The following is a 57,671-nucleotide window of genomic DNA, read 5'->3' as shown; positions in this document are numbered from 1 at the left end:
CTTTGGATATTGCATCGTTCAGTTCATTGGTATCGTCTTGGTCCCATGGGAAATGGGCGTGTAGTTCTTTGCCGGCCATAAGAATGCCTTCAACGATACCTTGTTTAAAATTTCCTTTTTTAAAGTGGGAAGCGATCACATCTTTGGTGGTGTCCCAAAACCCTTTGGGAACGGCCCTATCTATACCCTCACCGCCGTAGATGACAAATTTTCTATCATCCACTGCAACATAGAGCAGCACCCCGTTGCCCTCCTTGGTGTTGTCCATTTTCAGAAAATGGAATACCTGCTGTGCCCTACTAAAATGATCTATTTTTGAAGATGCTTCAATATGCACTCGTATTTCGCCAGAAGTATGGTTTTCGGCTTCAACAATCGCATCAACAATTTCCTTTTCTTCCTCGGCAGTCAAAAACTCTTCTACGTGCGACATAATTTAATTGAATTCAAAATCCACTTCGGGAACATCTTCGGAACCTGCATCGGATGTGAAGAGAGCCATTGGGTCGAAATTGGCAATGCTGGCCACGATGTTGGTTGGGATTTGCTGTATTTTAATGTTGTATTCCCCGGCCAGATCGTTAAAACGGTTGCGTTCTACATTGATTCTATTCTCCGTACCTTCCAATTGGGACTGTAGCTCCAAAAAGTTCTGATTGGCCTTTATATCGGGATAGCGCTCCACGGTAACCAATAAACGGGATAGGGCGGAGGAAAGTCCTGTTTGGGCCTGTTGAAATTCTGCCAATTGTTCGGGCGTAATATTGTTGGCGTCAATACTGGTCGAGGTGGCTTTTGCCCTAGCTTCTATAACTTCCGTTAGGGTTTCCCGTTCAAAATCGGCCGCCCCCTGAACAGTTTTTACTAGGTTTCCGATCAAATCACTTCTGCGTTGATACGAACTTTCCACATTGGCCCATTGTTTGGTGGCCTGTCCTTTCATGTTGATAAGGTTGTTGTTGGTCCTTACGTACCATCCTACAACAATCACCCCTAAAATCCCGAGGACAATAATGGCTATGATACCTTTTTTCATTTTCTATTGGTTAAAGTGTTTATAGTTGTTCTTTTATTTTCAGTAGTTCTGCTTTTACTTTTTGCAGTTTTTGAATCACTTCAAAATTGGAAAGGGCCTTTTGTTTTTCCTCTTTCAGATGGACTTTGGCACCATCCAATGTAAACCCGCGTTCTTTTACCAAATGGTAGATCAACTGAAGGTTTTGGATATCCTGCGGTGTAAACTTACGATTGCCCTTGGCATTTTTTTTTGGCTGGAGCACATCAAACTCTTTTTCCCAAAAACGAATGAGGGATGTATTTACCCCAAAGGCCTTGGCCACTTCGCCAATGCCATAATATCGTTTTTCTGGAAGATCTACGTGCATTTAATCCAGCGATTGGTTCTCTTGGTTGGCCAATTTGAGCATGTTTTCAAATTCTTCTGTGGACAAACTTCCGTAGTAGAAGTTTATAGGGTTGATGCGTTCCCCATCCTTGAATATTTCATAATGGACATGGGGAGCCTGAGAACGTCCCGTGCTACCAACAAAGCCGATAAGGTCACCTCTTTTTACTTTTTGGCCTACGGTAACATTGTATTTGCTCATGTGTCCGTACAGTGAGATGTAACCGTAGCCATGGTCGATTCGCACATGTTTTCCATAACCGGACGATCTATTGTCGGCGCGTACCACTTTTCCATCACCTGAAGCATATATCGGAGTGCCTCGTGGAGCGGTAAAGTCCATGCCCCAATGCATTTTACGTGCTTTGGTAAAGGGGTCCGACCGCCAACCATAACCAGAGGCCATACGGGTAAGGTCTTCGTTGCTAACGGGTTGAATGGCCGGAATGGCGGCCAACAGTTTTTCCTTTTCTTCCGCGAGTTTGGCGATTTCATCCAAGGATTTGGATTGGATTACCATTTGTTTTTGGATGATGTCCAATCGCTTTACCGCATCGATAATAATCTCGGAATTGTTGAAACCCTCCAGGTCTTTGTAACGATTGACACCCCCAAAACCTGCTCTGCGCTGTTCTTCGGGTATCGGGTTTGCTTCAAAATATAATCGGTAGATGTTGTTGTCCCGATCTTCAATATTGGCCAAAACCTGTTCCATTTGGTCCATTTTCCTGTTCATTATATCAAACTGAAGTTCATAATTTCGAACTTCGCGTTCCAAGGAAAGTTCCTTGGGCGTATTTACCCACCGGGTGTTCAGAAGTATGATCAGTCCAAGAAAGCCGAACAGTGCGGAGCCTAATAAGAACAAGAAAATATTCCTGTACTTTTTGGATTTCTTCGGCTCGATCTTTCTATACGAAAGTGTATCCGGATCGTAATAGTACTTTACTTTAGACATGAATGGATTTTATCCTATTTTTGCTCACTCATTTTAATACAGAACAAACAAATATAAAAATTGTTTTGCTTAAAGTGTTAAATTTAAGAAAACCCTAGGAATTCAATGACATCCCAAGAAGTTAGAAACCAGTTTTTAAACTTTTTTAAAGAAAAGAACCACAAGATTGTACCATCCGCACCCATGGTAATGAAGGACGACCCTACCTTGATGTTCACCAATGCCGGTATGAACCAGTTTAAGGAGTACTTTTTGGGGAATTCCGTTCCAAAGAGCAAAAGATTGACCGATACCCAAAAATGTCTTCGAGTGAGCGGTAAGCACAACGACCTCGAAGAGGTGGGGAAAGATACCTATCACCATACTATGTTCGAGATGTTGGGCAACTGGAGTATCGGGGATTATTTTAAAAAGGAAGCCATTGCGTGGGCGTGGGAATTGCTCACGGAGGTATATAAAATTGATAAGGGCAGTCTTTACGTATCCGTTTTTGAAGGAAGCGAAGAAGATAATTTGCCGCTTGATCAAGAAGCTTATGATTTGTGGAAGGCAATTGTACCTGAGGATCGAATCATTAAAGGGAACAAGAAGGACAACTTCTGGGAGATGGGTGATCAGGGTCCTTGCGGACCTTGTTCGGAAATCCATGTGGACATTCGTTCCAAAGAAGAGAAGGCCAAAGTTGATGGAGCTTCCTTGGTGAACCAAGACCATCCGCAAGTGGTGGAAATTTGGAACTTGGTTTTTATGCAGTTCAACCGTAAGGCCAATGGCAGTTTGGAACCGCTCCCCGAAAAGCATATTGATACCGGAATGGGTTTTGAACGTCTTTGCATGGTGCTTCAAAGCAAGCAATCCAATTACGATACCGATGTTTTTACCCCGTTGATTCGTGAGGTGGAGATCATCACAGGAAAAAAATATGGCGCTAACGAAGAAACCGATATTGCCATCCGTGTCATTTCCGATCACGTGCGCGCCGTGGCATTTTCCATTGCCGATGGGCAATTGCCGAGCAACACGGGTGCAGGTTACGTTATCCGAAGGATTTTACGTCGCGCCATTCGTTACGGATTCACCTTTTTGGACACCAACAAACCATTCATCTACAGATTGGTGAAGGTGTTGGGCGAACAAATGGGCAAAGCGTTCCCGGAGTTGAAGGAGCAATATCAACTAATCGAAAATGTGATCAAAGAAGAGGAAAGCTCATTTTTGAGCACTTTGGAGCAAGGTTTGGTGTTGTTGGATTCCGTAATAAAATCCTCCAAGGATAAAACCATAGCAGGTGCAAAGGCCTTTGAATTGTATGATACTTTCGGTTTTCCGATAGATTTGACCGCTTTGATTTTGGAGGAGAAAGGGTATCAACTTGACACGGAAGGATTTGAAAAAGCCTTGAAAGCCCAAAAAGACCGCTCCCGAGCAGCTTCAGAAGTTTCCAAAGATGATTGGAACGTTTTATTGACAGATGCTGAACAAGAATTTATCGGTTACGATAGCCTCGAAGCCAATGTGAAACTGGTAAAGTATCGCAAAGTGACCAGTAAAAAAGAGGGAGACCAATACCAATTGGTGTTCAACCTGACCCCATTTTATCCTGAAGGCGGTGGTCAGGTCGGTGATAAAGGCTATTTGGAAGCTCCCAACGGCGACGTTACCTATATTGTGGATACCAAAAGGGAGAACAACGAGATTGTTCATTTTGCCAAGTCGTTGCCAAAAGAAGTTTCGGGAACTTTTAAAGCCATCGTGGACAAAAAGCAACGTTGGAGAACGGCCTGCAACCATACCGCTACGCACTTGCTGCACCAAGCCCTGCGCGAGGTGTTGGGAACCCATGTGGAACAGAAAGGTTCCGCCGTGCATTCCAAATATTTACGATTTGATTTCTCCCACTTTTCAAAATTGACGGTGGAAGAACTACGGAAAGTCGAAAATTTTGTCAATGCCCGTATTGATGGTCACTTGCCTTTGGAAGAAAACCGCAATATTCCCATGAAAGAAGCTATGGAACAAGGTGCGGTGGCACTTTTTGGTGAAAAATATGGCGATACGGTACGAACCATCCGTTTTGGGCAATCCATTGAACTTTGTGGTGGCACCCATGTGAAGAACACGGCCGATATCTGGCATTTTAAAATTGTTTCGGAAGGAGCGGTTGCGGCTGGAATTCGAAGAATCGAAGCCATCACTTCCGATGCCGTTAAAGAATTCTATTTCAACAATAACCGAATGCTTTTCGAGATCAAGGATATGTTGAAAAACTCCCAAGACCCAGTAAAATCCGTTGCTAGTCTACAAGAGGAAAACCTTGCCCTTAAAAAGCAAGTGGAACAACTGTTGAAGGATAAGGCCAAAGGCCTCAAAAATGAACTGATTTCAGAATTGGAAGAAGTGAACGGAGTCCAATTCTTGGCTAAAAAAGTGGATTTGGATGCAGGCGGCATCAAAGATTTGGCCTTTGAAATGGGTGGTCAGGCAAATAACTTGTTTCTGTTACTGGCTTCGGAAAAAGATGGAAAAGCGGTATTGTCCTGCTACATTTCCAAGGATTTGGTGGCAGAAAAGGACCTGAATGCGGGAACCATTGTCCGTGAACTGGGCAAGTACATTCAAGGTGGCGGCGGTGGACAACCGTTCTTTGCAACCGCAGGGGGTAAAAACCCTGCTGGGATTGCCGAAGCGTTGGAAAAGGTAAAAGCTTATGTTTCTTAATTAAATTATATTATTAACCCAACCTCTCTTGATATTATGTATGAAAAAAATCTTATATATATTTCTGATTTTTCAAGCTTGTGCTGAAAATGAGAGCAAAACAGAAGAGGGAAGGTCGTTTGATTCTGAAAAGGTAGTACTATCAGTTGATGATTCAATTAAAATTGTAGATTATTGGCAAAAGGCAAATAAAGTTCCAGTATATTCTGTGGATAGACAGCGCTATTTGGATTCTGCTTTGATGATCAAACCTGATTCAGCTTATTTCTGGCAGCAAAAAGCAATGCCATTATATAAGGAACGTAAGTTTTCTTTAGGAAAGCCCTTTTTGGAAAAAGCAGTTTTGTATGACCCGAAAAGATATTTGGATTACAGTGGGTTTATGAAATGTCTTTTCTCCAATGAGTACCAGGAGTCAATAGATGAACTAAAGCTGGCAAAGGAAAAGTTTGGAGATGGGTACGTGATGGACCATACGTATAATTTTTATATAGCATTGGATTATTTGCAATTGAACCAATTTGAGAATGCTAAAAATTACCTCCTAAAAAGTAAAGAGCAGCAATTCAAAGATTTCCCTAACGAACCTCCTGAGGAAGCATGCCATTATATGGATTGGTTTTATATGGGAGTAGTTGAATATGAACTCAAGAATTACGAAAAGGCAATCGAAAATTTTGATATGAGTTTAAAGGTTTATAAAAATTTTGGTGATGCTTTTTATTACAAGGCCATATCAGAATTTAATTCTGGGAAAAAGGAGGAGGCTGAGAAAACAATCCAATTAGCATGGGAAAACAACCAAAATACAATTAATGAAGATCAAGTATATTATGTTGTTTATCCTTATCAAGTCTTTCATAGGTTAAGTCCAAGGTCTAGAAAAAAATGAATGCCAAATAATGGAACTACAAACCAAGATACCTTTAACGCCCAATGATAATCCCATCGATTATCAAAGCAAGTTGGTGCTGTTGGGGTCTTGTTTTGTGGAAAATATAGGCGCGAAGCTGGATTATTTTCAGTTCCAAAAATTGCAAAATCCCTTTGGGATATTGTTTCATCCATTGGCAATTGAAAATTTGGTGCAAAGAGCCATCGCAGGGAAAAACTATCAGCAAGAAGAAATCTTTGAACAGGACGGGATTTGGCGTTGTTTTGATGCCCATTCCGATTTGCGTTCAACATCTTCAGAGGAACTATTGCATCTGCTCAACCAAAGGTTGAGGGAAACCAAAACAAGTCTGGAAACCTCCTCCCATATCATCATCACCTTGGGAACCGCTTGGGTATACGAGCATAATTCATCAAGCAAAACGGTGGCCAATTGCCATAAGGTTCCACAGAAGCAATTCACTAAAAAATTGTTGAGCGTAACCGAAATCGAATCCAGTCTCAACAATTTGGTGAGAATGATTCAAAAAGTGAATCCAAAGGCACAAATCATCTTCACGATTTCTCCCGTTCGTCATTTAAAAGATGGTTTTGTGGAAAACCAGCAGAGCAAGGCGCATCTGTTTGCTGCCCTTCATCAAATAATAAAAGGACACAGTGTGTCCTACTTTCCATCCTATGAAATTATGATGGACGAGTTGCGTGACTACCGTTTTTATGACAAGGATATGGTGCACCCCAACGAACTGGCGGTAGATTATATTTGGCAAAAATTCAAATCCGTTTGGATTGCTAAAAATACTTACCTTATTATGGACAAGGTGGATGCCGTTCAAAAAGGCTTGATGCACCGACCGTTCAATCCCGATTCCGAAGCACATCAAAAGTTTAAAACATCGCTCCGCACAAAAATTACGTATCTTCAAGAAAGGTATTCTTTCATGAAATTCAGTTAGATGAAGAAAGTATTATTTGGAGCAGTAATTGCCTTGGCTTCGGTTTTGATCTATAAATCGTGCACCGATGACCGCGAGCAAAAATCCATTTTGGAAGAGAATTCCATGCTCATTCAGCAGGAACTCCGCAACGTATCCAAATTGGTGGTCACCGAAGGGCATTTTGCCGAGGTGTACAATTACAAAGATTCCAAAGAGTTGTTCGGGCCATTGGTTACTGCTCATAAAAAGGCTTTGGTGGTGGTCAATGCCGATGTGTCGATTGCTTACGATATGTCCAAAATCAACTACGAAGTGGATGAGGAGCAAAAATTGCTCACGATAACCCATCTTCCTGAACCAGAAATAAAGATCAGTCCCGATTTTGAATATTACGATGTCACCGCAGATTATTTGAATCCCTTCAACGCGGGGGATTACAATGCCATTAAGCGCAATGTGAATGTTTCCTTGTTGAAAAAAATAGAAGCGTCCTCTTTGCATTCCAATGCCGAGAACCGACTGGTCAGCGAATTGTCACGTATTTTGGTACTCACCAATACCATGGGCTGGACCTTGGTGTACAATAACACTCCTGTTGAAGATACAGAGCAGTTGAAAACTTTTTTGGATTAAGCTGTCACAGGAGAAGGTTGGGATTAACTTACCAATGCCGTATCCACCAGTTGGAGTCCGTCATCAATTAAATGGCCTACCTTTGGGTTGTCCCGCTTAATTTGTTCCAAGTGTTCCAAAATCTCTTGCTGAAATTCTAGGTTGTTGTCCTGTTTGGCCAGTTCGTACAATTCCACGGGCAATAACCAATCTTTTGGATGGTCTTTTTTAAGGGCTTGGAAGACCTTGTTTCGTGAAATCGTGGTGTTTTTTCCTTCCCTAAAATGCCTGATTTGTTCATAATATCGCTCCAATTGCAACCTTTTTTCGTCTTTCTTGGATTTTATGGTGCTTTCCGTAATCTGGTGGCTCATCAAATTAAAGCTGTTCAAGTCCGCAGGACCGTTATACGCTGAAACGATATTTTGACCTACGGCCATGTGGTATAAGCCCCATTCAGGTTGGAAGAGCACTTGGTCGTTATGGGTAACCGTGCAATTCTCAAAAGTGATGAGAATGATTTTCCCCATCAGGTTTCGGGTACCCGTAATTATGGTTCCCTCTACTTTGATGCCTCCTTCAAACTCCAAAGCGATTTGTTCGCCTTCATAGATTTTGTAAGCTTTCAAATCACGAGGTCCCATATCTTCAATGGCGATGTTGATGCCTTTCAACTTTCCGATAGGGGAACCAAAACCATCTGCATGGTGTGCGATACTGTGTCCGACCAATTCTTTTTCACGGTAAGCCAATGCCGTTCCACCTGTGGTTTGAATGTAAATCGGTTTCCCGTCATTTTCGATGACATTGCTGAACTCTCCGGATATTTGCAATCCTGTGCTCAATTCGATGGTGCCAAGTGCTTTGGAATTGATTAGCTTTTTTACGCCTGAAAGTCCTCCTGTTCGTACGGCCATGGTATTGGCAAAATCCTCCAAAACCTGACTTAAAAAAGCAAAATCGGGGGTTACGAACAATTGCGGTTGAGGTTTGGTAATGTCAAATTCTGTGTGTGCCGCTTCAATGGAGTACGGAATCTTTTTCACTTTGTCAGTCATACACCACGTGCTTTCCCCAATGGAGGAAAGCAATCCTGCACCGTAAATTTTTGGATTGTCCACGGTGCCTATCAAACCATATTCCACGGTCCACCAATGTAAGTTTCGGATGAGGGCCATTTCACTGGGCTCGCCCATGTTTTCTTGAAGGTGTTCTATGTGTTTTTCCGCTTCTTCTATTTCACTTTGCGGTGTGCCATGTGCTTCTTTTATGATGGAAAGATGGCGCACTGCATTGTAGAGTTCGTAATCCTTGGCACTGGAAATGGCTTTGCAGCCGATTTCCCCAAACCTACGTAGATATTCTGCATATTCGGGATTGGCGATAATGGGAGCGTGTCCAGCACCCTCGTGAATAATATCGGGCGCAGGGGTGTATTCTATATTTTCAAGTTGTCGAATATCTGAAGCGATCACGAGTACATTGTAGGCTTGGAACTCCATAAAGGCAGAAGGTGGGATAAATCCATCCACCGCAACGGCGGCCCAACCAATTTCCTTGAGTATTCTGTTCATTCCGTACATGTTTGGAATGTGGTCAATGGAAATCCCTGTCTTTTTCAATCCATCCACATAGGAGCTGTGGGCCACTTTACTCAAATAATCCACGTTTTTGCGCATCACGTAGCGCCAAACGGCTTGGTCAATGGCCGTGTACTCTTCATAATTTTGTGGTTTTATGAATTGTTTGAGGTGCTTCGGCAGTTTGTCCAGTATAGGATTGGATTCGTAGCTCATAAGTCAATTTTTGTGCGACTTAAAGATACAAAATAGAGAATGGATTTTCTCTTAAGGAAAGTTAAGGGGTAATAAAAAAGAGGTTGTCTGAATGGGTTTTTATTGTCAATTCGAGCGTAGTCAGTCGAGAATTTATGGCGTTGATGCCTTAAAAAGGTTTCGACTGTGCTCAACCTGACATTGTTTAATTCATTCAGACAATCTCTTGTAGGATTTAGTTGGAGGCCACTGTCATTTGCGGCGGATACTCTTCCAAAATCTGCGAAACGAATTCTTTGATGCGTTTCTCTTTCTTTTCAATGTTTTTGGTGTTGTTCAATGTTCCTACGCCACGGCCCTGCCATACCAATTCTTTTTTATTGGCATCTATTACGTCGATATAGAGAGAGCCTTCGGTGCGAGTGCTGACATTGTTACCGCCCCAGCCCCAGCCCCAACCGGGACCCCAGGCCCAAGGACTATAAAAACCGCCCCAGCCCCAACCGTAGTTGTTGTATACGTCCACACGTTCACGCTCTTTGGTGAAAATGCTGATCAATACATCGGGGTTGTCGGATTTTACGAAGCCGCGCGAACCCATTTCAGCCTCAATGGCCCTCAAAATTCTTTTCTTGTCCAAATCCGAAATTTGGGCCTTGTCTATGCCTGTTTTATAAAAGGCGTAGCTTTTATAGGTGTTAAAGTCGGCTTGTTGGTCGTAATCGGAAACCACCCTTACAGAAGTACAGGAGGTCAATAAACCAAAGGAAAAGACAATCAGTGCAAAATGTTTTAAACTTTTCATAGCGTTATTTTTAAATTCTTGAGATGTCCCTAATTAGCTCACAAATATTATGCCGAATCCCTAATTTTGTGAGTTGGTTTTGGCATTATAGCCATAGGGACAATGGCGGCAACCACTCTCGCAACAATAACCACGTTTTAGGTGGTATTTTTCGGTAAATACCCTATACCCTTGTTCCGACAAGTAATAATCTCCCTCTTCCAAGGGAATATGTTCTTTCATGTATGGCAACCATTTTACTATATAAATTTACGGTTTTTGTGTGAAAAGGGTGATGGTTTTAACCTTTTCAAAACAAGGTTATTCACCTAAAATGTTGATTGATTTCTGTTAACTGTCCAATTTTGAGCACTTTTTGCTGTTATCTTTGTAGAGATAACCTAACCATTTGTCAATTTGATAGTTGTCTTCAAACATTTCTTCTATAAAAATTATGTGGGACTCTCGCTATGGCCTTTCATTATCCTAAAGGAAGATTCCCTAATGGCCGACGAGGTGCTCATTAACCACGAGCGCATTCACTTAAGGCAACAGCAAGAACTGCTTATATTGCCTTTCTATATGCTTTATGTATCGGAATGGTTGTTCAGGACCGTACTTTATCTGGACAGTTACCGCGCCTATCAAAATATCAGTTTTGAACGTGAGGCCTATGCCAATGAAAAGGATATGCAGTATCTATCCAACCGCAAAACCTTTGGTTTTTTACATTATTTGACGCGATAATGCTGAATATGGTTGGTTACCCAATGGTTAACTGAGAAGCTTTTCAATTTTATCGGGATTTTGGAAATTGCCCCAAAAATACTCTACCTCGATCAGTTCGTCCAAAATCCTATAAAACATTGTGGTGTGTTTGGTTATATGGGCCTCACGACTTGCCCCGTTATAATGGGAAACTTTGAACATTTCTGGATTGTCCTTTATTTTTTCAATGGTATCTTCTACCAGGTCAATAAAGGTCAAAGCTTCTTTTTGGGTCCAGACTTCCATAAGGTAGTCCAATATGTCGTTAAAGGATTTTTTTGCCTCAAAGGTCCAGATTACTTTCACCGGGAAACTCTTTTTCTGGCATCGGCTATAACGGATTTGTGTTCCAAAACACGACCTGCGGCACTATCCTCACGGCTGCGCTCCAAAGCCTGTTTAATTTCCATGGCCTTAACATCCTCTGGGAAAAGAAGCGTGCTCAATTTGACCATTTCGGAAACGCTGAAACTACGTTTTTTCAGTTTGTTGTAGAAAGTCGCCCTAGAAACACCAAGCTCCTTGATAATATGTTCCTTCTTGAACTTACTTTCCTCAATATATGTGTTGAGGTTTTCTAGCAAGTTTTTATAATTTAAAACAACGTCCAACATTTTGAATTATATTTGTTTAGGAAAACAATACAAATATATTAAGATATTTTGCATATAGAACAACCATTTTTTTAGACTAGGGCATAAAATGACTAAATAAACAATTTGACTACCCCTAATCAACATATAGATTTGCCCCTTCTCCAAGAAAAAGGAATTATCCTCAACATCAAAAGGGAAGATACCATCCATCCCTTAATTTCGGGCAATAAATACCGCAAACTCAAATACAACCTGCTTGAAGCCAAAAAAAAGGGCAAAGATACCTTGCTCACCTTTGGTGGAGCTTTTTCCAACCATATTGCGGCCACGGCCTATGCGGGACACGAACAAGGGCTAAAAACCATTGGCGTGATTCGGGGCGAAGAATTGGAAAACAAGTGGCAGGACAATCCAACCCTAAAATTGGCCCACGAACACGGAATGCAGTTCCATTTTGTATCCCGAAGTCATTATCGTCTCAAAAGTGAAGCATCATTTATTCAAGATTTAAAAGAGCGGTTTGGGGATTTTTACCTGTTGCCCGAAGGTGGAACCAATGCTTTGGCGGTAAAGGGATGTGCGGAAATCTTAACGCAGCTTGATGCAAAATTCGATTACATCTGTTGTGCGGCGGGTACGGGCGGCACCGTGGCAGGTCTCATCAATGCATCCCAACCGCATCAAACAGTTTTGGGGTTCCCCGCGTTAAAGGGCAATTTTTTGATCGAGGAGATTCGTACATTTGCCGATAACAATCGTTGGCGACTCGTAACCGATTATCATTTTGGAGGTTATGCCAAAGTAAACCAGCAACTGATAGCATTCATCAACCTTTTTAAAAGAGAAACGGGTATTTCCTTGGATTCCATATACACGGGAAAAATGCTTTTTGGTATTTTTGACCTTGTAAAAAGGGATGTTTTTCCACCAGAAACCCAAATCTTGGCCATCCATACAGGAGGATTACAAGGAATAAAAGGTATGAACCAAATACTGAAAAAGAAAAATTTACCGTTATTGGAGGTATGATCAGGCGAATAATATATGTATTGATTGCGGCACTTTTGCTCTCCAGTTGTGGTGCCAAAAAAAGAAGGTCTACCCAACGAAAAGGGGCTCCCGTAGTGGTGAACAGCGAAAGACCAGCCACCAGCACTAAGGATTTAGAGACCGAAGAGGTGCGGGATCTGTATCCCATGCCTGAAGATAGGGGGCGTTTTGAGCGTTTTCCTATTTCCGATACCAAAGACTATATCGAAACCTTTGCCGAAATTGCCCAGTACGAAATGCGTGCCTTTGGAATTCCTGCCAGCATTACCTTGGCCCAGGGTATTTTGGAAAGCGGCTCCGGTCGAGGTGAACTTACACTAAAGACGAACAATCATTTCGGCATCAAATGCCATACGGGTTGGCAGGGCGAATTTGATTTTCATGATGATGATGCCAAAGGGGAATGCTTCCGCAAGTACAACCACCCGATGTACTCCTTCCGCGATCACAGTATTTTTCTGTCTACACGGTCACGATATGCGTTTTTGTTCAATTACAAACGGGACGATTATAAAAAATGGGCGCATGGACTTCGACAAGCGGGGTATGCAACCGACCGCAGGTACCCACAAAAGTTAATTTCCATAATAGAGAACTACAATCTTTATGAATACGATGAAGCGGTATTGGAAAACGGTTTGCCCATAGTGCGCGAACCCAGACAATACGAAATATTTACCCATACCGTAAAAAGGGGCGACACCTTGTATGCCATTTCCAAACGATACGATATTTCGGTAGATGAGCTTCGCCGCCTCAACAATTTAAATGACAACATTATTTCCGTAGGGCAAGTACTCAACATTAGGGTGACGCAGTAATTGTACCCTGAGCGTAGCCGAAATGCAGGAATGACAAAATTGACTTCCAAGAAAGTATTATCCTCATTACCTTTGCGGCACGAATGTCATTCCGCACGGATGCTGAGCGGAGCCGAAGCACGATGCGGAATCCACAAGCGGTTGAATGGATTCCCGTTTTCACGGGAATGACAAGCACGAGAATAATAAAAAAGATTCCCGTTTTCACGGGAATGACACAAAACATATATGATCTATCAACGAAGCAGCGCCTTGTTCGCCGAGGCCAAAAAATACATCCCTGGAGGGGTAAATTCACCAGTACGAGCGTTTAAAGCGGTAGGGGGCGACCCTATTTTTATCAAGGAAGCCAAAGGCGCCTATCTGTACGATGAAGACGACAACCAACTTATCGACTACATCGCTTCGTGGGGACCCCTTATTTTGGGTCATGCGTATGAACCTGTGATTGATGCGGTAATCGATAAGGCCAAAAAAGGTACTTCCTTTGGAACGCCCACCGAAATTGAGACAGAACTCGCCAAATTAGCGGTTTCCATGGTGCCGAACATTGATAAAATTCGTTTTGTGAACAGTGGTACCGAAGCTTGTATGAGTGCGGTACGCCTCGCGCGCGGGTACACGGGCAAGGACAAGATTATCAAATTTGCAGGTTGCTACCACGGTCATTCCGACTCTTTTTTGATACAAGCGGGGAGTGGTGCCGTTACCTTTGGTAGCCCCAACAGCCCCGGTGTAACGCAGGGCACAGCTAAGGACACACTACTGGCCGATTACAATGATTTGGAAGGAGTGAAAGCCTTGGTAGAAGCCAATAAAGGTGAGATTGCCGCCATTATTTTGGAACCCGTAGCAGGGAACATGGGCTGTATTATCCCCAGAGATGAATTTATTAAAGGCCTACGCGACATTTGCACCCAAGAGGGCATTTTGTTGTTGTTTGATGAGGTAATGACGGGTTTTCGTCTCGGAAAAGGAGGCGCGCAGGAAGCCTTGGGCATTGATGCGGATATTGTGATGTTTGGAAAAGTGATTGGCGGCGGACTGCCCGTAGGGGCGTTTGCGGCCCGAGCCGAGATCATGGCACATTTGGCCCCCGATGGACCCGTGTACCAAGCAGGCACCTTGAGTGGAAACCCTTTGGCCATGAGTGCCGGACTAGCCATGCTGACCGCTCTGAACAACCAACCTGAAATTTTTACCAGCTTGGCCGAAAAAACGGAGTATCTGCACAAGGGTATTGCCATGGTATTGACCAAAAAAGGGGTGCCACACCAAATTAACCGATATGGCAGTATGATCTCCGTACACTTTACGGACGAACCGGTGGTGGATTTTGCCAGCTCGGCAAAGGGTAACAACGATACTTTTAAGAAATATTTCCACGGAATGTTGGAGAACGGCGTGTACTTACCGCCCTCTGCTTTTGAAAGCTACTTTTTAAACGATGCCCTTAGCTATGCCGATTTGGATAGGACGATTGAGGCGGTGGGTAAAGTATTTTAATTCGTCATTAAGAAGGAGCGAAACGACTGAGAAATCTAAAAGAAGTACTTTCCAAAAACACCCCTAAGGTCCCCTCAAGGGGACAATGGCACAGTGTCAGAAATGACGAATGGGAGCGGAATGATGGCTAAGGTTTTGTAGGCACCAAAAGTTCCCGTACATCCACGTCCAGTACCTTGGCGATTTGCCGCAAAACAGGGATACTGGGCTGGGCATTGTTATTGCAGTAATTAGTGACCACTACGTAGCTTTTACCGATTTGCTCCGCCAACCACGTTTGGGTCCTACCTTGTTGTTTCAATACCTCTTTAATTCTATTCATAAGGAAAAACGATACATGAACATATTACTTTGTAATATGAAATTGTACCATATCACAAACTGTTTATTTATCGTATAGCAAAATACAATACATAAAAATATTGTGAAATAATATAAAATGATATATTTTTATATTGAAAAACAATAATATTTATTTGTGATGCATAGCAAACCCTTGGCAGTACGGCTTATACAGCAAGATTTAAAACATAGCCAGCTTACGGAACATTTAAGGCAAAAAGGTTTGGATGATGGTGGATTGTATAGTTTGGATTTGATGTCGCTGGTAGCCCAATTGATGCAAGTGCCACCTGAGAAAATGGAACATTTTGCAGAAATCTATGGCAGTTACTTGGATAAAGTTGCTGAGTATCCAGTTACTTATTTGGGGGAACATCTTTTGCCTGTTGCGGAAGCTTGTTATCTTAGGCTGATGGGTGGTAAAGACGATTGAAGCGGTGGCGAAGGTGTTTTAGGATTATTTATTCTACAAACTCGTAATCGATTGAAACAATTTTGATTGCATCAGCATTTTCTTCGGAATCAACAACACCATCATTTTCATAGTTGGTAATACAGTCTGAATTGGCCTCTATTTGATAGCATTGTGAAGAGGTATTAGATCCAACATAAAACTTGGTTCCATTGGCATCCAATGTTACGGTATAGAAACCTTTTACAGCAACATTGTTAGGATTGGTAAACTTAATCTCATAAGTCAACAAGGAAGAATTATTACCGGTGTCTGGAATATATTCAAAATCCAATATTTCACTGGTCACATCTTCTAGGGAGTTGTCGGGAATATCGCCATCACCATTATTGCTGCATCCAGAAAAGGATAAAATTGACAAAAGGGTAAGTAAAATTCTTAATTGCATGTACATTGAGGTTTGACTTTCTACCATATAACAAGGTTGGGTTGTTTTTAATTGGATTGGAGTATTAGATTATTTTAAGTGCCACTATATCCCATTATTAGGAGCTGATGAACTAATATTTTAAAAACTTCATAATAAAAACATTTTTGCTAAAATCAAACCCCATTTTTGTTTCAGAAACATCACCGAAAATGGCTTCAAACTCACAATCGTTTATTTTAAGCATTTGATTGATTCTCCACATTCCAATCCCATCTCCCTGTTTTTGCATTTTTCTTGCCATTTCACCCGAAATCCCTTCCTTCATGATTTCACTTCTTTCTTCTTCTTTAACGTGAGTACTTGTCATTTCGAATTTAAGATTTATCCAATCATCTGTTTCATAGGCGGTTATTAGGACTCGGGTATTGTACAAGGTATATTTTGCTGCATTTTCAATCAAATGATACAAAGCGACCTGAATAGTTTCATAATCAAAATCAACTTTAAAGTAGAAATCATCCACCTCTACATAGACATCCCTTTTCGAAAAATCGGAGAAAAAAGTGTGTAAAGTATTTAAAAGGACATTTCTCAGGTTATGCTCTTTTTTGTCTAATTCAATATTGTCATCTCGTTCAATTTTTCTATAAATAGAAAATTCAGAGCGCATATGAGTATTATGTTTTGCAATCCTCAAAAACATTAGAGCAGCTTTATCCATGTCTTTCTTAATTTCTTCTTTGATAAAATCTAATTGTCGTCTCCAATTTTGAGCTAATATTTCTTGAGGTACTAAATCATAGATTTCTTGAATGTTATGAGCATTAATCGAAGTAAGATTGTGTACTAACCTATTTACTTTTTTTTGCTCTTCATTTCTTATTTTGCTAATTGGAATTTTCAAATCTGGAACAGAATATGATAAGGCTTCAATTTTCTGTCTAAACAATTTTGTGGTTTTTGTTTTATCACAACATAAGAATACTGATGCTGATTTGGTGATTCTTTGCCCCTGTCTTCTTTTGTCACCATATTCTGGACATTCTGGAATAACTCTTCCAGTAAAATCACAACTAGCAAGACATTGAATGCAATTCTCAGTTAAATTGTCAGCCAACACACTTTTTTTTGAATCAATTATTTTGAAATGCTTCAATTTTAACTATACTGTTCAATTAAACTGATGAATTCATATGGTTCGGCGTTTTTTGGTAAACTATTATCAACCATCCTCAACTTTTTATTAAATCTATTTCCAGTAGGTTCTGCAGAATATAGAATGATTGTTTTATTAGGGTATTTTTCTTTGAGTGCTGCTGCCAACCCTAATCCTTGATCTTCAAACATGGTAGTGCCCACACCATTTATGTCGACAAAGACAATATCAGCTACTTTAACTTTATAATCATCTAAATCAGTTAGGTCTTTAATAGCTTTTGTATTTATCCATCCTGCTTTTTTAAGAATGGATACCATTTTGAAATCATTATGCTGGTCGTCGATGAAAAGTATATGGCAATTACCTTTTGTTCTCGTTTCGTTCTTAGGTTTTGTTAAATCTTTAGGTTTAGATTGCAAATTGTTATTTATAGTAATATTATTCATGCCTCCATTCCTTATTCTCGAAAAAAACAGTTTGCCGACCCATCCTAAAATTATTACACCGATTCCGCTAAAAATCCATTTATAGTTTTCAATAATAAAATCCATGGTTGTTTGTAGTCAATGATGTGCTTAAGGGTTCAGCCTTAAATATATCAATTTGAATAGATTTGACGATGCGCAAAAACCTCAAAAAAACTAGGGAAAATCTACAATTTGCAGTAATCAGTTGACATTTGTCAATAAACAATGAGCAATTAACAGTTGACAGTCACCAATAACCAAAAGTCATTTCCGCTTTTTACCACGTCCCGTCATGGTGTCCACCAGACCTTCCTTTAGGTTGATCCATAAATAATTAAAAAAGGATTTGTCCTGGTTACGTTCCACTTTAAAATTTCCGTGGCGAAAGCCGTCCTCATCGGTTTTCTCGCCATTTTTGGTAAACAGGTTTACTACTGCTGTCAGTATTTTATTGACACCAAAACCGTCTTTTTTAAGCACGGTAAACTCAAAATCATCGTATTTCATCTTCATATCGCCCTGCGAATCCAGCTCGTTTCCGCTAATGGTAAAAAACAGTTGTTGTATGGTGCCCTTAACCTCCGCATTAAGGTTGCTCTTTAAAAAGGGACTGATACTTTCTGACTGAAAATTGGAGAGCGAACCTTTTGCCAAAAAATCGTTGGACTTGCTCAGGGGATCAAAGGACCAATCCAAGGTAAAGGGGCCGTTGCCCATGAGTTTGGCATTGATGTCTACCGTTACATCCCCCTCACCTTTGGTGTGCAAGTTGTATATGGTGGCCTCAATATCCGTAAAGCTCAGGTTTTTGGGGTCTATATCGGCTTCCAAACGCTCTTTGTAGGTAACCAGTCCTTTAGAAATTTGGATACTGTCCACCTGAAGGTCCACCTGAAGGTCGCGCAGTGCTTGATTGTACAATTTTTTGTGTGTGGTATCGTCCGGCAACAATTTATCGCGGTACACATGAAAAATCGGTTCTTGCACTTGTATATGGCCCAAGTGGAAATAGGGAAGCTCGTTTTCCATGCCAAAATCCCAATCTTTTAAGATCAGGTTGTCAATGGTAAGGTCGTAATGGTCGTGTTCGAGGGCAAGTCTTTTGGATAGTTTCGCTTTGCTATACTTACTGCGCAATACCAATTGTTGAAACTGGCCATCAATTGGGTTTAATTGCATTTGTTGAAACTCGATAAATTCCAACGGGCCCAAATCGTAGTACCCTTTTTTGGCATGGAGCTGGTATTCACCATAGGTAAAGGGAATGTTTTGTGTAGATGTCTCTTCGTTAAAGGTGATGTCGAAAAGGGTAAAGTCAATACCTTCCACTGCGGCTGTACTGTCAGAAGTGGTGTTCAGCATTTTAAAAAGTCCGTCTTGAATACTGAAGCTTTTAATAGTATAAGTTTGGGACGGGGTTTTGTTGTCCTTTTTTGAAGTAGTGTCTTTTTCGGTTTGATGATAAATGATTTCTGGTGCTTCCAGATGAAGTTCATTGATGGTAATATCACCATTTTGAAGCAAGGGAATATAGCTGAGACCGGAAACAGTTGCAGATTTTGCCTTAAAATCAATGTTCTGGTTTTTGGCACTTACATTGCTCAGGCTTATTCTCCCCAAAAGCACGTTTGTACTCAAATTATCATAGGTAAAGTTGAGTGAAGCAGGTACTTTTTCTTGCAACGCTGTTTCCACTTTGGTAGTAAACATAATTTGCGCCGCAACCGTGGCCAAAATCAGCACTAAAATGATTCCGACCGCAATTATTACATAGCGTGAAACTTTTGATTGCGGCATAGCTGTTTTAATGACGTTTTTTTTAGTTAAAGATTAAGACCTCTGCCTTTGCCGGCAGTCAGGCCTGCAAACTTGCCCAACGGTAGTCAAATTTTATTGCAGTCACTTTAGTTTCTATAAATTTTATGCATAGTCCCCTCTCCGGTCTCCCCAAGGGGAGAAGTTTCCCTCCTTTGGAGGGATTAAGGGAGGACTTGATACCAGATGGCAAAGAATTTCATTCTTTTCTTTAAAACCATGAACTTCAAAACTATAATGGTTTATTATATGTACGTTTGGGAGTAGGGGGTTAGTCTTCGTCTTCCAAAAAGGACATAACTTTCGAAGGGGTGTCAATCTGAATGGCTTTGTCGCCATTTACCAATATGGGTTGGGTAATTACCTTGGGGTTGTTCTCCATTACTTTGAGCCAATCCTCATCGCTGTGTAAATCAGGATTTTCCCCATAATTGTTAATAAAATCCGGATGTTCTGTATTGATGAGTTCCTTAATGGGTTTGTCCAATAGCTTGGCAAGTTCGGTCCATTGGGTTCCTGTTACCTTGGTTTTGGACAAATCTATATCCAACACTTTTTTCTTGGAAGATTTTAAATAGGCCAAGGTTTGCATGCCTTTATTGGTTTCTGCATTGTAAAAAAGTTTTATTTCGCGTTTGTTTGTTGCTATTACTCCCATGTCGTCCTTCATTTAAATATCTTTTACTATAAAATAAAATATTTATGATGATAAGGCTTAACCCAATCCATTTTTTTAGTGTCTTGAACAAGATACACAAAAAGCGGGACCATTGGCCCCGCTCTTCACACAAACTAACTCAAACTGAACCACTCAGGTTGATAACATAACAAAAGGTATGGTGGGTCGAGTAATGAGCATCCGAATAAAAATCGTTACAGGCGTTCGTAGGTAAACTGGTAGTGTCCCCTTTCGCCTTCTGTGCTTTTATAATCCGTAAAATCGAATTTGTAGTAGTTTCCGTCAGCATCTTTTAGCACGTAGTACACATTTTCGTTGATCACACCATTAAATGCATCTCTCCATCCGCTGCCCACAACAGCTCTGTTGTCAAATACAAATGCGGATTCGTCAACATCGGCCATGGTAAAGTTGGCATAAGTGGGCACATCACCTTCAATGGTAACTTGGTACAGTCCTACACCGCCCAAAGTATTGTGCAGCACATAATCGGAATACGTAAGGCCTGCTACAATCGGGCCTTGGGAACCATAATAGCTAAATACACCACTAAGGTTGATGTCCCACTGATTTTTCTCGGGTTCTACACTAACGGTTTCTCCATTGGAAAAACTAAAGGCGGTAAGGTTATGGGCGTCGTTTTTGGGAACGGTAACTTCATTGTATGACCCGGTTTCAGCTAAATCCGCATATTGAATGGTGTAGCTATTGCCGTCGCTCAATACCCTTACTTTTAAGAAACCTCGATGATCTCCTGTGGTCTTGATGCTTCCTACTTCTGCTGGTTCGGTAGGGATCTCCTTTCCTAGGCTTACCAAATAAACATAGTTTTCTTCGGGAGTGGTGGATACCTCGGCAAAGGCCGTGCCCTCCAGAGTGCCTTCGGCATTGTCTGTAAAAGAGATTCCTTCATCCAAATTGCCGTATTGCTCATATCCTACAGGTAAACCTGCCAAGAGTTCCGCAACTGTGCCAACACTTACGGCTTCCATTTGTTGTGTCATAAAGCTATATGCAAATAAATCCATTGTTTCGGGAAGCTCACTTGCCTCGGTAATGGAAAGTAGGTCGGTTACTCCGGTAATCTCCACTGCAGAAACAGATAGCGCAGAGTTAAGGAACACACGGTTTTCTGTGCCGTTGTACAGGGCAATATCCCAAGTGTCGCGTTTAACTACGGTTTGGGTAGCCGAACTAAAGTCAAAATAGACTTGATTGGGTATATTTGAGCCCCCATTTTCAGAATCGACTATGCCGTTGGTGGCCGCAATAGGGGTAAAACTCACTACTGTGGATGCTGTAGCACCTTGGGACCAATCGGTATTATCAAAACCATCAATGGAGAAGCTTACCGATTTTGTTTCCCCTTCAATGGCATCTTCCAATTTGTTAAAAGTAAAAGAAGCACTTTGGTCTCCTTCCGCTACGTTAATGGCAATGGTTCCCGACTCCCCATCAGGTGTTGTTGTGAAATCCGTTCCATATTCGGCATTGGTACCCGTGTAGGCAACAGTAATGGTTCCTGCTTCGGAGGCGGACCTGGAAAAGTTGAGCTGTACATCCACGGAAGTGTCTTCTTCGGTCGTACTTACGGTTTCACTGCTAAAGTTTACCGTAAAGTCTATGAGGTCTTGGCCTTCATCATCGCTACAGGAGCTGATGATGAGCAAGAGTGCGATTGCTTTTAATAGGATTGTTTTTCTCATTGGTTTTAATTGAAATTTAGATTGTACAATAGTTTTAGGTAATACGATCTTCCATTGCCGAACAAACGGCTTGGCGCGCCCCCACTTCCATGAGCTCCCGTGGGGATATCCGAGGCATTTACCCGAACAATGTCGAAGATGTTCCGTGCGCCTAGCGTAAGGCTTAAGTTTTTTGTGATATTGGTCCGTGCCGAGGCATCCATCCAGGTAAAATCATCGGTCTTGCCCACTACGGCGCCATCTGTGCCGGCCTGCACGATCTGGGTTCTTCCCGTGTATTTGAGTTGGGCCGATAGGGTGGTGTTGATGGATGGGAACGTATAGCTCAAGGCTGATTGTAGATTGAAACTCCACAGATAATCGCTGTTGTTTTCCGTAGATTCGTCCACCGTGGTGGAAGCACCCAAATAGGTCATCCCCAGAGATGCTTGCCAACGATTCATGGTTAGGGAGTTCTCTAAGGAAAAGCCTAGAATTCTGGAGCGGTCCACATTGTCAAAGGTGAACAGGTTACGGTCCTGTTCATCGGTGCTGATTATCGAGGCGATTTTTCCATCAATGTCAAAATAGTAGGATTTTAGGGCGGTTTGTAGCATGCTGTTGTCGGAAAGCCTGAATTTTTCCTCCACGTTCAAGAAAAGTGAAATACCGTCTTCGGGATCCAGATCGGGATTTCCCTGCACATTGTGATTGGAATCCACAAAGTAGAAGAACAATTCCTCAAAATTGGGCGCTCTAAATGCAGAACCGAACACGCCTTTTATTTTAAAGGTATTACTGATGTCGTAGGTAGAAGAGAGGGACCAAATCAACTTGTTACCGAATTGGGAGTTGTTGGTAAACCTAGCCCCTGGAAAAATGGAGAACCTATCGGTAAGGTTGAAGTCGGTCACTCCGAAGAAATCGTAGTTTTCCAGTGTATTTTCCACTACATCGCTGGAATATTCGCCCGTGGCAATGGCATCAAAACCTGTTTGATGGTTAAACTCGTACCCCAACTGCAGGTTGAAGAAGTTCGAAGTTGGAACCATGTTGCTCACAAAACCTTTTGAATACCATATTTTACTGGATTGACTTAAATCGTCAGAAATCACGGATTCAATTCCCTGTTGGAGAATATTGTAGACATACTGTTTATAATAGCGCTTTTGGGTTTGATGGGACAGGGATAGGTTGTACACCGTGGATCCTTTGATGGGCCCAGTAATGTTTAGGTTGTTCATGAGGCGCTCCGTGTCAAAATTCTCGTCCAAGGCGGTAGGGTTCACCATACCCGTGTTGCTGTCCAGCCTACCGTTCACATAATGATTGTACACCGGAACGGATTCATCGTAATATTGGATTTTGTAAAAGATGTTGTGTTTCCCCAGCGATGTATTCAGGTTTCCATAAGCAGTCAACTGCTCCTTCGGATTCCATTCCATGCCACGAAGGCTGTCGTTTACAACGGCATTATCCTGAATGTTCACATAGTTTTTTCCGCGATACCCATTAAAAAAACCAGCATTGTCGTTTCGGGAACCCCCGATGGCAATACTGGTCTTATCACTCAATTGATGGCTAAGTTTTGCATTTTGAATGTGTCTACCTTCATCAAACAAGGCATATTCGTTGCCTACAGTTTCTTCTTGTACGGATAACTGCAGTTGCCATTTGTGGTTGTTGTCCAATCCGCGCTTGGTCACAATATTGATGACCCCCGCCACGGCATTGTCTCCATACAGCACGCCCATGGAACCTTCCACGATTTCAATCCGTTCCACATTCTCCAAATTTATTTGGGTAATGTCAATGTTGTTGCCCATGCCATTGTCGCTAGCCATGGGGATACCATCAATAAGCACTTTGACATATTGGCCATCCAATCCGAACATACTTATGGTGGAACGGCCTGTGGATGGGTCCGGGGTAACGGTAATGTTTAGATTATAGTTAAGTATGTCTGCCAAATTGTTACCTGCAACCTTGGCGATGTCCTTTTGATCCAAAACACCAACAGCGAACAATTTTTTACTGAGGGACATCACTTTGCTTTCCCCGGTCAATACAACTTCGTCCAATTGTTGCATGGACAATGAGTCTTTTTCAGTGTTCTTTGATTCTTGGGCAAATCCGCATAAGGATAAAATTAAAGTTAAATATAGAAGGTTTTTATTTTTATTTAGACTCATTCTAGTTAAGTTTGATGACAAATATATATTTTATTTTTATTCAATCTAAATAAGTTTAGTATTTTTGACCAGAACTTTTTTTTAAACAATCTAACAGAGACTGATATGAAGAAATTAATTCTGCCATTGTTGTTTATTGCTTTTGCAACAACTGTAGCAACTTCTCAAGAAAAGAAAGAACTGGACCGCCAAGCCATTTTGGACATGTGCGGATGCTACGAGGTAAGTTTTAAGTATACCGAGACATTTGCTCCAGAAATTGACTACGAAAAGCATTTGGACTACACTTCAAAAGCTTTGGAATTGGCTTTGCCCATTGTGGATGAGAACAATAAAATTTCGCTACAACATTTGTTGGTGCTCAATGATACCATGGTAATCAAGCATTGGAGACAAGATTGGCTGTACGAAAACCAAAAAATATTCCACTACGACAAGGACAATAATTGGATGTTTACCGAGCTTCCGGCGGATGAGGTTGAGGGGCAATGGACCCAAAAGGTGTATCAAGTGGATGACAGCCCAAGATATGCGGGTTCTTCAACTTGGGTACATTTTGATGGAAAGCATTATTGGGAGAACAAAAGTGATTCCCCATTGCCACGAAGGGAATACACCAAAAGGAGTGATTATAATGTGATGAGCCGTGGAAATAGGCACGAAATTACATCAACTGGATGGGTACATGAGCAGGACAATGACAAAATCATCCGTAAAGATGGTAAGGAAGATGTGCTTTTGGCCCAAGAGAAAGGGTACAATACGTACGTTAAGGTCGCAGATGAAAGATGCAAGGCCGCCAAAGATTGGTGGGACAAAAACAAAGATTTCTGGGCAACTGCTAGGAATGCTTGGGATGAAGTTTATAAAAGAGAGGGAGATTTGACGCTGCTAAAACAGGTTGATGGCCAGCCTTTGTTTATGCACTTTTATGTTTTGGAAAAGGAAGGGGCGAACAAAGCGCAGATAATGGAAACCATAAACAAGTTTATAACCGACAAAGCCACAGGCCATGTTGAAGGGCAGTAAGCTTCAATTTTTCGGTTGGGCCGTAATCGCTTTTACCTTATTGCTATTTGGATTCAAGGTAGACAAGATATCGGATAGGCTGCAGGAAAAAATCAATAGTGCCATACAGGGTACTTTCGAAGTAGAGGACTTTTCCATGGATTTGATGGAGGTTAAACCCGATTTAAACGGGCAAACTCCTTCGGAATTGGGAGGAGATAACCTGTTCGAGATTACTTCTGACGGTACAAGCATAGGGTATGTTTATGTGGGAGTGGCTCCTAGTTTAAAGAAAACCTTTGACTATGTGGTGCTATTTACCCCCGAACTGAGTGTGAAAAAATCCAAAATATTGATTTATCGCGAAGATCATGGCCGTCAGGTTGGGAGCCAACGCTGGCTAAAACAATTTATAGGAAAAAAATCGGGGGAGACCCTTGTTTACGGTGAGGATATCGATGGGATTTCCGGTGCTACGGTCTCTGCAAAATCCATGACCCTAGCAGTGAGCAATGTTTTGGAAAGTATACAGGTTTTAAAAGATGCCGACTTTTTTTAAGCAAGTGTTTTGATTTATTAATTGAGAAAAAGAGGCTGTCTAAAGGTATTGAAATGTGTCATTCTGAATTCATTTCAGAATCTCATCATGCTGATAAACCAATTGTTATGAGAACCTGAAACCTGCCTATGCCGGCAGGCAGGCAAGTTCAGGTTGACGGAAACCTACCTTTTAAACAGTCTCTTTTTTTGATAAAAAAGATGGTTAAAGCTGCTCCTTTATATATAGATAGCACATGCCCGAAAGTATGGCCAGGCCAAAACTTAGGAGGGTGCCGATAAGGACGTACTCTGTTAACTTTCGGTTTTTTCCTTTATTAAGGTCGCCAAACCTAAACACTGATTTTGCAGTGATCAATAAACCTATCGCGGCCCATTGTTGCATCAAAATAAAACCAAATACAAAGAGTCGTTCCAGCATACCAATGTAGGTCCCGGCATTTTTAAGGGAGCCACCTTCTCCAGATTCGTCGTCCTTGGCAACTTCATCAATATAAGGGGCCAACAACATCCGCATAACAATACCGGATACGTAGGTGACAAAGACCAAGAACGTAATCAATAAAAGTGAACTTTCAGTGAAAATTGCTGTTACATCCAACGAAAAGGGAGATATCCAGTACAACACACCCCCTAGTACCAAAAGGTGCAGTACTTGGTCTGCCACAAAAAGCCAACGGTAGTTTTTTGGGTTGGTAAGGTATAGTTTTCCCAAGTCGATCAAGTAGTGGGTCGCAACAATAAAAAGGATGGCACCCACATGTTGAAATTGCAATATGATCAACAACACCAATATGTGTACTCCAATATGAAAATATAGATATTTGGATTTACCCTTCTTTGCTAATTTATGCTCTACCCAATGTGCGGGTTGGAGGACAAAGTCTCCCATAAAATGGGCCAGTATCAATTTTAGGGCTAAAAGCGTCATAGTTGTGCGAGTTGGGTTCTGTAAAAATGAATCATTTTTTGGACTTCATCAAATCCTGCTTTGTTCAGCTCTTCACTAATGTTCCCTTGAGACTTGTTGAGTATTGATGCCAATTCTTTTTGATTCATATTTGGGTTTTCTATGGCAGTTTTTACCGTTTTTGAGATGGCGGGGGTCCAGTTGTCCATAGTTAAAAGAGCCAGTTCTAGAAGCAGGTTGATGTGTTCGTCGAATAATTTATTGGGTGTTTTTATGGCCAGGTTTAGCTTTTTGAGATTTTCGAAACACTTACCTGAATGTACAAAGGCCCCACCATTGGATTCCGTTATTTTTCCTGCATCATACGTTTTTTCTCCCAAACCAATGGCGATGCGAACATCCATTCCGCGTGTTTGCTTAATGCATGCCTTTATGTACACCGATGCCTCCAATGCCTGTTCCGGTACTGTCTGCAACTGAAAACTGTCGCCCCTGTAAATTTCCCACTCCGTGGGTTCTTTGCCATAATGGCCCAGGGCCTGTTTTAGCACGGGCAGCCATTTGGCGGTTTTGTATTCTGTTGAATTTTTGATGTCTCCCGTAAGAATGGCAACCATTTTTTCTCAATTTACAACAAAGTATCTGTTAAAAAGCAGATAATTTAAAATATCTATTAATTGACGGATAATCAAATATATCTGTTTAATAACAGATAATCAAACATATCTGCGAAAATGTAGATAAAAAAGAAACCGCAACCATGGCGGATGCGGCTTCTTAAATCAACAAAAAACACTATCCTCTTCTCCCTCTCCTGCATTTTTTATTGCCGTTGTGCATAGACTTTTTGCAATTGGAAAATTTTTCAAGTCTAGTTATTGGTAATTGTACAGTACAATATTAATCTCGTGCAGCATGTTTTTGTGGTGCCTTGGTAAAATTCAATGTCAAGGTGGTGTGTTCTGTTTGTGATGGGGCTACTTTATTCAGCGCTTAGTTTGGGATAGGCAATAACTTCTTATGTTTAAGTTTCAATGATTTATTCTTTGGACATAACAGTATCCAAAGTTTTGGTCATGGCAGCGTAGTTCATGAAACCTTTAATAATAAGTAGGGGGGGAGTTATTTGGTTTCTTCTTCCAAATCGTCTTCTTTAGACTCATCGGTATAATCGTCGGCATCCTCGAAATGGGTCTCGACGTAAGTTTTTGAATTGAGATGGTCTTGGAAATCGTCGCGCTGATCCATTACATAATATAAGGTAGCTGCCGCCACGAAACAGGAAAAGTAGATTAAGCTTTTTGTTTTGTAGTTCATGATGTGAGATTTGGAATTACTAAAGTAATCAAACCGAATGGGAATTTCAGCGATTTGTTGTGAAACGGCTATGATTGGATGTGTATGGGAAAAAAAACAAGGTGTAACCGATAAACGAATCGGCTACACCTTTACAATTTGTACTTATCTAAAAAAAGTATCTATCTAGTAGGCTCCAATATAAGGTCTATACGTTCCAAGGCATCTTGCAAATGGTATCGGCTCATGGTATCGGATATCCGGGCGAGGCCACCTCTAATATCTCTTTTGAGGTTATTGAGCTCGGCGCGCGCCACCGAACGAATATCGGATTGGCTTGTATTGATGGGCGTGGATTTTCTATAACCACCAAAATCAGGTAATTTATCTTGATCATCCGCTGTCATCAAATATTCCAAACGATCAATATGTGCTTTTTGAAGGTTTCTTCTATAAGTATCTATTGTTTTGCCACTTCGGGTCTCGGACCAGATGCCCCTGCGGAGGTCACGCATCATTTCAACCAAACCATATGCATCATCACCGTTCAAGGTCTCATTTTCTATAATTCGTGCCAATTTGCCCAATTGCAGCATGGTGTTCAAGTAGCGTTCTTGCATGGAACGGATACGCTCCACAGACCCCGAATATTGAATTTTGTTGAAAATATCCTGGTCAATCAACCACTCAGGAGTCTCGAACAACTGTTCCTGCATAAAGGCCATACAATTTTTTTGATGCTCTTTGCTCACATGGGTATAAACAGCACCTTCTTGATCCGCGGTTTTGTGATACTCGTAAACACCTCCAATGTTGTTGGAAACGTGCCCCATGTATCTTTGGAACTGAGCAGTCACGTGTCCGTACATGGTTTCCAAGTCATCATAGTTTTCACCGTCCTCGGTAGTCCAATCGATTAATTTGGGAACAATACGCTTTAGGTTTTCAATGCCGTACAAGCTGGCTTTAATGGCATCATCCCCTAAATCCTCGGTTTGGGAGCTTGGATCGTGAATGTCGCCTACTTGTTGGTGACCAAAACGGTACATGGGGTCTCCAGCATGTTCCAAAATCCAATCATTTAGAATTGGTTTTTCTTCCTTTGCGGTTTTGCCCAAAATAGGTTTGTATCCCCATTTAATGGCATATTTATCGTAAATGCCGATGTTTGGCATTAAAGCTACACCTTCGTCACCAGGTTGTGCCACATAGTTGAAACGGGCATAGTCCATAATGGATGGAGCCGTACCATATTTTTGGGTGAAACTGGCGGAACGCAAAGAATCTACGGGATAAGCTACACTACTTCCCATGTTGTGTGGCAATCCAAGAGTGTGCCCCACTTCGTGGGATGATACAAAGCGTATCAAACGGCCCATGATTTCCTCTTCGAACTGTGTTTTTTGTGCATCGGGATTAATGGCGGCAGTCTGTACAAAATACCAACCGCGAAGCAAGCTCATTACATTGTGGTACCAGTTAATGTCGGATTCCAAAATTTCCCCGCTCCTTGGATCGCTCACGTGAGGACCGTTGGCATTTGGAATAGGGGAGGCCAAATAGCGTACCACCGAATATCTAACATCTTCTGGAGACCATTCCGGGTCTTCTTCTGGCGTAGGTGGGTCTTTGGCAATGATTGCATTTTTAAAGCCAGCTGCTTCGAATGCAACCTGCCAATCCTCAATTCCTTGTTTTATATAGGGCACCCACTCTTTGGGTGTGGCACGGTCTACATAATAAACAATAGGTTTTTTTGGTTCTACCAATTCGCCGGCCTTGAATTTTTCAATGTCCTCATCTTTAACCTCGAGTCTCCAACGATCCAAGTAGGTTACGGTTTTACTTTCTTGGGCATCCAATCCGTAATCTACCTGACCTCTGGCAAACCATCCCACGCGCTCATCAAAATAACGACGCTTCATGGGTTCTTTGGGCAATAAGATCATGGAATTGTTGATTTCCAAAGAAATGGAACCCAAGCTGGAATTGCTCGGCGGGTCGCTGGACAAATATGTTTTTACATGGCGTGCCTCAATGTTCAAAGGATAACTTTTGATGGACTCGATGTAGCTACGGTCTCCGTCCATTCTTGTTACTTTGTATCTTTTTCGGTAACCATCAGGAAACCCAAGGGCCTTTACATCTTTAGTGAACATGGGATCGATTTCTATTACCGTTGTCGGGTTCAAGGAATCTTTTTTGTTGATGGCCTTAATATCAAAAGAAAAGAGCACGGGCTCAAAGTTGGAGTTGACCACCGCTTCGTGTACAGGCAATGAATCCGCAGCCACATTTTCGTAAGAAGCTACACGGACCAATACTTTTTTATCCTTTTTTTGCCAACGCAGCACTTGTGTGTTGATTTTTCCGCCACCAAAACCAATTCCTGTGGCAGTTTTGGAGATTCGGCTCACCATGAGCATTTCACGATTGAACAAGGAATCGGGGATTTCGTAATAGTGTTTGTCATCTACGGTGTGTACGCTAAAAAGCCCTTCATCCGTTTTCGCATCTTTGGTGATTATCTTGTTATACGGTTTAATATCGTCCGATTTGGATTTGTCGTCCTTTTTTTGCTCGGTGTCCTTCTTTTTCTTTTTGAAAAGTTGGGCCTCCGTGGTTTGGACGGTTCCCAGAAGAATAACAACTAAAATTAGTCGAGGTAGTAAATTTTTGATCATTATAGGTTTGTTTGAATAACTAAGAAGATTCAAAGAACCTAAAATTCGTGAGAACTAACTGTTAAATAAATATTAACGGTCGTTTTTTTAACGGAATGCCCCAACCTTTGGGAGTCCTTCCTTTTACTGATGGTTTGAGCTGTATTGCCCCGTATTGCTGGGCTCAAGGGGTGTTTAATTTTTGTGAAAAATTCCTAAATACTGTAACATTTTGCAACTAGGATAGTCTTATAGGCATAACATCAATCATAAAATTCAATCAAAAAATGAACAAGTTATTATTAATTTATGGTAGTGTATTATTAAGTAGTACCGCCATAGCCAACGATCAGCAAAATACCAAGGTTGTCGAGGTGCAATCCGAGACTTCAGGTAGTTTAGAAACCGGTTTAACCGCATTGAACATTAGTGCTGAGTTAAACGATTCAACTTCAGAGATGGCAGATTATGCATCGTATGAATTGAATTTAAATGAAATAGTGTATTTGGAGGAAGAACCAGAGGTACATCTAGGTTTTGATACCGCAGATTATCTTCCAGAAGGCTTCGACCCTCACAAAAACTATTTTGATTTGAATTCCATCATATACTTCGAGAACAAAGTTGAACCCGCGCTAGGTTTTGATACCCAGAAGTACTTGCCGGAAAATTTTGATCCCTACACGGATGTGGTGGATGTACATTCCATCAATTACATGGAGGAAGAGGACATGGATTTAGGTTTTGATACCAAAGATTACTTGCCCGAAGGTTTTTCTCCTTATGAAGTATATGTGGATTTAAAGTCAATTCCTTATGTAGAGGAGGAAACTGAACTTGTATTGGGAGTAAACAGCAAGTATCTATTGCCAGAAGGCTTTGATCCTTACACCGATGTAATTGCAGTCACTTCCGTTAACTACATGGAAGATGAAGAAATAGACTTGGGTTTTGATACTTCTAAGTATCTCCCAGAAGATTTTGACCCATACTCAGGGTCAATGCAGTAAAATGTTCATCATTTTACAACTTATTTGAGTTAGCTAAAAAAACCCCTCGATCGAGGGGTTTTTTGTTAATGAAAACTTATAAATATCTGGTTAACAAAAAAATAACATCATCTGTATAGATGGAGGTATTTTTAGTAAAACGATTTTTAGAATGCAGATTATTCAGCTTTTCATAGGTTTTACTAAAATTATTGCATCCATTTTGGACAAACGCACTATAAGGAATCATTTATGGGGTTTGACTGTTGCGTTAACAAAAAACTAATTACAATAAAATTCACAAAAAAGGGTTGTAACTTTGTACCTAACAAAGAGTTACGCTTCACTTGCTCAAAAGCGAGTAGCGTTGATTAAGTTAGTTTCTTACATTTTTTTGAGTTAGTTAGTTTGTGAAAATGCCCTTCCGCCCGGAGGGGCATTTTTAGTTTAGAACAATAGCGGAATCACAAACTGGAACACCAAAATAAGCAACACTACCGCAATCAGGTTGAGCATTACACCAACACGTGCCATTTGTGGAATTTTTACATAGCCGCTCGCAAAAACAATGGCATTGGGCGGTGTGGCCATGGGAAGCATAAAAGCACAGCTACTGGCAATGGTCACAGGGATCAATAAGTGCAACATCGGAATGTCCAAGCCAATGGCTATGCCCGCTACCACAGGGGCAAGAACGGCCACCAAGGCTACGTTGCTCATCAACTCGGTCATAAACAACATTAGGAAAATCAAAAGGGCAGCCGTGAACAAAATACTTATTTCGCTTTGGGCAATGCTGTTGGCGACGATATCCACGATACCACTTGTGGACATTCCTTGTGCAAGGGCTAGTCCTCCACCAAAAAGAATCAATATGCCCCAAGCCAATTTGGAAGTATCCTTCCATACAATGATAAAATCACCTTTTTTGATGTTGTAGGGTATGGCGAAAAGCGCAATGGCTGCAAAAATACTGATCATGGTATCGGTAAGTCCCAAGCTTGGAAAAATATTGTTGATTAGCGTTCTAAAAATCCAAAGGAAAACCGTTACTGCAAAAATGGCTAAAACCATTTTTTCCTTACCAGAGGTCGGACCCAGTTTTTCCAGTTCAGTATGAATCACTTCTTTGGAAGCATTGAATTTTAGGTCACGGTTGGGGAACATCCATTTTACCAGTACCAAATAACAAATCCCAACCATGATGATGGAAAATGGCAAACCTATCGTCATCCACTTTAAAAAAGAGATTTCGATATTGTATTCATTTTCCAAAAGCCCTATCAATACAGAGTTTGGCGGCGTACCGATCACTGTGGCGATTCCTCCCGCATTTGCGGAAAACGCGATTCCCAGCATGACACTCAGGGCAAAATTTTGATCATTTTTGGTAAATCCATCTTTATCGTTGATCAATAAATTAATAACGGAAATAGCTATGGGCAACATTACCACAGTACTGGCCGTATTGCTAATCCACATGCTCAAGGTGGCGGTGGCGATCATAAAGCCTAAAATCACCTTGTTGGGGGTTGTGCCAGTCAATCTGATAATATTTAGGGCTATTCGCTTATGAAGATTCACCTTTTCCAGTGCCAACGCCATTACAAATCCTCCAAAAAAGAGGAAAACAATAGGGCTGCCATAATTGGCTCCTACCTCTGCAATGGGTAACACCTTTAAAATAGGTAACAAAAGTAAGGGTAGGAGTGCGGTAACAGAAATAGAGACCGCTTCGGTAATCCACCAAATCAGCATCCAGGCCGCTACAGAAATTACAGGATCGCCTTTTTCCGATATAAGTTCAAAGGGCAGAAAATTCAAAATGAAGAAGGCAATCGGTCCTAGGACCAGCCCAATTTTTTTGCTTAGTTCCATTGGGGTTCTAAGCTAGGATTTTTTGTTAAAAGATAAAAATAAAGAAGCCCCGTGATGGGGCTTCAGTATCAAACATCTATAAAATGACAGCTTTATTTTATCTTGAAGGTCAACCTTCCAAAAACGTAACGGCCGTTGGTTCCAAATTGAACGGACCTTCTGGAGTAGATAAACCGCCCGTCCGATCTAAAAGCAGGGTCGTTCTTGTCTGGGTACACATCTAGCAGGTTGTTTGCTCCCAAAGTGAATCTTGTGCTATTTGAAATATTATAACCAATGGAAAGGTCGGTAATTACTTTGGCACCAAAGGTATAGTCAATGGTAGGGTCATTTTCGTTAGTAGCTTCCCTTACTTCGCCAAAGTAACCGTTTCTTAGAAAGAAATTCCAGTTATCGCCCACTTTTAGGTTATGGGAAAGGTTTCCTTTGGTGGTAGGCACGGCAGACTCCAAATAAATTCTACTGGTAGGGTCAAAATAGGTATCGCTCAAGCCTGCGTCGGCAATAGCTTTGGGAACTTTAACCTTTTCCACACTTGTTTCAGAAAATGTGAAAGCCAAGGTGTTCGTCAATGAAACATTATCGGAGATATTTGCCTTATGATCCACCACAAAATCCAAGCCCAAGGTCTGTGTATCTACTGAATTGGCAAAGAAAGCTGCTTGGGTGGCGTTGGCTTGTTGGAACAGGTTGGCCAATTCTGGATTTCCGTTATCATCAAACTGTCCGGTAAGAATCACACGGTCATCAATGTTGATGAGATATCCATCCAAAGTGAATTTTAGATTGGCACTGGGGACTCTGGCGGTAAAACCCGCGGTGGCTCCAATGGAAGTTTCTTCTTTGAGAGGCTTAATGCCCAACAAACGGGCAACCCTTGAGGTGTTGGGGAAAATACCGACCTCGTTTGGTATTCCATCCACAAACAGGGTAGAGGTGGAGCTATAATGGATTTGGTGCAGGGAAGGGGCCCTAAAACCGGTTTGCCCACCACCCCTAAAGTTAAAATTCTCAGAAATTTTGATTCTAGTGGCCAACTTGTAATTGAGCGTTCCGCCAAAATCGGAGAAGTTCTCATAACGAATTGCCCCGCTCAACAAAATTGATTCGGTAAAATCTGCTTCCACATCAAAATATCCGGCAATGGTATTTCTAAAGGCATCTACCTCGTTGTCTGGTTTAAAACCGGGGAATACTTGAATGCCACCGGGTCTGGAACTACCAAAAAAGTCCGTGGGAACAACAGAGTTGGGGTCGGTTGGGTCGTGAGGATTGCCCAATGTATTGTATTGCGTATAAGAGATTTCCTCGCCAGCGACAATACCATAGTTTTCCACGCGATACTCGGCACCAAAGGCAATGTTCAAGCCCGCCATGGTGTCTTCATAAAAACGGTTCATATCAAAATTGGTGGTGTTCTCGCTATAATTGAAACCACCAGAATTTGCTTCAAATGGAGTGGAGTTGCCCATGGAAGCATTGTTGGAGTTGGTAATTCGATACATAAATTCATTCCTTCCATACGAATTGCTGAAATCAACATTCCAATCCCCAAGCATCCCTTTGATTCCAAAGGCGGCCGATTGGTCCATAATGTTGGAATTAATTTCGGGCAAAAAGCCATTGGGATAGGCTGGGGAATAGGTTCTGGATTGATTCGGTAAACGATAAAAACCAGCGGCCTTACCATTTTTAAAGCTCAACCCGCCAAAACCGTAGAGTTCCAGATTTTCATCCAAAGGAATGGAAAGGTTGGCAAAAAACTGAGCGCCCCTCACTTTGGATTGTCCTACCTGCATATTGAAGTCGCTGCGAACCATATTTCTAGCTGCTAGTTCAGCATCGGTATTATTAAAGCCTAGAGGTGAGTTTACCTGAAACTGGTCAAGTAAGTCACCAAATTGGCCACTACTGATGTTGTTTGGCAAACTATTATAGAATTCCTCTATTTGTGCTGCTTGATTTGCATTGGTATAGGACAAAGCGTTAAATGAATTTAGCATGTCCTGAAAAGTGAAAACTCCATTTTGATAATCATTGTAATCAAAGCTATCTCCGTAAACCCTTTGTGAACCTGCTAAACCGTTTAAATCATGTAGTTCTGGATCTGAGGCACCATTGACCAATGCCAATTGATTGTTTGAGAATCCGGCTGTTTGAGCGTATTGTCTAACTAATGCATCATTCATTAACAATGTAGATGTATCAACACCAGATGCTGCTGCAACCCTTTCAACCGAATTATAACCATTAAAAATGGAACCTTCCCATTCTTGCATGCGGTTGGTTGAACCCCTGTGGTTAAAATTCCCGGTAAAATTGATGAATCCACCGTTTTTTCCAATGGGTAGGCCATAATTCAATCCGAGGCTTACCTTTTCTCCATCCACATTTTTGTCCGGGCCGTGTTCGCTGGTATAATTGGCTCCGGTATTAACATCTACTTGCAATTCGTTCACGTTCTTTTTTAGAACAATGTTTATGACCCCTGCGATGGCATCGGAGCCATATTGGGCGGCCGCACCATCTCGCAATATTTCTATTCTTGCAATGGAGTTGGATGGAATAGTGGTCATATCCGTACCTACACTTCCACGACCAAAGGTCCCGTTTACGTTTACAAGCCCTGTTTTGTGCCTTCTTTTACCGTTGATGAGCACCAAAACCTGATCGGGCCCAAGTCCACGCAGGGAGGCTGGAGCAATGTGATCGGTTCCATCGGAAATGGATTGTGGATTGGAACTGAATGATGGCGCCGCATAGTTCAGAATTTCAGTAACGGTGACCTGCGGAGTGGATTGCGTTAATTCGGTGACATCCAATACATCTACGGGAACAGGAGTGTCCGTTGCCGTTCTGTTGGCATTACGGGAACCAACCACTACAACGTTTTCCAGTTCGAGCCCTGCTTGTAGTGTAATGTCCAAGGTGCTTCCGGTTACGGTTGCTTCTTGGGTGTTGAAACCGATGTAGGAGAACACTAAAATGTCGCCCTGATTTGCCTCGATAGTGTAGTTGCCATCAAAATCGGTGATGGCTCCCGTTGTGGTGCCCTTTACTTGAACCGAAGCTCCCGGCAAAGGTACATTTTGGTCGTCGTAAACGGTTCCGGTTACCTCTTGTGCCCTGCCAATAAACGATACCAACAGCACAAAAAGGAATGTTAGTTTCATTCTTTTCATATAAGTAGATTTTAGTAAGATTATTGGGGGTAGCTGCTGGAAATTTTCCTCAGAAAAGAGGAAAACGGTGGAAAGATAGGATTTTTTTTAAAAATGAAAACCCCTGAACTTGATTTAAGGTTCAGGGATTTGTGTATGATTGGGATAGAACTTTATGGGATTAACCCGTATATTTTACCAGTAGGGCGTCTTCCGTTTTTTCTACTTTGATAAGTCCATGTTTGCTTAGGCCTTTAGTGCTCTTGTCCCATTTTTTACCGCTCAGACCAGCTTTTGCTTTAAGGTCGGCCAATGGCATTTCGCCTTGTGGCTTAAGAATTTCAATGATTGTTTTTTCCTCTTCGGTAAGCTCCACTTGCTTTTTCTCGGGTCGCATTTGCGGGAAGAACAATACTTCTTGGATGGAGGAATTGTTTGTCATCAACATCACCAAACGGTCAATACCGATTCCGATGCCCGAAGTAGGAGGCATACCATATTCCAAAGCACGCAAGAAATCTTGGTCTATGAACATGGCTTCATCATCTCCTTTTTCGGAAAGTTTGAGCTGCTCTTCAAAACGCTCGCGCTGATCAATGGGGTCGTTAAGCTCTGAGTAGGCATTGGCCAATTCCTTGCCGTTTACCATCAATTCAAAACGCTCCGTAAGCCTTGGATTGGTACGGTGCTCTTTGGTCAACGGGCTCATTTCCTTCGGATAATCTATAATAAAGGTAGGCTGAATGTAATGGTGCTCACATTTTTCACCAAAAATCTCATCGATCAATTTACCGATACCCATGGTCTCATCCACCTCAATATCCAATTTCTTGGCTACTTCACGGAGTTCGTCCTCTTCCATTCCAGCTACATCGTAACCAGTATGGATTTTAATGGCCTCCAAAATAGGGACTCTTGGGTAGGGAGCTTTAAATTCGATTTCGTGATCGCCCACTTTTACTTTGGAGCTGCCGGTAGCATCAATAGCTACTTTCTCCAACAGTTTTTCGGTGGTGTCCATCATCCAGTTGTAGTCCTTGTAGGCCACATAGAGTTCCATTACGGTAAACTCTGGATTGTGGGTGCGGTCCATCCCCTCGTTACGGAAATCCTTTGAGAATTCATAAACACCATCGAACCCGCCCACGATCAATCGCTTCAAATAAAGCTCGTTGGCAATTCGCAGGTACAAGGGTACATTCAATGCATTGTGATGCGTTAAAAACGGACGAGCGGCAGCTCCCCCTGGAATGGGTTGAAGAATCGGGGTCTCTACTTCCAAGTATCCCTTTTGGTTGTAGAACTCCCGTATGCTGTTGGTAATTTTTGTTCTTTTGATGAAGGTGTCCTTCACATGAGGGTTCACTACCAAATCTACATACCGCTGACGGTAACGAAGTTCTGGGTCGTTAAAGGCATCGTACACTTTTCCTTCGTCATCTACCTTTGGTAGTGGCAATGGTTTTAAACTTTTGCTCAGAAGCGAAAAATTCTTTACCATCACGGTTTTTTCTCCCACTTGCGTAGTGAAAAGCTCTCCTTCTATACCGATGATATCGCCAATGTCCAACAATTTTTTGTAGACATCGTTGTACAAGCTTTTATCTTCGCTCGGGCAGATTTCATCACGGTTAAAATAGACTTGGATACGGCCCTCGCCATCTTGTAGTTCGGCAAAAGAGGCCTTTCCTTGAATTCTTCGTGACATCAATCTACCGGAAACCACTACTTTTTTTCCTTCTTCAAAATCATTCTTGATGCTCTTAGAAGTGGCATCAACAGGATACAATGCTGCGGGATATGGGTTGATGCCCATTTCCCTGAGTTTGGTCAATTTTTCCCTTCGAACGATCTCTTGTTCCGATAGTTGCATAGTCTGTAAAAAATTTAAAGCGCAAAATTACACTTTTGCGCTTTAAATCCTTGCCTTGTCCAAACTTAATATGCATAATTGGGCACATAGTCCTTTTTAAATACAATTTGAGCAATGTCTTCCTCCAAAGTTTCCTGGGGACTTTCCACGATTCGGTTGACTTCTTTTCCATCTTTAAAAAATATGATGGTGGGCACTTTTATAATGTTCAACCCCTTTTCTTCGCCCGTGGGACTGGTTTTATAATGTCCTTTTCGGTAATCCAAAGCGATGATTTCCAATTGCTCCATTGGAAAATCGGTGGCTTCCAATATTTTTATGAATCTGGGGCTTTCCCGTTTACTGTCGCCGCACCAAGTGCCCAAAAATAGTTTGATGTCGTATTCCGCTAATTTTTCCTTAAAAAGTGCGACCATGGTTTCGTCTGGGTGGTAGCTTTCATACCTGTTTTGGAACCAGTTGTTGTAGGGTTGGGACTGCAATCCGTCGAGGTTGATTTGCCCTACCAAAAACTTCAATCCATTTTCGGTGGTGATTTCCCTGTTGAATTCTTGTGCCGAAACACAAGCAATGCAAAGCATAAGTAGTGTGATAAAAACTTTTTTCATGATTTTATGTGATTTATGGTTAGGTGGCCAAATTCAATAAAATCAATTGTTGAGCGAAGTTTTAGGTGTTGGAAATAAGGACTAGACCGGGGGTTGAAATTTATTTTTTGAAGTGGGCAATCCATTTTTATGGACAAGTAAAATTAATATGAGCATTCATTTAAGATTCAAGAATTAAATCTATATTTGTATCCAATTGGATACAATTTTTATATGTTCTTTATTGAAAAAACTGTAGAATTCGATAGGTGGCTAAGAAAATTGAAAGATGTAAGAGCGAAGGCTAGAATCCTATTCAGAATTCAAAAAATTGAAAATGATGGGCATTTTGGGGATTGTAAAAGCGTAGGTAATGGAATTAGCGAGATTAGAATACATTTTGCCAAAGGATATAGGGTTTATTTTAAAGAAAAGAATGGCAGAGTAGTTGTTTTACTGGCAGGCGGTGACAAAAGCTCTCAAACAAGGGACATAAAGAAAGCAAAAGAAATCTGGAACAAGTTAAAAGGATAGAAAATGGGAACCTCAAAATTTGACATAGCGGATTATTTGGACAGCAAAGAAATGATTGCTGAATACCTCAATACCGTTTTAGAAGAAGGTGATAGTGGAGATGTCATAAACGCTATCGGACATATTGCGAAAGCCATTGGAATGACAAAAATATCCGAGGAAACTGGATTGAGCAGACCAAGTTTGTACAAGGCACTTTCGGATGGTGCCAAACCTCAGTTTGCTACCATAATGAAAGTTTTGAAAGCGATTGGGGGACAGGTTCAAGTCCATCCAATCTAGGTTGGTAGTTAAAAAGTAAACACTACATCTATTATTTTTTGAAACGGAGCGCCATTTCTTCCCGAGAGGAAACGCCGAGTTTCTTGTACAAGTTATTGATGTGTGTTTTAATGGTGCTCACGCTCACAAAAAGTTCCGAAGCAATCTCTTTATTGGTCTTGTTTTCCAACATCAAGTTGACGATTTTTTGCTCTTGAGGGGTGAGTTTTTCAAGTAATTGATAAGAATTCTGTTTCTTTTTGCCGAGGAAGAACAACACATTGCCCAAAAGGGAAACAGCCAAAAGGGCGATGATGGTGCGGTTCCATTTGGAAGATTTTGGTCGATTGAAACTAGCCAATTCTTTATCTGTGGTTATCTCGGCCCTGTATTGTTGGGTAAATTCAGCTTCAGGATAGGTGCTGACCAATCTTTCGGACAAGTTTTCGTAATAATCATTGCTTGTTAGGTCTTCCAGATAAAATCGAAAAGTTTCGTTTCTTTTATCCGATAAAAAATCATAGATATAGAGTTCGGCCAAGGGTTCGTTGGTTTCCTGTCCAAAACTGTGTAGGTTTTTGAACCATTTGTCCAAATTCAATTTTTTGTTGGCCTCGCTTGGGTAGTCCGCAAAATCGTAGGCCATATGCTCTTTTAAGCCTTCAATTTCCAATAACAGGCCAGATTTTGGATTGGTGGAAGATATGGTGCAGAGCGATTGATCTTCAAAAGAAGTAGGGAACTCGAGTGTATCTTTATTGTTGGCCAAAAAAAGTACGTTTTTACTATTGTTGCATTGACCCAAAAAGTGATTGGCGCCCGTGTTGTCTGAACAGCCATCCAAATGAATGCGATAGATTCGGTTTTGTTCGTTGAGATTATTTCCTTCAAAATAAAAATGGCCCAATGAGTCCACTTCTGATTTCTGAACGATTTGGTCCAAGTACACCCGCGAAGATTTACGGTAATCCTCCACCAATGATAAGTAAATGGAATTGCCCGCATTTTCCTCAGAGACCTGCCCCGAAAAACGGTATTGCCCTAAGAGGACAGAAGAGTGTATCAGTATTGAAAAAAGTACTAAAAACCGCATTATTTATCCGATTCGGGCTAAAAATAGTGGTTTTTATGTAACAAAAACATTATTTTAACTACATATAGGTATCATCAATCAAAATCAAAAAAATGAGTTTCTGGAGAGTTTTGTTGGCCATATTGTTTCCGCCTTTGTCAGTCATCGGAAAAGGTTGTGGCTCTATCCTTATTGTATTACTTTTAACCCTTTGCGGTTGGGTTCCCGGAGTTATAGGGGCCTTGGTTATTTTAAACAACACTAACTAAAAATCTTATGAGAAAAATCCAAATCTTGTTATTGGCAATGCTGGTTGCCCTGACCTACGCATGCAATTTTACAGAAGAAATCCATTTAGAAGAAGATGGTTCGGGAAAATTGTCCATAAATTTTGATGGTTCCGAAATGATGGAAATGGCCGGTGAAGAAATGGCCAAAACGAGTGAAGAACCGATAGATTCCATTATTTCTTTTAAGGATTTTTTGGAAGAGAAGAAAGATAGCATTGCACAATTGTCGCCGGAAGAACAGGCCAAATTGAAAAAATTGGAGCCATTTAACATGCGCATGGTTATGGACCCTGAAAAAAAGGTAATGATGTTCGACCTGTTCAGTGAGTTTAAAAAAGTGAGCGAGATGAACGGTGCCTTTAGCAATTTTCAAGAAGCAAGTGCAATAGGAGGAAATTCCAATCCACAGCAGGGAAAAGTAAAGCCTAACGAACAAGCTACGGAGGTTAACTATTCATTTAAGAAAAATAAGTTTGCCCGTACCGCTAAAATCGTAGATCAGGAGTTGTTCCAGCAGCAGTTGGACAGTTTGCAAGGAGCCGAAATGTTCCTGTCGGGCTCTACCTATACCTTAAAATATCATTTCCCAAAAAAGATAAAATCCACCACTGTGGAGGAGGCGACCTTTAGCCAAGATGGCAAAACTTTGATTTATGAGGTGAACTTCTTGGATTTGATGAAGGACCCATCCGTACTGGATTTGGAAGTGGAACTGGAGAAATAGTTTTCCATTCCTCTGCTTCGTATCTTTGTGGTATGAACAAGAAAGTTGCCCTGCAAGATTTAGGATTCGAGGATTACAAGGAAACTTGGGATTACCAAGAAACGCTGTTCAAGGACATTGTGGACACCAAGGTGCGTAACCGACGGGAGGATGCAGGCCTTGAAACCCCAAACCATTTTTTGTTTGTGGAACACCCGCATGTGTACACTTTGGGTAAAAGTGGCGACATCAATAATTTGTTGGTTGATGAAAAAGCACTCGCAGCAAAAGGAGCAACTTTTTATAAGATAAACCGGGGAGGCGATATTACTTATCACGGCCCAGGACAAGTAGTGGGCTACCCCATTTTGGATTTGGACAATTTCTTCACGGACATTCACAAATACCTTCGTTTTTTGGAGGAAATGGTGATTCTCACCTTGGCCGAATATGGCCTAAAAGGGCAGCGCTCCGAAGGAGAAACCGGTGTTTGGCTGGATGTGGGCACTCCCTTTGCCCGAAAAATATGTGCCATGGGCGTGCGCGCGAGCCGTTGGGTGACCATGCACGGTTTTGCCCTAAACGTAAATACCGACCTTGGTTATTTTGATATGATGATTCCCTGTGGCATCAAGGACAAAGCAGTTACTTCGCTAAATGTGGAACTTGGTCAAAAAGAAGTGGATATGGAGGAAGTAAAAGAAAAACTTCTGAAACATTTTACCACGCTTTTTGAGGCGGAGTTGATCAAGGAAAAGGCTGGGGTTTAGGTTAGTTTCCATCTGCCAAATTACACACACGACTATCGATTATCAGTAAATTACACTGAAATCACTTATTGGCGGATATAATAATACTTAAAGGTGAGCTCTAATTTTCACAAATGCTTTATCTTTAAAAAGATGCACTCTATTTTATTTAATTATATTAAGGAAAAAGCAAGTATTGACAAAGAGGAATTTAATCATTTTTCACAGTGCTTTAAAGTTAAAAATTTAAAGAAATATGAGACCCTTTTAAGGGCAGGAGAAGTATGTAGAAGAGTTTATTTTATAAATCATGGTTGTTTGAGATTTTTTCATCTTAATGAAGAAGGCAAAGAATTAACAAGATACTTCGCCTTTGAAGGGAAATTTGGAACCGATCTTACTAGCTTAATCACCAATGAACCATCCAAAGAGAATATACAGTCAATTGAAAAATCTGAAATTCTATACATTGATAAAGAAGATTTTTATGAGTTGGTTAAAACAGAGCCATCAATAAATCTGATTTATCGGGACATATTGGAGATGGCCTATGTAACATCGGTAAAAAGGATATATAATTTTCAGGGAGAGGAAACCTTAAAACGATTAAAATGGCTAATGAGTTATCAACCTAGGATCTTGTCCAGACTGTCCAATAAAATGATTGCTTCCTATTTAGGCATTACTCCATACACATTAAGCCGCTTAAAATCAAAACTTTAATCGTTGCTCTAGAGCGACTTTTCTTCCTATACAGGTTTATAGTTTTGCCTCGAACTATAACACCTAGATATGAAATCATTTAAAATCTATCTTTCTTTTTTAATTGTTTTATCCTTTGGCATTTTAAAGACTTTTGCTCAGAATACCAAACCCCCAGTTCCTGTTGAGATTATGGCGGGAAACAAAGAGGTGTACTCACAGTTTGTGTTAAAAAGATTTTTCAGTCCAACCAGTAAATTTGATTTTTTTGGTTTAGCTACATATACAGCAAATTATAAAAATGATGTGGAAGAAAACAGGGCAATAATTATTTCTCAATTCGGATATAATTTTAAGAAGGGTTTCGGAGTCATGGCAGGCTTGGACTTTAACTCATTTGCAGGTTTTTCTCCCATATTAGGCCCTAAACATAGTTTTGCAAATAAAAATTTCTTAGCAGTAACAAATTTGTCCTTTTTCCTTAATGATGGTTTTGATGCAAAATTATTCGGATTGTATGAGTATCATCCATCCATTAACAATAGCTGGAAATTTTACAGCAGATTACAATTCATTCATAATTTCAGTATTAACTATAATGAACATAATATTAGCTATATTTATATAAGGGCAGGTGTCCAAAAGAATCAGTTTATATTTGGCTTGGGTGCTAATTTAGATTGGGCAGGACCGGACAAAGTTTTCAACAGTAATTTTGGACCATTCGTAAGATGGGAGTTTGATTAGAAAAACTGTGGCTAATATCATTTCACCCAAAATCTAGGTGTTGTTAAAATTTTGATTTAGAAATCGATATGTAAAAATACTGCAAATCTTGTCTCATAAAATCCTTATATTTCCAATTCAACATATTGGCATAATCTTAGTTCGAAACAAGTAAAACAAGTTTATGTTAGGCCAGTTCCCTTGATAAAGCCTATAACTAAAACCAACACGCCATGAAACAACTTACAATAGCAATTGCCTTGATAGGAATTTTGGTCTCCTGCAAGAATACTTCTGAAAACAAAAAAGATACGGATGATTCCGCAACGGTGGAAAATAATATGGTTGATTCAGTCAAAACCAACTATGTGCCGATAGACTCCGACGAAGCTTTGATCGCTGCATCTTTAATGGCAGCTCCAGCGGAAAGCCGCGATGGATGTAAGGTCATCGGGTATAATATGGCAGGGGATTTTGTAACGCTCCGAGAAGGCGATAACGAATTCATTGTCCTGGCCGACAATCCCAAACAATCAGGATTCAATGCGGCCTGCTATCATAAAAGTTTGGAACCTTTTATGGCAAGAGGCCGAGAGCTGAGGGCCGAAGGAAAAACAGGTCCCGAAATTTTTGATATTCGCGAAGAAGAAGCAAAATCGGGTAAGCTGGATATGGGGAAACCGGGATCCACCCTTCATATTTATTATGGGGAAAGCGATCAATACAATCCGGAAACCAATGAAGTGCAAGGAGCACATTACCGTTATGTGGTGTATTTGCCATTTGCCACTGCGGAATCCACGGGGCTTCCTGAAAAGCCTGTAGGGCCAAACCACCCTTGGATCATGAACCCTGGAACGCACAGGGCCCACATTATGATTTCCCCTTTGCCGGATAAAAAATAAGAATTAATCTATACCATAAAAAACCGAGGTGCACGCCTCGGTTTTTTCTGTTTTTACAAAGTAAATCAGTTATTTGCTGTACTGGGTCAAAACCATACTGCCCATCAATTTACCGTTTTTGTTGTACGATTCTTGTTTTACCATACCAACCCCTTTGGCAAACCATGTGCGGGAAGGAAAGGTTTGGTTGGCCATCATCATTTTGGTCTTGGTTTCGCTGTAGATTACATAACAGTCAAAAGTACCGGCCGGAGTGGTCACGCTTTCTTGCTTTTCCACTTTGCGGTTGATGGTCTCCACATTGGTATTCATGTTGATTGCCCCGCCCATTTTCATTTTAAGCTCCATATTGGCATCGGGTAACTCTTGTCCCACGGAAAGATTGTTGGGCAATTCCACATCGGTGCCCGACATATCCATTTCAACATCGCCCATTTGGCTGAGCATTTGGTCGTTCATCAGAGATTTAAAATCTATTTTGACAACGTTGCCATCGCAAGCAATCTCATAATCCGAAGTATAGGTGTTCCCTTTTCTGTCCACCATTTCCATCATCATCGTGGCGCTTACATTGTCGCCACTGCTTTCCACATTGGTGACTGTGTAGTTGATTTGTCCATCCTCTTTACCCTTTTTGTTATAATTGGTGTATTGAAGGTTGGCCCCATCAACCAACGGATAGTATGTGCTGCAAGTGGATTGTGCCTGTGATATGGAGGTCGTAAATACGGCAAGTAGCAGTAATAGAAAATATCGTTTCATGTTTTATTAAAGTTTAATGAATTCAACCCTGCGGTTTTGTGCTTTGCCTTGTGCGGTACCATTATCAGCAACAGGTTCTGCTTCTCCTTTTCCTTCGGAACTCAATCGGTTTTCGGAAATCCCATAAACGGAGACCAGTGCTTTTTTAACGGCCTCGGCCCGGTCTTTGGAAAGTTTCATGTTGCTTTCGTCCGAACCATCAGAATCGGTATGTCCCACAATGTTGAGGCTCATAGCGGAATCTTGATTCAACACTTGGGAGATTTGGCGGATTATACCCATGGATTGTGGTAAGATATCCGCCGAACCGGAGTTGAAACGTATGCCGTTGGTGGAGATTTTTCCTTCGGCCATGAGTTTCCTGCGTAAATCAACACCACCTTCTGCAATTTTCAGGTTGCTGATCAATACTTGTTCCTGTCTCTTTTGTTTGTCTATACCAGTCACATAAAACTTTACATAGTTGATCAATTCTGGCTTTACAATGAATTGTGGAAGATCGGCGACCTTTATCTCGTTTAGCCAAAGGCGGTACCTATTTTTGTTTACAGCTATGGACACGTGGGCCACATCCTTGTAAATCTCTCGTAAGTCTTGTTGTAAAGTGTTCTGTATGGGAGCTGGATCTCCCTTAAAATTGTTGTCCACTCTTACCCCGATCGCTATATATTGACAAAAGTTGAGGTTGGCCAATACATTGTTTTCGTTAGTGGTAAGTCCTGAGGTTTCGGAAAAATAGATACCCAATTTGGCGCCAGAACCCGTATTTCTGCTCAAGTTGACCACTTTAAGGTCAAACTCCATAGTAAAGTCATCGGGGAGGGTGGTGCCCAAATTGGGCACGGTAATACTTCTACTGGCTACGGAATACCATTTGCCGGGTATGGAGCCAATCGTGACCACCTCCCCGGAACCGTTGGTATTCCATTTGGAGGGAAAATCGCCCATAAACTCATCGTTGAAGTCATCGAAGAATAAAGGTTTGTCACCCGGTACAAAATCAAATTTACTGTAGACTTCAATAGTTTTTGGACTGCCCGCTGCTGGACGGGTTGAGGTGCTGTTTTCGGTATTGGCACCCGTAGGGTTCCCATTTTCTGAAGGGGCTCCCGGAGCTTGTTGCCCTCCAGAACCCGGCTCCAAGATGCTGTCGAGGGCTTGGTCCGTTTTTTTAGAGGTTTCTCTTTCTACCCGTCTTTCAACTGTGCGTTCAGCTGCCTTTTCCGCTTTTTTGGCCAATTTTTTAAAGAACTGAGCCTCTCCGCTGGTGCCCAGCAATAGGGCAAAGGACAAACAGTAGAATAGTTTGTTTGAGGTTTTCATTTAAAAGTGTTTTTAGTTTGTTGATAAAGCAATACTGTCCAAACTACTCAAATAAAACCCTCGTACAGACTAAAAATGTATGTTTCGTAACAATTATTGTACAGGTTGCAATAACAAAGCGAACTAGTTTATTTTGTATACGATCAAGGAGTTTTCCTGATCTTTGGCCACCAATTCCAATCTTCTGTCATTATCCATATCGGTAAGGTCGATCAACGAGCTGCCAAATACGGGGAAATTGGGAATAGGTTCCGCTTGGCTATCGTACAAATAGATTTGATGGTTTTGGATATCGGTAACACCCACATATATTTTATCGTAGATGTAAAAGATTTTAGGTTTGGAATATACGCCCAGCTCCAGTTCTACTTTCCTTCCTTTAATACTGAGTACATTGTCGTCCATAAAAACCAAGGTATTGCTCGTGGCATAAAATCCGTGATCGGGATTTAGGTTAAAATTGGTGGCTGTCAATTTTCCGTTCGTATCAATTTGATGAAGCACACCAGTTTTGTTGGTTACCGAGAACTTGTTTTTATACAGGAACACTCCATTGTTGGAAAAGTCTATCTTTTCAGGCACTTTAATCCGATCGCTTCCCACTCGGTGCAAAATTCTGAGGGTGCTGTTGTCCTGTTTAAACACCAAGTAATCCTTGTTGCCCACCCTAAAATGTTTGGGGGCATCCAAAATATTGCTCGGGGCATCGGTAAAGGTAAATCCGCGGACTATCTTGCCCTGATTGTTGTACATATATACTTTTTTGCCTTGGGTGACCACAAAGCGATAATTTCGGCTGCCATCATAATCAAAAACGGCCAATGGGTTTAGGTTGCCGCCTTCAAAATCAATAGTAAAAGGAGGAACTTCGTCGCCATTGCGGTCCAAAATCAAAAATTGGTCGTTTGTGGTGAAGGCGAGCTGGAGTTTTCCGTTTTTGTAAATGTCAACCTGTTGTATTTCGCCTTGGATTCTGCCGTCCAATTGTTTGGTCCAAAGTACTTTTCCATCGGTGGAGATAAGATATAGGACATTATTCTGGTCCTGTACCACAATTTCCTGTTGTTTGGTCCTGTGATTTTTCACAAACTGGGGGTCTGTGGCCAAATCGGTGTTCAACTCCAAAGTAAATAGGGGGGACACTGTGTTTCTTTCCAGGTTCTTTTCAATTTTTGATACCAACAGATTGAAATGCCCAAAACCATTGTCCATTACCATTTGAGATGCAAAAACCTGCTCCTTGAAATCTTTGTCTTTGATGTCCTCGAATACCTCTGGGGAAAGTTCCTGTTCAGCAAAAAAATCAATTCCTGAAGCATTGGAAACAAAAAGCATGCTGGATTCGCTCGCCAAGGATGCCTTTGCTGTTTTAAAACCTTGGTCACCGTCAAAAGAAGAAGCGCTTTTATGATTGCTGATGATGGTCTGTAGTGCTTCTTTCTGTTCCGAAAAAATAAAGCTGTTCTCTAAGATTGTGCAAAAATTGGATTCAAAATCTTTGACCAAGGGCGTAAAACCTTCTTCAACAATATTTGGATTTTCGAGCTCTATAATTTCACTGCCCTGGTAGTCCTGAGAAGCCGTTTTTTTACTATCCAAATAATCATACAAACTTTCGGTGCCATAAGATTTTAAAAGGACGACCTTTTCGTTGTTCAAATAGATTATCCCAACTTCTTCAATGGTATTGAATAGGGAATCGGTTTTCTTCACTCTGTCCAAATAAATGTTCTGGTTGTTGGCGAACACTTGGTAATCGTCAAAAGTATAGGATAGTATGGCCTGTGCAGTTAATGGTGCATAGGAAGGTGTTTTGTTGGCCAAGGGAGATGTGCCCTTGAATAAATTGATGAAATTTTTTGTGGAATCGGGAGTCATGGCTACGCCGCTCAAGTTAACTTCGTCGGAATTTGCTGTGAAATCCAAAGAAACCCAAGAAGAAAATGGATTGTCCGTGGTTTTATCCTGCTCTTTTAGCGCTAACAAAGATGTATTCCCACTAGGGTTGATAAATATTGTGGCCGACTTATCGAGCGAACTTGCCTGATAAAGTTTTTTCAGCGTAGGGTCCACAGGTGTATTTTCGCTAACTCTGATGAGGTTTTCCATCAGCATCATGGAGGAACTCAATAAGATGTCGTTGTTTTTCCGTAGACTATAGACTTCTAGGCCATCAAGATTGTATTTGGTTACATTGATGCCTTCGTAGGTTAAGGTTTCCACGGTTTTGTTGGACACGCTGTCTACATTGAAAATACCGGAATCATTTTTGGTGGCCAAAATATAGTCGTGGTTGTCCTTGCCTACTTCGTAAAGTGCGAGCACACAGGTTTTATCGGTAGTAAGATGTCTCAATCCCTTGATCTTATCTAAAATTTCCTTTATGTTGTAAAACTCCTCAATACTTTTAAGGTTGGAGTTGTTTTTTAGCTCGCTCTTAAAATTGGTCAGGTTGTTGATCTTTAAAACGAGTGAAGGATTAGGGGGCAACTGTTCCAAAAGGGAATCTTTGGTCTTTACCTCTTTTGTACAGGATGCAATAAATATGGGAAGCAAACAAAAAAGTACCTTTGATCTCATTCTTTAAGTTTGACACAAAGTTAGGATTTTTAAATATCCAGCGTCAATTGTTCGGGCAGTTGCCTAAAGCTTCTTCTGTGGTATTTGGTAATGCCGTACTTTTTGATGGCCTCCCTGTGTTCCTTGGTCGGGTATCCCTTGTTCTTTTTCCAGTTGTACATGGGAAATTCTTCATGGATTTTGGCCATGTATTCGTCTCGATAGGTTTTTGCAAGTATAGAAGCAGCGGCGATGCTCATGTACTTTCCATCTCCTTTAATTATACATTCGTGGTCAATATTGGGGTAGGGTTTAAATCGGTTTCCATCAACAATTATAAAATCAGGCTGTGGATACAACTTCTCTATGGCACGGTGCATGGCCAAAAAAGAGGCGTTTAAAATGTTTATTTCATCGATTTCATTCTCAAAAACGTGACAAACGGAGAAAGAAACTGCTTCTTTTTCCAAAATGGGCCTTAAAAAAGCTCTTTTTGATTCCGAAAGTTGTTTGGAGTCATTTAATGTGTCATTATTGAAGTTTTTGGGCAATGTAATCGCCGCTGCGGTAACGGGACCAGCTAAACAGCCTCTTCCAGCTTCATCTGTACCAGCTTCATATAATGATTGATAACACGGTTTTAACATACCAACTGGAAATTTAACAAACCAAACCAATAAAAAAACATAATTCTCAATAAAAAGTTAAAAAAATTCTTACATGCCCAATAAACAATATGTTGCGATGTGAATAAAATGTTAAATCAATAAAAACATAGAAATGTTCTACATTGAATTAGGGGTGTAAAGTTGTTAATTTTTTTGAATATTAACTTTTTATATTGATTTTTGAGCGGACTAATTCAAAAAATGAAATAAATGAAAGCTAAGTTAGCATGGATGCTAACACCTTTCTTGGTGTTATGCATGTCTTTCTCTTTTGGACAAGAGAAAACAGTTTCAGGTAACGTGACGGACCAGAGCGGTCTGCCCCTTCCTGGTGTTTCCATAGTCGTTGTAGGAACGTCTAATGGTACACAAACAGATTTTGATGGAAATTACACCATCTCAGCTTCCGAAGGACAAGTTTTGCGTTTCAGTTACATCGGTCAAGCGACCGTGGAGCGGACTGTTGGCGCATCATCCACTATTAATGTGCAAATGCAGGACGATGCCCAAGCACTGGAAGAGGTGGTTGTTGTAGGTTATGGTACCACAACAAAACAAGCCTTTGCGGGTACGGCGTCTGTTGTTGAGGCCGAAGCCTTGGAGGTAAAATCATTTTCTAACGTTTCCCAAGCATTGGCAGGTGAGGTTGCGGGTGTTTCCGTAATCAATACATCCGGACAACCGGGTACTACTTCCACTATTCGTGTAAGAGGTTATGGTTCTGTGAATGGTAACCGAGATCCTTTGTATGTTGTTGATGGTGTTCCCTTTACAGGAAGTATCAACTCCATTAACCCTGCGGATATCAAAACTACCACAGTATTAAAAGACGCCACTGCAACCGCAATTTATGGTTCTCGTGGTGCAAACGGGGTTATTTTGATTACCACCAAATCAGGTTCTGCCAATGAATCTTACATTGAAGTGGATGTGAAGTCTGGTTTCAACATGCAGTTGATACCAAGGTATGACGTAATCACATCTCCAGAAGAGTACATAGGTTATGTTTGGGAAGGTATTCGTAATGGTGCTGCCTTGGATGGTGAAGAAGATCCTGTTGCTTTCGCAAACGATAATCTATTTTCCGTGAACTATGTGCATCCTGGATACAATATGTGGAACGTTGCGGATGGCGGTGAGTTAATCGACCCTGCAACCAGTACGGTACGGCCCGGTGTTACAAGAAGATACACACCTCAGAGATATGCCGATTTGGCTTTTGATGCAGCTATTAGAACGGAAACCAACCTTAGAATGGCTGGTGGCAACGAAAAAAGTAAATACTTTACTTCAATTGGGTACTTGAACGATAACGGTTACGCCCTTAATACTGGATACCAAAGGTATACGGCTAGATTGAACGCCGATTCCCAAGTTAAGGAATGGTTGAAAGTTGGAGTGAATGCAGGATATGCTTATTCCAAAAGCCAAAACAATGGTCAGACCGTTGGTTCTGAAAACTTGTTTGAGTTTGCCGATAAAATGGCACCAATTTTCCCTGTTTTCTTGAGAGATGACAACTACCAATTGGTGGAAGACCCAATTTTTGGAGGGTATCAGTACGATTACGGTACGGCTTCTGGTTTTAGATCAAGACCAAATGCCGACCAGTTGAACCCAATCGCTTCTGCATTGTACGACTTCGTGGGTACTAACAGACACGAAATCAACGGTAACTTCTCCTTGGATATCGATATTGCAAAGGGATTGACCTTCGAAACCCGTTTTGGTGCACAGTTTGCCACTGAACGTTATAAGTCATTCACTAACCCATTCTATGGTGGTGGTATTTCCACTGGGGGTGACTTGTACCAAAGGGATAGGAATTTCTTGACAACCAACTTCTTAAAACTGTTGCGTTACCAGACTGAATTTGGAAGCCACTCCATTGAGGCCTTGGTCGCACATGAGAACAACCAGTTCGAGAGAGAGCAAAGCGTGGCCTCAAAAAGATTGGCTGTACACCCCGATATTTACGAATTGAACAACTTTGTTGTTTCGCAAGGACCTCCTTCCGGTTTTTCCAGAGGGTATAGCATTGAGTCATACTTTGGTCAGGTAAACTATGATTACGACAAGAAATATTTCTTGACCGCCTCGGTACGTAGGGACGGTTCTTCAAGGTTTATCAACGAAAAGTGGGGTACCTTCGGTTCGGTTGGTGCTGCATGGGTGGTAAGCAATGAAGATTTTATGTCCGGAAACGGTGTTTTCGATTTCTTGAAGTTGAAAGCTTCCTATGGTATAACAGGGGACCAAGCAGTTGGTCAAGATAGGGCCACCGGTGATGAAGATTATTATGTAGCTTATGATACCTACGACATCAATAACTTGAACGATCAAATTTCCCTTTCCATAAGGGACAACGGGAACCCAGATTTGACATGGGAAACTTCCAAAATGTTTCAGACAGGTGTTGAATTTGGATTGGGAAGATATTTGGATGGTGTTGTCGATTTCTATAGTAAAAAGACGGATAACCTGATTTTTGAGAGAAGGGTTGGGCCATCACAAGGTATCGCAATTATTACGGTTAACGATGGTGAATTGTTGAACCAAGGTATCGAATTCAACCTTACTAGCCACATTTTTAATAAAGAGGACTTCAAATTGGATTTCTCTATTAATGGATCCCATATCAACAACGAGATTCTTACCATGCCTCTTGAGCCATCGACAGGTGAGCCACGGATTTTGGATACATCTGCATCTCCTTACGGATATTCCAAAGGAAGCTCTATTTATGATTTTTACATCAGGGAGTGGGCCGGAGTCAATCCAGAAAATGGTGTAGGTCAATACTACCAATACTTTAACGATGCTAATGGTAACGGGACTCTTGATGATGGTGAGGATGGTATTGCCGATATGATGGCATACATGGATGAAAATCCAGACGCCAACATTGAAAGACAAGTCACTGAAACCTATGCCGATGCAACACAGAAATATGTTGGTAAATCAGGTATTCCTGATTTGTTCGGTGCATTCAGACTTGCGGCTCAAGTGAAAAACTTCGACTTTTCCGCACAGTTTACTTATAGTGTTGGAGGATGGGCCATGGATAACCAATACTCAGAATTGATGAGTGATAACTTTGGCGCAGCGTCTACGAACTTCCACAAGGATATTTCTCAAAGATGGCAAAACCCTGGGGACATTACAGATGTACCACGTTTGGATGACGCTACAGGTCAAGATCAAAGGGTAAATACCACAAGATGGTTGACAAGTACGGATTATCTTGCCTTTAACAATGCCAAAATCGGATATACGTTACCCAAAAAAGATGTTGAAAGAATGGGGATTGACAACGTGAACATTTGGTTGGCTGGTGATAATTTGGCAATCAAAACTGCTAGAGAAGGTTTTAACCCATCTGTAAGAGAGAACGGTGCTTCGGCAAGGAGAATTTATGCTCCGTTGACTACCGTGACCTTGGGTGTAAGAGTTAAATTTTAGAAAAAAACGTTATGAAAAATAGTAATATTAAATTATCAGTTATAGCCGCACTATTATTGTTGGCAGGCTGTGGAAAGGATTTCTTGGACGAGCAACCGTCCGAGTTCTTGACACAAGAGCAAGTTGGGGAGGCGGCTGCCGTTAACCCAGCTGTAATTGAAGGAACAATTTCGGGTATCTACTCAACAATGTTCGCTACGGAAAGTGGTGGTACCACAAACCATGATGACTTTGGACATAAGGGATATGACATCTACGGAGATATGCTTTCAGGTGATATGGCACTTTCCGTAAGTACATATGGTTGGTACAGGGCCGATATTACAGAGTTCCAGGCCACACAGGATTTTACCAGAACAAGAAACTACATGCCTTGGAGGTTCTATTACCGTGTTATTCGCTCTGCGAACTTGGTGATCGATGCCTTGGGCGGTAATGATGTAATTCCTGAAATAGAAGAGAATAAGTTTTTGATGGGACAGGCCAAAGCACTTCGTGCCCATGCTTATTTCTATTTGACCCAATACTTTGCAAATTCTTACGACCCTTCAGCTGAGATTCTACCTATATACGATAGCCCAGACGACCTGAATGGGCCAAAGGTGGCTACTTCGGAGATTTATGCTCTAATGGAAAAGGATTTAAATGAGTCTATTTCCTTGTTGGACGGATTTTCCAGAAGCTCAAAGGGACAAGTGGATAAAACTGTTGCCCAGGCTATCCTCGCATATGTATTGGCATCCAAAGGAGACAGCCATGAGGAGGTTATGGATTTGACCGCCGATGTTATAAACAATGGAGGCTATACATTGATGAACTCAGAGGAAGTCTTGGGCGGTTTCAATGATTTGAACACCTCAGGATGGATTTGGGGCGTTGACCTAACGGTTGATGCTGGTCTTGGGCTCGTTTCTTGGTGGGGGCAAATGGACCTTTACACCTATAGCTATGCTTGGGCAGGTGATGCTAAGGCTATCGACTCAGACCTTTATGCCGCCATTCCAGAGGATGATGTGCGTAAACAACAGTTTGCCGAGCCAATCGGGGAATATACGGATTTAATGCCTTTAAATAAATTCTACCACCCGGACAGGGTAATAGGTGGTCAGGCCAACATTACTACAGATTATGTTTACTTAAGGGTGGCAGAAATGTATTTATTGCATGCCGAGGCTGCTGCCAAAGCAGGTGATGCTGGAGCGGCACGAACCATATTGAAGGATTTATTGGCAGAGAGATTGCCAAGTACGGCATATGTTGATGGTCTTTCTGGTCAAGCACTATTGGATGAGATTTATCTTCAAACCCGTATTGAGCTTTGGGGAGAAGGAAAAAGTTATCTTTCCCTAAAGAGAAACCAAGGAACCGTTGTTAGAGGGGACAATCACCTTTCAAATGTAGGGACTCCGATCAATTACGATGATGAAAGATTGACCTTTGAAATTCCCCAGTCGGAAATTCAAAATAATCCAAGCATTTCAACTCAAAACTAGTTTTGAGCTGTTATATAAGTTTTAGTAAAAACCCCGCCAATCGGCGGGGTTTTTTTATGCCCAAACTTTTCACATTTCTTTAGAAACAAAACTTTTACCTTTGCCCAACCAATATCACGGAATGAGATTTTTAATATTGCCCCTGCTTTTATTTTTTGGCCATGCCCTTATGGCTCAACAAGACTCGTTACCACCAACAAAACAGGCAGATTCCTTGCAGCTTCAAGATAAAGACTCACTTTTGGCCAAATCCAAGGATTCAACAAAGCGAAAATTAAAAGATACGGGAATGGGTAAGTTGGCAGCTAAAAAGGAAGATTCTATCAGTATCCGTGATTATAAGATAATTTCCTATCAAAGGGACACTGCCTATGTGGACACCACTTTAACCATAAAAAAAGAATACAAGTACAATTACCTTAGAAAAGATGATTTTGAGTTGATGCCTTTTGCGAATATGGGTCAACCTTATAACGAGCTTGGCAAGAGTTTTTCAGGAATATCCTATTATCCCCGGATAGGAGCTACAGCAAAACATCCAGGATATTTTGAAAAGGAGGACATCAACTATTATAATGTCCCTACTCCGATGACAGAGCTTATGTTCAAGACAACCATGGAGCAAGGACAGTTTTTGGATGCATTGCTTACCTTTAATGTATCCGAGCGATTTAACGCATCCATAGCCTACAATGGTTTTCGCTCATTGGGAAAATACAGGTATGAAGAAGCTCAGGATGGTAAATTTAGGGTAACCTTTAATTATCTCACACGGAATGAAAAATACGGCCTTCGCGGACATATAGCGGCGCAAGAAATGCAAAGTGAAGAAAGCGGGGGGTTATTGGATAGGACTCAGTTCGAAGATGATTTGCCCGATTTTCAGGATAGGGCAAAAATCGATTTACTGTATACCGATGCCAAAAATCGAATATTGGGAAAGCGCTATTTTCTGGATCACCAATACAAATTGGTCAACCACAAAAAAGATTCAACGGACAAAGAGCCAACTACCTTGGTTATGGGGCATGAGTTTAGTTACGAATCCAAAATATACGATTTTGAACAAACCCGACAGAATGATGCATTTGGTCAAGACCCGTTTTTGATCCCAATTGAAGATAGGGCGCGACTAAAGACCATGTTCAATAAAGGATCGGTGGAGTTTTCAAACAGAACTTTGGGCAGATTATCTGGCAATATAAGCCTGTACAACTATAATTATTTCTTCAATAGTCTTCTCATAACCGAAGAAGAAACCATTCAAAATAAATTGAAAGGAGAAGAAATTTCGGTTGGAGGGTCGTATAGTAACACTTTAGGGCCATTTTTTCTAAAAGGAAACGTCAACTACACCGTTTCTGGAGACCTTACCGGTAATAATTTTGATGCCATGGCAAGATATCGGTTAAACGACAACAATTCAATAACGGGCGCCATACATATTTCTTCACGGATGCCAGACTTCAATTATTTGCTCTATCAAAGTGATTATCGCAATTTCAATTGGCAAAACAACAACACCTTCGAAAAGGTACAAACACAGAGTATCAAGTTTGGTTTCGATTCAAAATATTTTGGTCAATTGGAAGCAGAGTATAGCGCAGTGGACAATTACACCTACTTTGCATCTACCGCAAGCGAAGAAGAAATAGGATTGGGTCAGGAAACGGCATTCGTAAGGCCATTTCAAGAATCCGGCACGGTCAACCACTTAAAAGTTAAATATGAAAAAGAAATAAAATGGAGAAAGTGGGCATTAATGAATACGGTAATGTATCAAGAGGTAGATCAAGGAAATCAAGTGCTCAATCTTCCACAGGTGGTTACACGGAATAGCCTATACTTTTCAAGTGATGTATTTAAAAAAGCGATGTTTCTGCAAACAGGGGTGACCTTTAAATACTTCACATCATATAATATGGATGCATACAATCCACTGTTGGGGGAATTTTATATTCAGAACAACGAAGAGTTGGGAGGGTATCCTTTATTGGATGTTTTTATAAACGCCAAAGTGAAGCAGACCCGGATTTATTTAAAGGCAGAACACCTTAATTCTATCTTTTCAGAGCCTAATTATTACTCCGCTCCAAATTATCCCTACCGCGATTTTGTAATCAGATTTGGGTTGGTCTGGAATTTCTTTTCATAAAATTCGTTAAGAAGAAAAAAAGGAAAAGCTGATAAACAAGCACTTATAAATGAATTGATTTTTTTTCGAAAAAAATATTGAAAAACATTTTGCGGTAAGAAAATAACGTGCGTATATTTGCACCCGCTTAGCTGATAAGGCAGGGCGCTTTCGAAAGGCCGAGAGGCTGAAAAACGAGAGAAAAAACAAAGAAGTTCATATACATATTGTAACGACAGCGTAGAATTAAGAACAAACCATTTTGATGCAGGGACTCGGTTATTTCCGGGTGTCGGACAGACATTCAAGGAAATACAATGAAGAGTTTGATCCTGGCTCAGGATGAACGCTAGCGGCAGGCCTAACACATGCAAGTCGAGGGGCAGCGGGGAAAAGCTT

General features: G+C 41.2%; 54 protein-coding genes and 1 rRNA gene (2 of these 55 only partly in view). 24 read left to right on the top strand and 31 right to left on the bottom strand.

The annotated features are described in order from the left end of the window. A protein-coding gene (locus tag GO009_RS12540) for a YgcG family protein (protein ID WP_163626591.1) crosses the window boundary here: on the bottom strand, positions 1–15 show its 5' end (the start). Its footprint begins 774 nt before the window's first position; only the first 15 of its 789 coding nucleotides appear in the window; the start codon lies at positions 13–15; its stop codon lies off the left edge, out of view. Then, positions 1–433 carry the 5' portion of a TPM domain-containing protein gene (locus tag GO009_RS12535; protein ID WP_163626590.1) on the bottom strand. It extends 5 nt beyond the left edge of the window, so the window shows 433 of its 438 coding nt (coding positions 1–433); its start codon is at positions 431–433; the stop codon falls past the left edge of the window. The genes GO009_RS12540 and GO009_RS12535 overlap by 20 nt, the downstream gene beginning before the upstream one ends. A 3-nt stretch (positions 434–436) precedes the next feature. Continuing rightward, positions 437–1,036 (bottom strand): LemA family protein, encoded by a 600-nt coding sequence (locus GO009_RS12530; protein ID WP_163626589.1) that lies wholly within the window; start codon positions 1,034–1,036, stop codon positions 437–439. A gap of 19 nt (positions 1,037–1,055) precedes the next feature. After that, complete coding sequence (locus tag GO009_RS12525) at positions 1,056–1,385, bottom strand: MerR family transcriptional regulator (RefSeq protein ID WP_163626588.1); 330 nt, start codon at positions 1,383–1,385, stop codon at positions 1,056–1,058. After that, the gene (locus tag GO009_RS12520) at positions 1,386–2,363 is read right to left on the bottom strand and encodes a M23 family metallopeptidase (protein WP_163626587.1); all 978 of its coding nucleotides are present in this window, start codon (positions 2,361–2,363) and stop codon (positions 1,386–1,388) included. A 105-nt stretch (positions 2,364–2,468) separates the two neighbouring features. Between GO009_RS12520 and alaS the strand changes: the two genes are divergently transcribed. Genes alaS through GO009_RS12500 form a run of 4 tightly spaced genes read left to right on the top strand, consistent with a single transcriptional unit; the run spans position 2,469 to position 7,546 of the window. Then, on the top strand, positions 2,469–5,081 hold the full coding sequence (gene alaS / locus GO009_RS12515) for an alanine--tRNA ligase (RefSeq protein WP_163626586.1): 2,613 nt from the start codon (positions 2,469–2,471) through the stop codon (positions 5,079–5,081). A gap of 40 nt (positions 5,082–5,121) precedes the next feature. Continuing rightward, on the top strand, positions 5,122–5,973 hold the full coding sequence (locus tag GO009_RS12510; RefSeq protein ID WP_163626585.1) for a tetratricopeptide repeat protein: 852 nt from the start codon (positions 5,122–5,124) through the stop codon (positions 5,971–5,973). 10 nt (positions 5,974–5,983) lie between these two features. Then, positions 5,984–6,931: a GSCFA domain-containing protein gene (locus GO009_RS12505; RefSeq protein ID WP_163626584.1), complete on the top strand. Its 948-nt coding sequence runs from the start codon at positions 5,984–5,986 to the stop codon at positions 6,929–6,931. Beyond that, the gene (locus GO009_RS12500; protein ID WP_163626583.1) at positions 6,932–7,546 is read left to right on the top strand and encodes a DUF4230 domain-containing protein; all 615 of its coding nucleotides are present in this window, start codon (positions 6,932–6,934) and stop codon (positions 7,544–7,546) included. A 23-nt stretch (positions 7,547–7,569) separates the two neighbouring features. Here the strand turns inward: GO009_RS12500 and GO009_RS12495 are convergent, their stop codons facing one another. From GO009_RS12495 to GO009_RS12485, 3 genes are all read right to left on the bottom strand, one after another. After that, a complete protein-coding gene (locus tag GO009_RS12495; RefSeq protein ID WP_163626582.1) occupies positions 7,570–9,321 on the bottom strand; it encodes an aromatic amino acid hydroxylase in 1,752 nt (583 codons plus the stop codon). Between the two features lie 214 nt (positions 9,322–9,535). Then, a complete protein-coding gene (locus GO009_RS12490) occupies positions 9,536–10,105 on the bottom strand; it encodes a DUF4136 domain-containing protein (RefSeq protein ID WP_163626581.1) in 570 nt (189 codons plus the stop codon). A gap of 60 nt (positions 10,106–10,165) precedes the next feature. Then, positions 10,166–10,327 carry a DUF5522 domain-containing protein gene (locus GO009_RS12485; protein ID WP_163626580.1) on the bottom strand — a complete coding sequence of 54 codons (162 nt, stop codon included), beginning with the start codon at positions 10,325–10,327 and terminating at the stop codon, positions 10,166–10,168. Positions 10,328–10,501: 174 nt separating this feature from the next. Here GO009_RS12485 and GO009_RS12480 point away from each other — a divergent pair, with 174 nt between their 5' ends. Next, entirely contained in the window at positions 10,502–10,831 is a 330-nt protein-coding gene (locus tag GO009_RS12480) for a hypothetical protein (protein ID WP_163626579.1), read from the top strand. A gap of 27 nt (positions 10,832–10,858) precedes the next feature. On the opposite strand, the gene GO009_RS12475 is transcribed toward GO009_RS12480, so the two are convergent. After that, positions 10,859–11,158: a type II toxin-antitoxin system RelE/ParE family toxin gene (locus GO009_RS12475; protein WP_163626578.1), complete on the bottom strand. Its 300-nt coding sequence runs from the start codon at positions 11,156–11,158 to the stop codon at positions 10,859–10,861. Next, positions 11,155–11,466, bottom strand: coding sequence for a hypothetical protein (locus GO009_RS12470; RefSeq protein WP_203532452.1), 312 nt, complete (start codon positions 11,464–11,466; stop codon positions 11,155–11,157). The genes GO009_RS12475 and GO009_RS12470 overlap by 4 nt, the downstream gene beginning before the upstream one ends. 105 nt (positions 11,467–11,571) lie before the next feature. Between GO009_RS12470 and GO009_RS12465 the strand changes: the two genes are divergently transcribed. From GO009_RS12465 to hemL, 3 genes are all read left to right on the top strand, one after another. Then, the gene (locus GO009_RS12465) at positions 11,572–12,477 is read left to right on the top strand and encodes a 1-aminocyclopropane-1-carboxylate deaminase/D-cysteine desulfhydrase (RefSeq protein WP_163626576.1); all 906 of its coding nucleotides are present in this window, start codon (positions 11,572–11,574) and stop codon (positions 12,475–12,477) included. Further along, positions 12,474–13,319, top strand: coding sequence for a glucosaminidase domain-containing protein (locus tag GO009_RS12460; protein WP_163626575.1), 846 nt, complete (start codon positions 12,474–12,476; stop codon positions 13,317–13,319). The genes GO009_RS12465 and GO009_RS12460 overlap by 4 nt, the downstream gene beginning before the upstream one ends. A 228-nt stretch (positions 13,320–13,547) precedes the next feature. After that, positions 13,548–14,825, top strand: coding sequence for a glutamate-1-semialdehyde 2,1-aminomutase (gene hemL, locus GO009_RS12455; RefSeq protein WP_163626574.1), 1,278 nt, complete (start codon positions 13,548–13,550; stop codon positions 14,823–14,825). A 127-nt stretch (positions 14,826–14,952) separates the two neighbouring features. Here the strand turns inward: hemL and GO009_RS12450 are convergent, their stop codons facing one another. Beyond that, positions 14,953–15,147 (bottom strand): helix-turn-helix transcriptional regulator, encoded by a 195-nt coding sequence (locus GO009_RS12450; RefSeq protein WP_163626573.1) that lies wholly within the window; start codon positions 15,145–15,147, stop codon positions 14,953–14,955. 159 nt (positions 15,148–15,306) lie between these two features. Here GO009_RS12450 and GO009_RS12445 point away from each other — a divergent pair, with 159 nt between their 5' ends. Then, positions 15,307–15,600: a hypothetical protein gene (locus GO009_RS12445; protein ID WP_203532451.1), complete on the top strand. Its 294-nt coding sequence runs from the start codon at positions 15,307–15,309 to the stop codon at positions 15,598–15,600. 28 nt (positions 15,601–15,628) lie between these two features. Here GO009_RS12445 and GO009_RS12440 read toward each other — a convergent pair whose 3' ends face one another. The 7 genes from GO009_RS12440 to GO009_RS12410 form a co-directional block, all read right to left on the bottom strand. Continuing rightward, entirely contained in the window at positions 15,629–16,027 is a 399-nt protein-coding gene (locus GO009_RS12440) for a hypothetical protein (RefSeq protein WP_163626571.1), read from the bottom strand. Positions 16,028–16,139: 112 nt separating this feature from the next. Next, the gene (locus tag GO009_RS12435; protein ID WP_163626570.1) at positions 16,140–17,165 is read right to left on the bottom strand and encodes a sensor histidine kinase; all 1,026 of its coding nucleotides are present in this window, start codon (positions 17,163–17,165) and stop codon (positions 16,140–16,142) included. Positions 17,166–17,167: 2 nt separating this feature from the next. Continuing rightward, on the bottom strand, positions 17,168–17,719 hold the full coding sequence (locus GO009_RS12430; protein ID WP_163626569.1) for a response regulator: 552 nt from the start codon (positions 17,717–17,719) through the stop codon (positions 17,168–17,170). Positions 17,720–17,899: 180 nt separating this feature from the next. Next, complete coding sequence (locus GO009_RS12425) at positions 17,900–19,432, bottom strand: DUF748 domain-containing protein (protein ID WP_163626568.1); 1,533 nt, start codon at positions 19,430–19,432, stop codon at positions 17,900–17,902. Positions 19,433–19,721: 289 nt separating this feature from the next. Beyond that, entirely contained in the window at positions 19,722–20,120 is a 399-nt protein-coding gene (locus GO009_RS12420) for an arsenate reductase family protein (RefSeq protein WP_239057458.1), read from the bottom strand. 203 nt (positions 20,121–20,323) lie between these two features. Beyond that, the gene (locus GO009_RS12415; protein ID WP_163626567.1) at positions 20,324–21,835 is read right to left on the bottom strand and encodes an HmuY family protein; all 1,512 of its coding nucleotides are present in this window, start codon (positions 21,833–21,835) and stop codon (positions 20,324–20,326) included. 5 nt (positions 21,836–21,840) lie between these two features. Beyond that, on the bottom strand, positions 21,841–24,006 hold the full coding sequence (locus tag GO009_RS12410; protein ID WP_163626566.1) for a TonB-dependent siderophore receptor: 2,166 nt from the start codon (positions 24,004–24,006) through the stop codon (positions 21,841–21,843). Positions 24,007–24,111: 105 nt separating this feature from the next. On the opposite strand from GO009_RS12410, the gene GO009_RS12405 reads away from it, so the two are divergent. Next, positions 24,112–25,035 carry a DUF6607 family protein gene (locus GO009_RS12405; protein WP_163626565.1) on the top strand — a complete coding sequence of 308 codons (924 nt, stop codon included), beginning with the start codon at positions 24,112–24,114 and terminating at the stop codon, positions 25,033–25,035. Continuing rightward, positions 25,019–25,573: an FMN-binding protein gene (locus GO009_RS12400; RefSeq protein ID WP_163626564.1), complete on the top strand. Its 555-nt coding sequence runs from the start codon at positions 25,019–25,021 to the stop codon at positions 25,571–25,573. Before GO009_RS12405 ends, GO009_RS12400 begins: the two co-directional genes overlap by 17 nt. A 204-nt stretch (positions 25,574–25,777) precedes the next feature. On the opposite strand, the gene GO009_RS12395 is transcribed toward GO009_RS12400, so the two are convergent. The 4 genes from GO009_RS12395 to GO009_RS12380 all read right to left on the bottom strand — a co-directional run bounded on the left by GO009_RS12395 (position 25,778) and on the right by GO009_RS12380 (position 30,462). Continuing rightward, positions 25,778–26,503 carry a DUF3307 domain-containing protein gene (locus GO009_RS12395; RefSeq protein ID WP_163626563.1) on the bottom strand — a complete coding sequence of 242 codons (726 nt, stop codon included), beginning with the start codon at positions 26,501–26,503 and terminating at the stop codon, positions 25,778–25,780. Next, positions 26,500–27,099, bottom strand: a complete 600-nt coding sequence (locus tag GO009_RS12390) for a transcriptional regulator (protein ID WP_163626562.1) — start codon at positions 27,097–27,099, stop codon at positions 26,500–26,502. Before GO009_RS12390 ends, GO009_RS12395 begins: the two co-directional genes overlap by 4 nt. Positions 27,100–27,604: 505 nt before the next feature. Then, positions 27,605–27,799, bottom strand: coding sequence for a hypothetical protein (locus GO009_RS12385; protein ID WP_163626561.1), 195 nt, complete (start codon positions 27,797–27,799; stop codon positions 27,605–27,607). A 161-nt stretch (positions 27,800–27,960) separates the two neighbouring features. Continuing rightward, positions 27,961–30,462: a zinc-dependent metalloprotease gene (locus tag GO009_RS12380; protein ID WP_163626560.1), complete on the bottom strand. Its 2,502-nt coding sequence runs from the start codon at positions 30,460–30,462 to the stop codon at positions 27,961–27,963. Between the two features lie 266 nt (positions 30,463–30,728). On the opposite strand from GO009_RS12380, the gene GO009_RS12375 reads away from it, so the two are divergent. After that, positions 30,729–31,451 carry a hypothetical protein gene (locus tag GO009_RS12375; RefSeq protein WP_163626559.1) on the top strand — a complete coding sequence of 241 codons (723 nt, stop codon included), beginning with the start codon at positions 30,729–30,731 and terminating at the stop codon, positions 31,449–31,451. Positions 31,452–31,877: 426 nt separating this feature from the next. On the opposite strand, the gene GO009_RS12370 is transcribed toward GO009_RS12375, so the two are convergent. From GO009_RS12370 to GO009_RS12355, 4 genes are all read right to left on the bottom strand, one after another. Further along, positions 31,878–33,308: a DASS family sodium-coupled anion symporter gene (locus GO009_RS12370; protein WP_163626558.1), complete on the bottom strand. Its 1,431-nt coding sequence runs from the start codon at positions 33,306–33,308 to the stop codon at positions 31,878–31,880. Between the two features lie 92 nt (positions 33,309–33,400). Next, positions 33,401–36,490 (bottom strand): TonB-dependent receptor, encoded by a 3,090-nt coding sequence (locus tag GO009_RS12365; RefSeq protein ID WP_163626557.1) that lies wholly within the window; start codon positions 36,488–36,490, stop codon positions 33,401–33,403. Between the two features lie 160 nt (positions 36,491–36,650). Then, positions 36,651–38,342: a lysine--tRNA ligase gene (gene lysS / locus GO009_RS12360; RefSeq protein WP_163626556.1), complete on the bottom strand. Its 1,692-nt coding sequence runs from the start codon at positions 38,340–38,342 to the stop codon at positions 36,651–36,653. 65 nt (positions 38,343–38,407) lie between these two features. Further along, positions 38,408–38,950, bottom strand: a complete 543-nt coding sequence (locus GO009_RS12355; protein ID WP_163626555.1) for a thioredoxin family protein — start codon at positions 38,948–38,950, stop codon at positions 38,408–38,410. A 213-nt stretch (positions 38,951–39,163) separates the two neighbouring features. Here GO009_RS12355 and GO009_RS12350 point away from each other — a divergent pair, with 213 nt between their 5' ends. Both GO009_RS12350 and GO009_RS12345 read left to right on the top strand, forming a co-directional pair. Beyond that, complete coding sequence (locus GO009_RS12350) at positions 39,164–39,463, top strand: type II toxin-antitoxin system RelE/ParE family toxin (RefSeq protein WP_163626554.1); 300 nt, start codon at positions 39,164–39,166, stop codon at positions 39,461–39,463. A 3-nt stretch (positions 39,464–39,466) separates the two neighbouring features. Further along, the gene (locus tag GO009_RS12345) at positions 39,467–39,745 is read left to right on the top strand and encodes an addiction module antidote protein (protein ID WP_163626553.1); all 279 of its coding nucleotides are present in this window, start codon (positions 39,467–39,469) and stop codon (positions 39,743–39,745) included. 31 nt (positions 39,746–39,776) lie between these two features. On the opposite strand, the gene GO009_RS17655 is transcribed toward GO009_RS12345, so the two are convergent. Beyond that, entirely contained in the window at positions 39,777–40,817 is a 1,041-nt protein-coding gene (locus tag GO009_RS17655; protein WP_239057457.1) for a response regulator transcription factor, read from the bottom strand. 92 nt (positions 40,818–40,909) lie between these two features. Here GO009_RS17655 and GO009_RS12335 point away from each other — a divergent pair, with 92 nt between their 5' ends. The 6 genes from GO009_RS12335 to GO009_RS12310 all read left to right on the top strand — a co-directional run bounded on the left by GO009_RS12335 (position 40,910) and on the right by GO009_RS12310 (position 44,871). After that, entirely contained in the window at positions 40,910–41,065 is a 156-nt protein-coding gene (locus GO009_RS12335; protein WP_014032109.1) for a YqaE/Pmp3 family membrane protein, read from the top strand. A gap of 7 nt (positions 41,066–41,072) precedes the next feature. Next, positions 41,073–41,810, top strand: coding sequence for a hypothetical protein (locus tag GO009_RS12330; protein WP_163626552.1), 738 nt, complete (start codon positions 41,073–41,075; stop codon positions 41,808–41,810). Between the two features lie 32 nt (positions 41,811–41,842). After that, positions 41,843–42,559, top strand: a complete 717-nt coding sequence (gene lipB, locus GO009_RS12325) for a lipoyl(octanoyl) transferase LipB (RefSeq protein WP_163626551.1) — start codon at positions 41,843–41,845, stop codon at positions 42,557–42,559. Between the two features lie 132 nt (positions 42,560–42,691). Beyond that, positions 42,692–43,261 (top strand): Crp/Fnr family transcriptional regulator, encoded by a 570-nt coding sequence (locus tag GO009_RS12320; protein ID WP_163626550.1) that lies wholly within the window; start codon positions 42,692–42,694, stop codon positions 43,259–43,261. A gap of 69 nt (positions 43,262–43,330) precedes the next feature. Next, positions 43,331–43,987 carry a hypothetical protein gene (locus tag GO009_RS12315; protein WP_163626549.1) on the top strand — a complete coding sequence of 219 codons (657 nt, stop codon included), beginning with the start codon at positions 43,331–43,333 and terminating at the stop codon, positions 43,985–43,987. 212 nt (positions 43,988–44,199) lie between these two features. Further along, entirely contained in the window at positions 44,200–44,871 is a 672-nt protein-coding gene (locus GO009_RS12310; RefSeq protein WP_163626548.1) for a hypothetical protein, read from the top strand. Between the two features lie 69 nt (positions 44,872–44,940). Here GO009_RS12310 and GO009_RS12305 read toward each other — a convergent pair whose 3' ends face one another. The 4 genes from GO009_RS12305 to GO009_RS12290 form a co-directional block, all read right to left on the bottom strand. After that, the gene (locus GO009_RS12305) at positions 44,941–45,633 is read right to left on the bottom strand and encodes a hypothetical protein (protein WP_163626547.1); all 693 of its coding nucleotides are present in this window, start codon (positions 45,631–45,633) and stop codon (positions 44,941–44,943) included. 6 nt (positions 45,634–45,639) lie between these two features. Continuing rightward, on the bottom strand, positions 45,640–46,956 hold the full coding sequence (locus tag GO009_RS12300; RefSeq protein ID WP_163626546.1) for an OmpA family protein: 1,317 nt from the start codon (positions 46,954–46,956) through the stop codon (positions 45,640–45,642). 123 nt (positions 46,957–47,079) lie between these two features. Beyond that, positions 47,080–49,536: a ribonuclease HII gene (locus GO009_RS12295; RefSeq protein WP_163626545.1), complete on the bottom strand. Its 2,457-nt coding sequence runs from the start codon at positions 49,534–49,536 to the stop codon at positions 47,080–47,082. Positions 49,537–49,565: 29 nt separating this feature from the next. After that, on the bottom strand, positions 49,566–50,162 hold the full coding sequence (locus GO009_RS12290; protein WP_163626544.1) for a ribonuclease HII: 597 nt from the start codon (positions 50,160–50,162) through the stop codon (positions 49,566–49,568). Positions 50,163–50,393: 231 nt separating this feature from the next. On the opposite strand from GO009_RS12290, the gene GO009_RS12285 reads away from it, so the two are divergent. The 4 genes from GO009_RS12285 to GO009_RS12270 form a co-directional block, all read left to right on the top strand. Then, complete coding sequence (locus tag GO009_RS12285) at positions 50,394–53,645, top strand: SusC/RagA family TonB-linked outer membrane protein (protein WP_163626543.1); 3,252 nt, start codon at positions 50,394–50,396, stop codon at positions 53,643–53,645. A gap of 11 nt (positions 53,646–53,656) precedes the next feature. After that, positions 53,657–55,138, top strand: coding sequence for a RagB/SusD family nutrient uptake outer membrane protein (locus GO009_RS12280; protein ID WP_163626542.1), 1,482 nt, complete (start codon positions 53,657–53,659; stop codon positions 55,136–55,138). 121 nt (positions 55,139–55,259) lie between these two features. Beyond that, positions 55,260–57,293, top strand: coding sequence for a putative porin (locus GO009_RS12275; protein WP_239057456.1), 2,034 nt, complete (start codon positions 55,260–55,262; stop codon positions 57,291–57,293). Between the two features lie 293 nt (positions 57,294–57,586). Beyond that, positions 57,587–57,671, top strand: a 16S ribosomal RNA gene (locus GO009_RS12270); the annotation flags it as partial.

Source organism: Allomuricauda sp. TY007 (assembly GCF_010468565.1).
In the GTDB taxonomy this organism is placed as follows: Bacteria; Bacteroidota; Bacteroidia; order Flavobacteriales; family Flavobacteriaceae; genus Flagellimonas.
The sequence above is the reverse complement of the archived record's forward strand: the minus strand, read 5'-3'. Positions and strand labels throughout refer to the sequence as shown.

Coding starts and splice junctions, on each gene's coding strand:
- GO009_RS12430 (WP_163626569.1), bottom strand. CDS start 17,719: ATGGATTTTATTATTGAAAACTATAAATGGATTTTTAGCGGAATCGGT.
- GO009_RS12355 (WP_163626555.1), bottom strand. CDS start 38,950: ATGAAAAAAGTTTTTATCACACTACTTATGCTTTGCATTGCTTGTGTT.
- GO009_RS12330 (WP_163626552.1), top strand. CDS start 41,073: ATGAGAAAAATCCAAATCTTGTTATTGGCAATGCTGGTTGCCCTGACC.
- GO009_RS12450 (WP_163626573.1), bottom strand. CDS start 15,147: ATGAATAGAATTAAAGAGGTATTGAAACAACAAGGTAGGACCCAAACG.
- GO009_RS12445 (WP_203532451.1), top strand. CDS start 15,307: ATGCATAGCAAACCCTTGGCAGTACGGCTTATACAGCAAGATTTAAAA.
- GO009_RS12385 (WP_163626561.1), bottom strand. CDS start 27,799: ATGAACTACAAAACAAAAAGCTTAATCTACTTTTCCTGTTTCGTGGCG.
- GO009_RS12500 (WP_163626583.1), top strand. CDS start 6,932: ATGAAGAAAGTATTATTTGGAGCAGTAATTGCCTTGGCTTCGGTTTTG.
- GO009_RS12275 (WP_239057456.1), top strand. CDS start 55,260: ATGAGATTTTTAATATTGCCCCTGCTTTTATTTTTTGGCCATGCCCTT.
- GO009_RS12365 (WP_163626557.1), bottom strand. CDS start 36,490: ATGAAAAGAATGAAACTAACATTCCTTTTTGTGCTGTTGGTATCGTTT.
- lipB (WP_163626551.1), top strand. CDS start 41,843: ATGAACAAGAAAGTTGCCCTGCAAGATTTAGGATTCGAGGATTACAAG.
- GO009_RS12410 (WP_163626566.1), bottom strand. CDS start 24,006: ATGAGTCTAAATAAAAATAAAAACCTTCTATATTTAACTTTAATTTTA.
- GO009_RS12345 (WP_163626553.1), top strand. CDS start 39,467: ATGGGAACCTCAAAATTTGACATAGCGGATTATTTGGACAGCAAAGAA.
- GO009_RS12380 (WP_163626560.1), bottom strand. CDS start 30,462: ATGATCAAAAATTTACTACCTCGACTAATTTTAGTTGTTATTCTTCTG.
- GO009_RS12420 (WP_239057458.1), bottom strand. CDS start 20,120: ATGAAGGACGACATGGGAGTAATAGCAACAAACAAACGCGAAATAAAA.
- GO009_RS12525 (WP_163626588.1), bottom strand. CDS start 1,385: ATGCACGTAGATCTTCCAGAAAAACGATATTATGGCATTGGCGAAGTG.
- GO009_RS12400 (WP_163626564.1), top strand. CDS start 25,019: ATGTTGAAGGGCAGTAAGCTTCAATTTTTCGGTTGGGCCGTAATCGCT.
- GO009_RS12310 (WP_163626548.1), top strand. CDS start 44,200: ATGAAACAACTTACAATAGCAATTGCCTTGATAGGAATTTTGGTCTCC.
- GO009_RS12530 (WP_163626589.1), bottom strand. CDS start 1,036: ATGAAAAAAGGTATCATAGCCATTATTGTCCTCGGGATTTTAGGGGTG.
- GO009_RS12440 (WP_163626571.1), bottom strand. CDS start 16,027: ATGCAATTAAGAATTTTACTTACCCTTTTGTCAATTTTATCCTTTTCT.
- alaS (WP_163626586.1), top strand. CDS start 2,469: ATGACATCCCAAGAAGTTAGAAACCAGTTTTTAAACTTTTTTAAAGAA.
- GO009_RS12320 (WP_163626550.1), top strand. CDS start 42,692: ATGCACTCTATTTTATTTAATTATATTAAGGAAAAAGCAAGTATTGAC.
- GO009_RS12490 (WP_163626581.1), bottom strand. CDS start 10,105: ATGAAAAGTTTAAAACATTTTGCACTGATTGTCTTTTCCTTTGGTTTA.
- GO009_RS12280 (WP_163626542.1), top strand. CDS start 53,657: ATGAAAAATAGTAATATTAAATTATCAGTTATAGCCGCACTATTATTG.
- GO009_RS12405 (WP_163626565.1), top strand. CDS start 24,112: ATGAAGAAATTAATTCTGCCATTGTTGTTTATTGCTTTTGCAACAACT.
- GO009_RS12335 (WP_014032109.1), top strand. CDS start 40,910: ATGAGTTTCTGGAGAGTTTTGTTGGCCATATTGTTTCCGCCTTTGTCA.
- GO009_RS12370 (WP_163626558.1), bottom strand. CDS start 33,308: ATGGAACTAAGCAAAAAAATTGGGCTGGTCCTAGGACCGATTGCCTTC.
- GO009_RS12375 (WP_163626559.1), top strand. CDS start 30,729: ATGAACAAGTTATTATTAATTTATGGTAGTGTATTATTAAGTAGTACC.
- GO009_RS12485 (WP_163626580.1), bottom strand. CDS start 10,327: ATGAAAGAACATATTCCCTTGGAAGAGGGAGATTATTACTTGTCGGAA.
- GO009_RS12290 (WP_163626544.1), bottom strand. CDS start 50,162: ATGTTAAAACCGTGTTATCAATCATTATATGAAGCTGGTACAGATGAA.
- GO009_RS12395 (WP_163626563.1), bottom strand. CDS start 26,503: ATGACGCTTTTAGCCCTAAAATTGATACTGGCCCATTTTATGGGAGAC.
- GO009_RS12315 (WP_163626549.1), top strand. CDS start 43,331: ATGAAATCATTTAAAATCTATCTTTCTTTTTTAATTGTTTTATCCTTT.
- GO009_RS12295 (WP_163626545.1), bottom strand. CDS start 49,536: ATGAGATCAAAGGTACTTTTTTGTTTGCTTCCCATATTTATTGCATCC.
- GO009_RS12305 (WP_163626547.1), bottom strand. CDS start 45,633: ATGAAACGATATTTTCTATTACTGCTACTTGCCGTATTTACGACCTCC.
- GO009_RS12350 (WP_163626554.1), top strand. CDS start 39,164: ATGTTCTTTATTGAAAAAACTGTAGAATTCGATAGGTGGCTAAGAAAA.
- GO009_RS12505 (WP_163626584.1), top strand. CDS start 5,984: ATGGAACTACAAACCAAGATACCTTTAACGCCCAATGATAATCCCATC.
- GO009_RS12520 (WP_163626587.1), bottom strand. CDS start 2,363: ATGTCTAAAGTAAAGTACTATTACGATCCGGATACACTTTCGTATAGA.
- GO009_RS12510 (WP_163626585.1), top strand. CDS start 5,122: ATGAAAAAAATCTTATATATATTTCTGATTTTTCAAGCTTGTGCTGAA.
- GO009_RS12495 (WP_163626582.1), bottom strand. CDS start 9,321: ATGAGCTACGAATCCAATCCTATACTGGACAAACTGCCGAAGCACCTC.
- GO009_RS12470 (WP_203532452.1), bottom strand. CDS start 11,466: ATGTTGGACGTTGTTTTAAATTATAAAAACTTGCTAGAAAACCTCAAC.
- GO009_RS12390 (WP_163626562.1), bottom strand. CDS start 27,099: ATGGTTGCCATTCTTACGGGAGACATCAAAAATTCAACAGAATACAAA.
- GO009_RS12300 (WP_163626546.1), bottom strand. CDS start 46,956: ATGAAAACCTCAAACAAACTATTCTACTGTTTGTCCTTTGCCCTATTG.
- GO009_RS12415 (WP_163626567.1), bottom strand. CDS start 21,835: ATGAGAAAAACAATCCTATTAAAAGCAATCGCACTCTTGCTCATCATC.
- GO009_RS12425 (WP_163626568.1), bottom strand. CDS start 19,432: ATGCCGCAATCAAAAGTTTCACGCTATGTAATAATTGCGGTCGGAATC.
- GO009_RS17655 (WP_239057457.1), bottom strand. CDS start 40,817: ATGCGGTTTTTAGTACTTTTTTCAATACTGATACACTCTTCTGTCCTC.
- GO009_RS12285 (WP_163626543.1), top strand. CDS start 50,394: ATGAAAGCTAAGTTAGCATGGATGCTAACACCTTTCTTGGTGTTATGC.
- GO009_RS12460 (WP_163626575.1), top strand. CDS start 12,474: ATGATCAGGCGAATAATATATGTATTGATTGCGGCACTTTTGCTCTCC.
- hemL (WP_163626574.1), top strand. CDS start 13,548: ATGATCTATCAACGAAGCAGCGCCTTGTTCGCCGAGGCCAAAAAATAC.
- lysS (WP_163626556.1), bottom strand. CDS start 38,342: ATGCAACTATCGGAACAAGAGATCGTTCGAAGGGAAAAATTGACCAAA.